Source organism: Stenotrophomonas sp. 10L48 (genome assembly GCF_056395105.1).
Map to the genome: position 1 here is coordinate 394,722 of NZ_JBFTIX010000005.1, position 57,671 is coordinate 452,392.

At 66.5% G+C, this 57,671-nt stretch carries 43 protein-coding genes and 1 pseudogene (1 of these 44 only partly in view); 26 read left to right on the forward strand and 18 right to left on the reverse strand.

The features are described 5' to 3' along the window. Nucleotides 1-27: 27 nt before the first annotated feature. Nucleotides 28-2,085 carry a putative bifunctional diguanylate cyclase/phosphodiesterase gene (locus tag AC1DCU_RS11130; protein WP_442251350.1) on the reverse strand — a complete coding sequence of 686 codons (2,058 nt, stop codon included), beginning with the start codon at nucleotides 2,083-2,085 and terminating at the stop codon, nucleotides 28-30. Between the two features lie 148 nt (nucleotides 2,086-2,233). Between AC1DCU_RS11130 and radA the strand changes: the two genes are divergently transcribed. The 4 genes from radA to AC1DCU_RS11150 all read left to right on the forward strand — a co-directional run bounded on the left by radA (nucleotide 2,234) and on the right by AC1DCU_RS11150 (nucleotide 8,530). Beyond that, complete coding sequence (gene radA, locus AC1DCU_RS11135) at nucleotides 2,234-3,610, forward strand: DNA repair protein RadA (protein WP_025873829.1); 1,377 nt, start codon at nucleotides 2,234-2,236, stop codon at nucleotides 3,608-3,610. Between the two features lie 133 nt (nucleotides 3,611-3,743). Next, on the forward strand, nucleotides 3,744-5,600 hold the full coding sequence (locus AC1DCU_RS11140) for an ATP-binding protein (protein WP_059063497.1): 1,857 nt from the start codon (nucleotides 3,744-3,746) through the stop codon (nucleotides 5,598-5,600). Between the two features lie 51 nt (nucleotides 5,601-5,651). Further along, nucleotides 5,652-7,958 (forward strand): tetratricopeptide repeat protein, encoded by a 2,307-nt coding sequence (locus AC1DCU_RS11145; RefSeq protein ID WP_442251351.1) that lies wholly within the window; start codon nucleotides 5,652-5,654, stop codon nucleotides 7,956-7,958. A 107-nt stretch (nucleotides 7,959-8,065) separates the two neighbouring features. Next, nucleotides 8,066-8,530 (forward strand): YqhG/Tai3 family protein, encoded by a 465-nt coding sequence (locus tag AC1DCU_RS11150; RefSeq protein WP_032975994.1) that lies wholly within the window; start codon nucleotides 8,066-8,068, stop codon nucleotides 8,528-8,530. Between the two features lie 69 nt (nucleotides 8,531-8,599). Here the strand turns inward: AC1DCU_RS11150 and AC1DCU_RS11155 are convergent, their stop codons facing one another. Continuing rightward, nucleotides 8,600-9,394, reverse strand: a complete 795-nt coding sequence (locus AC1DCU_RS11155; protein WP_025873825.1) for a cytochrome C assembly family protein — start codon at nucleotides 9,392-9,394, stop codon at nucleotides 8,600-8,602. Between the two features lie 122 nt (nucleotides 9,395-9,516). On the opposite strand from AC1DCU_RS11155, the gene ffh reads away from it, so the two are divergent. The 11 genes from ffh (at nucleotide 9,517) to AC1DCU_RS11210 (ending at nucleotide 17,023) form a co-directional block, all read left to right on the forward strand. Further along, entirely contained in the window at nucleotides 9,517-10,893 is a 1,377-nt protein-coding gene (gene ffh, locus AC1DCU_RS11160; protein WP_025873824.1) for a signal recognition particle protein, read from the forward strand. Between the two features lie 55 nt (nucleotides 10,894-10,948). Beyond that, the gene (locus AC1DCU_RS11165; RefSeq protein WP_025873823.1) at nucleotides 10,949-11,383 is read left to right on the forward strand and encodes a hypothetical protein; all 435 of its coding nucleotides are present in this window, start codon (nucleotides 10,949-10,951) and stop codon (nucleotides 11,381-11,383) included. A gap of 88 nt (nucleotides 11,384-11,471) precedes the next feature. Beyond that, the gene (locus AC1DCU_RS11170) at nucleotides 11,472-12,548 is read left to right on the forward strand and encodes an NAD(P)H-dependent flavin oxidoreductase (RefSeq protein WP_442251353.1); all 1,077 of its coding nucleotides are present in this window, start codon (nucleotides 11,472-11,474) and stop codon (nucleotides 12,546-12,548) included. Continuing rightward, a complete protein-coding gene (locus AC1DCU_RS11175; RefSeq protein ID WP_442251354.1) occupies nucleotides 12,545-13,327 on the forward strand; it encodes an aminotransferase class IV family protein in 783 nt (260 codons plus the stop codon). Before AC1DCU_RS11170 ends, AC1DCU_RS11175 begins: the two co-directional genes overlap by 4 nt. Before the next feature lie 148 nt (nucleotides 13,328-13,475). Then, nucleotides 13,476-13,736 (forward strand): 30S ribosomal protein S16, encoded by a 261-nt coding sequence (rpsP, locus tag AC1DCU_RS11180; RefSeq protein WP_025873821.1) that lies wholly within the window; start codon nucleotides 13,476-13,478, stop codon nucleotides 13,734-13,736. 45 nt (nucleotides 13,737-13,781) lie between these two features. Further along, a complete protein-coding gene (gene rimM, locus AC1DCU_RS11185; protein ID WP_025873820.1) occupies nucleotides 13,782-14,294 on the forward strand; it encodes a ribosome maturation factor RimM in 513 nt (170 codons plus the stop codon). 8 nt (nucleotides 14,295-14,302) lie between these two features. Continuing rightward, nucleotides 14,303-15,061 carry a tRNA (guanosine(37)-N1)-methyltransferase TrmD gene (trmD, locus tag AC1DCU_RS11190; RefSeq protein WP_032976069.1) on the forward strand — a complete coding sequence of 253 codons (759 nt, stop codon included), beginning with the start codon at nucleotides 14,303-14,305 and terminating at the stop codon, nucleotides 15,059-15,061. Between the two features lie 151 nt (nucleotides 15,062-15,212). After that, nucleotides 15,213-15,614, forward strand: a complete 402-nt coding sequence (gene rplS, locus AC1DCU_RS11195; protein WP_025873818.1) for a 50S ribosomal protein L19 — start codon at nucleotides 15,213-15,215, stop codon at nucleotides 15,612-15,614. Between the two features lie 81 nt (nucleotides 15,615-15,695). Continuing rightward, nucleotides 15,696-16,070: a DUF6404 family protein gene (locus AC1DCU_RS11200; RefSeq protein ID WP_032976001.1), complete on the forward strand. Its 375-nt coding sequence runs from the start codon at nucleotides 15,696-15,698 to the stop codon at nucleotides 16,068-16,070. Between the two features lie 76 nt (nucleotides 16,071-16,146). Then, nucleotides 16,147-16,581, forward strand: coding sequence for a DUF1801 domain-containing protein (locus tag AC1DCU_RS11205; RefSeq protein WP_032976003.1), 435 nt, complete (start codon nucleotides 16,147-16,149; stop codon nucleotides 16,579-16,581). A gap of 34 nt (nucleotides 16,582-16,615) precedes the next feature. After that, on the forward strand, nucleotides 16,616-17,023 hold the full coding sequence (locus AC1DCU_RS11210) for a DUF1801 domain-containing protein (RefSeq protein ID WP_032976004.1): 408 nt from the start codon (nucleotides 16,616-16,618) through the stop codon (nucleotides 17,021-17,023). 82 nt (nucleotides 17,024-17,105) lie between these two features. Here AC1DCU_RS11210 and AC1DCU_RS11215 read toward each other — a convergent pair whose 3' ends face one another. After that, complete coding sequence (locus AC1DCU_RS11215; protein WP_025873814.1) at nucleotides 17,106-18,578, reverse strand: MATE family efflux transporter; 1,473 nt, start codon at nucleotides 18,576-18,578, stop codon at nucleotides 17,106-17,108. Nucleotides 18,579-18,640: 62 nt separating this feature from the next. Between AC1DCU_RS11215 and AC1DCU_RS11220 the strand changes: the two genes are divergently transcribed. Continuing rightward, nucleotides 18,641-18,880, forward strand: a complete 240-nt coding sequence (locus AC1DCU_RS11220; RefSeq protein WP_025873813.1) for a hypothetical protein — start codon at nucleotides 18,641-18,643, stop codon at nucleotides 18,878-18,880. Between the two features lie 9 nt (nucleotides 18,881-18,889). Next, a complete protein-coding gene (locus AC1DCU_RS11225; RefSeq protein WP_025873812.1) occupies nucleotides 18,890-19,297 on the forward strand; it encodes an RNA-binding S4 domain-containing protein in 408 nt (135 codons plus the stop codon). A 416-nt stretch (nucleotides 19,298-19,713) separates the two neighbouring features. Here AC1DCU_RS11225 and katG read toward each other — a convergent pair whose 3' ends face one another. The 3 genes from katG to mutS all read right to left on the reverse strand — a co-directional run bounded on the left by katG (nucleotide 19,714) and on the right by mutS (nucleotide 25,433). Then, the gene (gene katG / locus AC1DCU_RS11230; RefSeq protein WP_032976006.1) at nucleotides 19,714-21,954 is read right to left on the reverse strand and encodes a catalase/peroxidase HPI; all 2,241 of its coding nucleotides are present in this window, start codon (nucleotides 21,952-21,954) and stop codon (nucleotides 19,714-19,716) included. 144 nt (nucleotides 21,955-22,098) lie between these two features. Continuing rightward, complete coding sequence (locus tag AC1DCU_RS11235) at nucleotides 22,099-22,722, reverse strand: DUF937 domain-containing protein (protein WP_025873810.1); 624 nt, start codon at nucleotides 22,720-22,722, stop codon at nucleotides 22,099-22,101. 119 nt (nucleotides 22,723-22,841) lie between these two features. Beyond that, nucleotides 22,842-25,433: a DNA mismatch repair protein MutS gene (mutS, locus tag AC1DCU_RS11240; RefSeq protein ID WP_117309834.1), complete on the reverse strand. Its 2,592-nt coding sequence runs from the start codon at nucleotides 25,431-25,433 to the stop codon at nucleotides 22,842-22,844. A gap of 323 nt (nucleotides 25,434-25,756) precedes the next feature. Here mutS and AC1DCU_RS11245 point away from each other — a divergent pair, with 323 nt between their 5' ends. Further along, nucleotides 25,757-26,362: a hypothetical protein gene (locus AC1DCU_RS11245; protein ID WP_442251356.1), complete on the forward strand. Its 606-nt coding sequence runs from the start codon at nucleotides 25,757-25,759 to the stop codon at nucleotides 26,360-26,362. A gap of 27 nt (nucleotides 26,363-26,389) precedes the next feature. On the opposite strand, the gene AC1DCU_RS11250 is transcribed toward AC1DCU_RS11245, so the two are convergent. Further along, on the reverse strand, nucleotides 26,390-26,782 hold the full coding sequence (locus AC1DCU_RS11250; protein WP_442251357.1) for a barstar family protein: 393 nt from the start codon (nucleotides 26,780-26,782) through the stop codon (nucleotides 26,390-26,392). Nucleotides 26,783-27,152: 370 nt separating this feature from the next. Here AC1DCU_RS11250 and AC1DCU_RS11255 point away from each other — a divergent pair, with 370 nt between their 5' ends. From AC1DCU_RS11255 to AC1DCU_RS11285, 7 genes are all read left to right on the forward strand, one after another. Continuing rightward, on the forward strand, nucleotides 27,153-28,829 hold the full coding sequence (locus AC1DCU_RS11255; protein ID WP_442251364.1) for a ShlB/FhaC/HecB family hemolysin secretion/activation protein: 1,677 nt from the start codon (nucleotides 27,153-27,155) through the stop codon (nucleotides 28,827-28,829). A 21-nt stretch (nucleotides 28,830-28,850) separates the two neighbouring features. Further along, nucleotides 28,851-41,516, forward strand: a complete 12,666-nt coding sequence (locus AC1DCU_RS11260; protein WP_442251358.1) for a hemagglutinin repeat-containing protein — start codon at nucleotides 28,851-28,853, stop codon at nucleotides 41,514-41,516. A 9-nt stretch (nucleotides 41,517-41,525) separates the two neighbouring features. Further along, nucleotides 41,526-41,948 carry a hypothetical protein gene (locus AC1DCU_RS11265; RefSeq protein WP_032976071.1) on the forward strand — a complete coding sequence of 141 codons (423 nt, stop codon included), beginning with the start codon at nucleotides 41,526-41,528 and terminating at the stop codon, nucleotides 41,946-41,948. 140 nt (nucleotides 41,949-42,088) lie between these two features. Next, nucleotides 42,089-42,961, forward strand: coding sequence for a DUF2628 domain-containing protein (locus AC1DCU_RS11270; protein ID WP_235189926.1), 873 nt, complete (start codon nucleotides 42,089-42,091; stop codon nucleotides 42,959-42,961). Nucleotides 42,962-43,103: 142 nt separating this feature from the next. Continuing rightward, on the forward strand, nucleotides 43,104-45,326 hold the full coding sequence (locus tag AC1DCU_RS11275) for a methyl-accepting chemotaxis protein (protein WP_032976011.1): 2,223 nt from the start codon (nucleotides 43,104-43,106) through the stop codon (nucleotides 45,324-45,326). Between the two features lie 154 nt (nucleotides 45,327-45,480). Beyond that, on the forward strand, nucleotides 45,481-45,849 hold the full coding sequence (locus tag AC1DCU_RS11280) for a glycine zipper 2TM domain-containing protein (RefSeq protein WP_025873797.1): 369 nt from the start codon (nucleotides 45,481-45,483) through the stop codon (nucleotides 45,847-45,849). A gap of 190 nt (nucleotides 45,850-46,039) precedes the next feature. Beyond that, nucleotides 46,040-47,356 carry a hypothetical protein gene (locus tag AC1DCU_RS11285; protein WP_200867499.1) on the forward strand — a complete coding sequence of 439 codons (1,317 nt, stop codon included), beginning with the start codon at nucleotides 46,040-46,042 and terminating at the stop codon, nucleotides 47,354-47,356. Between the two features lie 45 nt (nucleotides 47,357-47,401). Here AC1DCU_RS11285 and AC1DCU_RS11290 read toward each other — a convergent pair whose 3' ends face one another. From AC1DCU_RS11290 to AC1DCU_RS11310, 5 genes are all read right to left on the reverse strand, one after another. After that, nucleotides 47,402-48,529: an ABC transporter permease gene (locus tag AC1DCU_RS11290; RefSeq protein WP_032976013.1), complete on the reverse strand. Its 1,128-nt coding sequence runs from the start codon at nucleotides 48,527-48,529 to the stop codon at nucleotides 47,402-47,404. Beyond that, on the reverse strand, nucleotides 48,526-49,713 hold the full coding sequence (locus AC1DCU_RS11295; RefSeq protein WP_032976015.1) for an ABC transporter permease: 1,188 nt from the start codon (nucleotides 49,711-49,713) through the stop codon (nucleotides 48,526-48,528). Before AC1DCU_RS11295 ends, AC1DCU_RS11290 begins: the two co-directional genes overlap by 4 nt. Continuing rightward, nucleotides 49,698-50,711: an HlyD family secretion protein gene (locus AC1DCU_RS11300; RefSeq protein WP_442251360.1), complete on the reverse strand. Its 1,014-nt coding sequence runs from the start codon at nucleotides 50,709-50,711 to the stop codon at nucleotides 49,698-49,700. Before AC1DCU_RS11300 ends, AC1DCU_RS11295 begins: the two co-directional genes overlap by 16 nt. Continuing rightward, nucleotides 50,704-52,080, reverse strand: coding sequence for a TolC family protein (locus AC1DCU_RS11305; protein WP_181950189.1), 1,377 nt, complete (start codon nucleotides 52,078-52,080; stop codon nucleotides 50,704-50,706). Before AC1DCU_RS11305 ends, AC1DCU_RS11300 begins: the two co-directional genes overlap by 8 nt. Nucleotides 52,081-52,191: 111 nt before the next feature. Beyond that, nucleotides 52,192-53,085 carry a LysR family transcriptional regulator ArgP gene (locus AC1DCU_RS11310; RefSeq protein ID WP_032976016.1) on the reverse strand — a complete coding sequence of 298 codons (894 nt, stop codon included), beginning with the start codon at nucleotides 53,083-53,085 and terminating at the stop codon, nucleotides 52,192-52,194. Between the two features lie 104 nt (nucleotides 53,086-53,189). On the opposite strand from AC1DCU_RS11310, the gene AC1DCU_RS11315 reads away from it, so the two are divergent. Beyond that, complete coding sequence (locus tag AC1DCU_RS11315; RefSeq protein WP_032976017.1) at nucleotides 53,190-53,804, forward strand: LysE/ArgO family amino acid transporter; 615 nt, start codon at nucleotides 53,190-53,192, stop codon at nucleotides 53,802-53,804. Here AC1DCU_RS11315 and map read toward each other — a convergent pair. The 6 genes and pseudogenes from map to AC1DCU_RS11345 form a co-directional block, all read right to left on the reverse strand. After that, nucleotides 53,801-54,583 (reverse strand): type I methionyl aminopeptidase, encoded by a 783-nt coding sequence (gene map, locus AC1DCU_RS11320; protein ID WP_442251361.1) that lies wholly within the window; start codon nucleotides 54,581-54,583, stop codon nucleotides 53,801-53,803. The two genes, AC1DCU_RS11315 and map, sit on opposite strands and share 4 nt — an antisense overlap. Before the next feature lie 10 nt (nucleotides 54,584-54,593). Beyond that, the gene (locus AC1DCU_RS11325) at nucleotides 54,594-54,806 is read right to left on the reverse strand and encodes a ParD-like family protein (protein WP_025873788.1); all 213 of its coding nucleotides are present in this window, start codon (nucleotides 54,804-54,806) and stop codon (nucleotides 54,594-54,596) included. A gap of 67 nt (nucleotides 54,807-54,873) precedes the next feature. Beyond that, nucleotides 54,874-55,233, reverse strand: coding sequence for a bleomycin resistance protein (locus AC1DCU_RS11330; protein ID WP_032976020.1), 360 nt, complete (start codon nucleotides 55,231-55,233; stop codon nucleotides 54,874-54,876). A gap of 79 nt (nucleotides 55,234-55,312) precedes the next feature. Next, nucleotides 55,313-56,113 (reverse strand): annotated as a pseudogene (locus AC1DCU_RS11335) (arginase family protein); the annotation flags it as partial. A gap of 3 nt (nucleotides 56,114-56,116) precedes the next feature. After that, complete coding sequence (locus AC1DCU_RS11340) at nucleotides 56,117-57,181, reverse strand: GNAT family N-acetyltransferase (protein WP_032976022.1); 1,065 nt, start codon at nucleotides 57,179-57,181, stop codon at nucleotides 56,117-56,119. 32 nt (nucleotides 57,182-57,213) lie between these two features. Then, nucleotides 57,214-57,671: the 3' portion of an aspartate aminotransferase family protein gene (locus AC1DCU_RS11345; RefSeq protein WP_032976023.1), read on the reverse strand. 943 nt of this gene lie beyond the right edge of the window; the window shows 458 of its 1,401 coding nt (coding positions 944-1,401); its start codon lies beyond the right edge, outside the window; it ends in the stop codon at nucleotides 57,214-57,216.

Here is a 57,671-nt window from a genome sequence, read left to right on the forward strand (position 1 = left end):
CACGCCATGCGTGGATGCGGTTGCCTCTCAACCCACCTTGCGCAGGAATTCCTCGGCCTCCATCGGCCGCCCCAAGTGGTAACCCTGCAGCTGGTCGCAGCCCAGCTCGCTCAGGTAGTCGCGCTGGGCCTGGGTCTCCACGCCCTCGGCCACCACCTGCAGCTGCAGGGTACGGCCCAGCGCGATGATCGAGGACACGATGGCGGAATCTTCGTCATTGCGTTCAAGGTCATGCACGAACGCCCGGTCGATCTTCAGCTCGGTGGCCGGCATGCGCTTGAGGTACAGCAGGCTGGAATAGCCGGTACCGAAATCATCGATGGCGATGTGCACGCCCATCGCGGTCAGGTCGTTGAGGATCGCCAGGCTGGCCTCGACATCCTTCATCGCCGTGGTTTCGGTGATCTCCAGGGTCAGCCGCGCCGGGTCGATGCGGTGCCGCTGCAGGACTGAACGCACGCTCTCCAGCAGGGCCGGTGAGGCGAATTGCAGCGGCGACAGGTTCACCGCCATCGTCCAATGGCTGTGTCCGCCGTCATGCCAGGCCCGCAGCTGCGCGCACGCCTGGTCCAGCACCCAGTCGCCGATCGGCAGGATCAGGCCGCTGCGCTCGGCGATGGGAATGAACACGTCCGGCGCCAGCAGGCCCAGTTCCGGGTGCTGCCAGCGCAGCAGCGCCTCGGCGCCGGTGGCCGGTGCATCGGCCGCCGGGAATTTCGGCTGGTAGTGCAGCAGCAGCTCGTTGCGCGCGATCGCCTTGCGCAGGTCCTGCAGCAGCCGCAGCTGGCGGTTGGCACTGAGCTGCATCGAGGGAATGAAGAAGGTGTAGCCGTTGCGGCCGGTTTCCTTGGTGTGGTACATCGCCGCATCGGCATGTGCCATCAACTCGCGTTCGTCGCTGGCATCGTCCGGATACAGGGCAATGCCCAGGCTGGCGGTGACCTGCAGCTCGGCCGCGTCCAGCACGAACGGTTCACCTGCCGCGGCGATCACCCGCTCGGCGACCACCACCGCATCATCAGGCGTATCGATGGCCAGCACGATCACGAACTCGTCGCCGCCGAGGCGGGCGAGAGTGTCCTGCGGGCGCAGCTGCGCCCCCAGGCGCTGGGCCACCGCGACCAGCAGGCGGTCACCCAGCTGGTGGCCATAGGCATCGTTGACGGCCTTGAAGCCATCCAGGTCGCAGAACATCACCGCCACCGACTGCTGGCGGCGTTGCGCCTTCTCGATGGCCTGCTCGATGCGATCCTGCAGCAGCATGCGGTTCGGCAGCTGGGTCAGCGGGTCGTGCAGTGCGGCCTGGATCAGCTTGTTGTTGGCGTGTGCCAGGGAATCGGCCAGCAGGCCGGTGCGCACGCGCATCTGGCGGTCGAACAGCGAGGCCACCAGGGCGATGCCGAGCGTGGCCAGGGTGGTCACGATCACCAGCACTGCCAGCCAGCGGGGATCGATGCCGCCGCTGCCTATGGCGCCGCAGACGCTGCCTGGCGGGAAGCGCGCGGCGGCCATGCCGGTGTAGTGCATGCCGACGATGGCCAGGCCCATCACCAGCGACGCCAGCATCCGCAGGCGCACCGTGTTGCGCTGTTCCACGCGCAGCCGGAAGGCAATCCACAGCGCTGCACCGGCGGCAGCGATGGCCACTGCGATCGACGCGGCAAACCAGCCGGGGTGGTAATCGATACCGGGCTGCATGCGCATGGCGGCCATGCCCAGGTAGTGCATGGCGGCGATACCCAGTCCCATCAGCACCGCACCCGCGGCCAGCCGCTGCAACGGCAGGCTGGGGCGCGACACCAGCCACAGCGCATAGGCCGACGCGCCGATCGACACCGCCAGCGAATACAGGGTGATCGCCAGGTCGTAACCGACCGGAACCGGCAGCTTGAAGGCCAGCATCGCGATGAAGTGCATCGACCAGATGCCCAGGCCCATCGCGGCGGCACCGCCGGCCAGCCACCAGCGGGCGACCCGGCCCTCGGCCGTGGCCAGGCGGCCGGCCATATCCAGCGCGGTATACGATGCCAGCATGGCCACCAGCAACGAGATGGCGACCAGGCTCTGACTGTAACTACCAGTCATGTTGAATCCAGAGGAGGAGGGAGGGGCGCCCGCAAGGCGCACGCCCGCCACCGCTATCGGCACCGACGGGTGGGACTTGAGTGGTCGCAGCAGCTGCGACCCGGCTCGGCTATCCTGCCACGCTCGTTGCCCCTGCAGGAAATCTCCGATGGCCAAAGCCCGCACCGCGTATGTCTGCAATGAATGCGGCGCCGAATACAGCAAGTGGCAAGGCCAGTGCACCGAGTGCAATGCCTGGAACTCGCTGTCGGAAATCGTCCTTGAGAGCGCTGCGGCGGCCAAGGCGCCCGCCTCGCGCCGTGCCGGCTGGGCGGGCAAGATCGACCCGCCGAAGATCACCGCACTGAAGGACGTGGCGCAGACCGAACACAACCGGGTCAGCACCGGCATCGGTGAATTCGACCGCGTGCTCGGCGGCGGCCTGGTCGAGGGCGCGGTGGTGCTGGTCGGTGGTGATCCGGGCATCGGCAAATCCACCCTGCTGCTGCAGGCGGTGGCGAAGATGGCTGCGGTCCTGCCGGTGCTCTACGTCACCGGTGAGGAATCACTGGCCCAGGTCGCCGGCCGCGCGCATCGGCTGGAGCTGCCGCTGGAGGGCGTCAACGCGCTGGCCGAGACCGGTGTCGAATCCATCCTGCAGCACGCCACCAAGAGTGGGCCGCGGCTGATCGTGGCCGATTCGGTACAGACGCTCTGGACCGAGACGCTGACCGCCGCGCCCGGTTCGGTCAGCCAGGTGCGCGAGAGTGCCGCACGGCTGGTGCGTTTCGCCAAGGAAACCGGAACCGCCGTGTTCCTGGTCGGCCATGTGACCAAGGAAGGCGGCATCGCCGGCCCGCGCGTGCTGGAGCACATGGTCGATGCCGTGCTGTATTTCGAAGGCGAGAGCGGCAGCCGCTTCCGCCTGCTGCGCGCGTTCAAGAACCGCTTTGGTGCGGTCAACGAACTGGGCGTGTTCGCGATGGGCGACAAGGGCCTGAAGGAGGTCTCCAATCCGTCGGCGATCTTCCTTTCCGGTGCCAGCACGCACCAGCCGGGCAGCTGCGTGATGGTTACCCGCGAGGGCACCCGGCCGCTGCTGGTGGAAGTGCAGGCGCTGGTCGACGCCTCGCCGCTGTCCAATCCGCGCCGCGTGGCGGTGGGGCTGGAGCAGAACCGCCTGGCCATGCTGCTGGCGGTGCTGCATCGGCATGGCGGCGTGCTGGTTGGCGACCAGGACGTGTTCGTCAACGTGGTCGGCGGCATCCGCGTGCAGGAGACCGCCGCCGACCTGCCGGTGCTGCTGGCGGTGCTGTCCTCGCTGCAGGACCGTCCGCTGGCCGAGAAGACCATCGCGTTCGGCGAAGTCGGCCTGTCCGGTGAAATCCGGCCGGTGCCCAACGGCGAGGACCGCCTGCGGGAGGCGGCGACCCACGGTTTCAAGCGCGCCATCGTGCCCAAGGCCAATGCCCCCAAGGGCGGCTCGGTGAAGGGCATGGAAGTGATCGCGGTCGAACGCCTGTCCGAGGCCATCGACGCGGCGTGACCGGGGTCGGGTCCGTGCTCGGACCTGCAGATGCGGCCGACGGCACAGCAGCGGTCAGCCAGCCTGTGCTAGTTTTCCCGGCTCGACGAAGGCGCCCCCTGGCGCCTTTCCGTGGCAAGGAGTAATCGTTTACATGCAGGACCCGATGTTCAGCACCCCCGCCGCCGAAATCCGCCGCGCCGGGGTCGATCTCAATGGACTGATGACGGTGCTGGGCAAGCACCTGTATTCCACGCCGATGGTGGCGCTGCGCGAGCTTGTGCAGAACGCGCACGATTCGATCATCCGTCGCCGTATCGAGCAGCCCGGCATCCAGAGTGTGTCGCGCATCGACGTGCAGGTCGATGTCGCCGCCGGTGTGCTGCGCATCACCGATACCGGTGCCGGCCTGACCCGGCAGGAAATCCACGATTACCTGGCCACGGTCGGTGTCGGTTACACCCGGGGCCTGCGCCAGGACGGCGAGGACGATGAAGGCCTGATCGGCATGTTCGGCCTGGGTTTCCTGTCGGCCTTCGTACTGGCGCGCCGTGTCAGCGTGCGTACCACCTCCTACCAGGCGCCGCAGCTGGGCCACCTGTACGTGTCCAGCAACGCCGAGCAGTACACCGTCAGCGAAGTGCCGGCGCGCGCGATCGGCACCGAGGTCGAGCTGGAGCTGCATCCGGACTTCCTGCCGCTGGCCAACGAAGCGCGCCTGCACGAGGTGCTGGGCCGCTACTGCGCGCTGCTGTCCGAGCCGATCTTCATCGGTGCGGCGGCCGCCGCGATCAATCCCGAACCGCCGCCGTGGCGCGGGCAGGGTGACGTCGCCCTGCATCCGGTGCAGGCACGCCGCCAGGCGCAGCAGTTCGCGGCCCGGTTCGAACACGATTTCGAGCCCATCGTGACGATGCCGCTGCAGTCCGATGGCAGCAGCGACGCCGTCGGCATGCTCTGGGTGCAGGACGGTGCCACCTACGGCACCAGCGACAACCGCAACCTGTCGGTGTTCGTGCGCGGCATGCTGCTGGACGACGATGCGCGCGACCTGCTGCCGCCTTGGGCCGGTTTCATCGGCGGGGTGATCGAATCGTCGAAGCTGACCCCGACCGCCAGCCGCGAGGACCTGCAGCGCGATGACCACTATCGCGCCGTGCAGCACGCCCTGCTGGAAGCGCTGATCGATGGCCTGGCCGACGTCGCCCGGCAGCAGCCCGAAGCCTGGCGCCGCGTACTCAGCCGCCACAATGAAGCCCTGCTGGGCGCGGCGCTGTGCGATGAGCGCCTGTTCGACCTGCTGCTGGAACACGTGCGCGTGCCGACTTCGCAGGGTGACCTGCCGGCCAGCGCGTTGCCGGCGCGCGGCGCAGTGCATGTGATCCTCGACAACGGTGGTGGCTTCGAGGAAATGCTGTTCCGCGCGATGGGCGTGCCGGTCGCGCATGGTCATCGCTACGCGGTGGTGCCGTTCCTGCGGCGCTGGGCCCAGGCCAAGGGCCTGCGCCTGGTCGAACTCGGTACCGAGCAGGGCAACCGCGCACTGTTCCGCACCGACGACAGCCTTGACGATACGCAGTTGGCCTGGCTGCGCGAACACCTGGGCGATGGCGAACAGCTGCTGCCGGCGCGGTTCAGCCCCGAGGCGCTGCCGGTGGTGGTGGTGCCCGACCGCGAAGCCGAACTGAAACAGCGCCTGGAAGACGACGAGAACGACAAGCGCGTATCGATGGCGGCATTGCGGCTGGCGCGCCAGTTCACCGCGCGCATCGAGGCGCGTGCGCCGTCGCGGCTGTACCTCAACCTGGACAATCCAGCGGTGCAGGCGTTGCTGCAGGCCCAGCGCGAGGGCCACCCGCAGGCCGGGGCGGCCGCGCGCCTGCTGCGATCGCTGAAGATCATCGTGTCCGCACAGGGCCGGCCGCTGCAGCAGAGCGCGGCGACGCCGGGCCCCGATCTCAATGGTGCATTTACCGACATTGCCGGTGCCCTGCAGCAGATGCTGCGCTGAGCACCGCTACTCCCTCTCATCCAGCCTTCGCTAGACAGGAGCATTACCCCCATGGATATCTGGAACTGGGTCGAAAAACTGCAGGAAGACCTGCGCCAGGCAGGCCAGGCGCAGAACGCCCACCTGCTGACCCGCCTTGCCGATGAAGTCAGTGAACTGCAGGTCGACCGCGTCGATGCACTGCTGCCCGAAGCGCGCGCGCTGGGCAAGGCGTTGGACAACCCCTGGGTCGACGTCTATGTCGGCCATTGGGCGCTGCGCAACCGCGTCGGCAACCGCGTGGAAGGCGAAAGCGCGCTGGGCGAGTCGGTGGCGCTGTTCGAGCGCGCACACCGTGCCGATACCCTGGACTGCCCGCAGTCGATCTGCGTCACCCAGGATCTTGCCGCCTGCTACGGCAACATCGATGGTCCGGGCTGGGTGCCCGAACGCATCGAGGTCTGCGACGAGACGCTGGGCCGCATCGACCCGAGCTGGGCCTGCTTCCAGTGCCTGAGCTGCGAGAAGGCCGACGCGCTGCTGGACGACGGCCGCGGCCAGGACGCGCTGGATTACCTGCAGGTGCAGGCGGCGGCGATCCAGGCGCGCGGCAAGGAAGTGTTCGACAGCTTCCCTGAAATGCAGATCAAGATCCTGCTGGCCAGCGGCCGTGCGCAGGAAGCGCTGGCGCTGATCGAGAAGCGCGAAGCCGAAGTGGCCGCTGCGGGCGAATACGAGCCTGCCAACTGCACGGTGCCGCGCCGGCTGTCCAAGGCCTGGGCACTGGCCCAGCTGGGGCGCGATGAAGAGGCGCTGCAGCAGCTGGTGCCATGGAGCGAGCTGACGCCGAATCACTGGCGGTTGTGGGCCAATACGGCTTCGACACTGTGCAGCCGTGATGCCGCCCGCAACACCTGGGATCTGGGAACGCGCTTCAACACGATCATCGAGCACTTCGCCGCTGTCGGCGCGCATCGCCTGGTGATCGAGATCGCCGCGTTGAGCCTGGAGCTGGCCCTGCAGCGCGGTGCACGCTGGGTGGCGCAGCGCCAGCTGGGTCTGGCCCGCACCCATCTGGCGCAGCTGCGTCAGGACCGTGGCGCTGCCGCGCTGGTGGCCGGTCTGGCGGCACGCATCGAAGCGCTGCCGCAGATGGCGCCGCTGCCGGTGCCTGCCGCTGAACTGCTGGCGTGGCTGGAAGCGCAGGGCGAACAGAACCAGTCGCGCGATCCCGAGCGCGAAGCGCAGTGGCTGCTGCAGGCGCACGCCGAGCGGCCGGACGACGGCGCGCTGGCCGAGGTCGCCGCCTCGGCGCTGCACGCATGTGGCGCGAAGACGGAAGCGCAGGCGCTGCTGTGGGACTTCGTGCGCGGCCACGCGCAGGAAGACGGCGCGGCGGCCTACACGCTGATGCGTTGGCTGGCCGAGCAGGGCGATGATGATGGCCTGCGCAGGCTGGCCGCGACCTACCGCGACAGCGTGCCGGTGTTCGCGCACTGGTGCGAGGTGCAGCGTGCACGGCGCGCGTCCGACTGGCCTGCACTGGAACAGGCCGCGCAGGCATTGCTGGCGTTGTCGCCAGGCTCGAACGGCGCACGCGGGACGCTTGCCCGCATGTACATGGAGACCGGCCGCTTCAGCGAAGCACAGGCCTGCTATGCGCAGCTGGTGGAACTGCTGGAAGAGCCCAGTGCCGCGCATTGGGACCATATGAGTGCGGCCAGTGCGGCGCGCGACTGGGATGCGGTGCGCCGCTCGGCGGCAGCGATCGGCATGGAACTGTCCAGCCAGCAGGGCGTGGTCGAAGAGCCCTGGGGCTGGGTGATCATCCGCAGCGAAGAAGGCGGCGAGCCGATGGAGTACTACGCCCGCCGCAGCGGCCCGGTGACCGCGCGCATCGTCGAGAACGCACCGGCCAACCGCGCGCAGCAGGTGGGGGACTGGGTGGTGTTCGACGCCGGCCTGATACACCCCGCACCAGAGGACGAAGCGGAGCGCGAGCACTTCATACCGACCTATGCACAGGTGCATGTGCTGGAGCGGGGTGGTTTCGCGCGCAGCTGGCTGGTCGACGGCGCGCACCCGGGCGAGGAGGCATGGAACGCTTTCGTGGAGGCAGCCGAGGGACAGGGCTGGAAGGTGTGGTCGCACAGCCGTGCGGACTACACCGTGACCGATCCGGATGCGGAAGACGGGACGTTGCCGGGCCTGTTGTTCACCGTCGCCCAGCCGCAGGACCATGCGCCGCTGGCGCTGCACCGCTTCCTGCAGCAGGCCACGGCGGACTGGACACATCCACACTGCTGGCTGCGCCTGGCCGAGGCCTGCGACCAGGACCGCCAGCCGCATCTGGACGCGATCGAACGGTACGGGTTGTAATCCCTGCCGCGCTGCGCGTTCGCCGGGCATGGCCCGGCGCTACCGGGCAACACGCATGGGTAGCGCCGGGCCATGCCCGGCGTCCTTCCACCGTCAAGGAACTGGATATGAGAAAGACAGGGACGTGGGTGATCATCGGCCTGCTGCTGGCCCCCACCGTGCAGGCCGCGCCGGCCTGCCAGCAACCGGCTGACGTGGCGCGGGCCTTCTTCGAAGCGACCACCGGCAAGGGCGACCTGCTGGAGCCGCCGCAGGCACTGGTCAGTGCGGCGTTTGCCAAGGCGCTGCATGGCGAGCGTGCCTGCCAGGTGCGCGAAGAGGGCATCTGCACGCTCGATTCCGATCCGTGGCTGGACGCGCAGGACGGGGAGATCGACAGCCCGGTGCGCTACAGCTGGAAGCAGGCCTCGGCCACGGCCGGCCAGGTCGAAATGCGCTATCCGGTCTGGGGCAAGGCCTACGTGACCCGCGTGCCGATGGTGCGCAAAGGGGAGGGCTGCTGGCAGGTCGACGACATCCTCACCAACAGTGGTCGCTCGGTGCGCAGGATCCTGGCCCAACCGCTGCCCTGAGCATCCGGGGCATCCACGCATGGCGTGGATCTACCGTGCTCCGATTGCCGGCCGCTGGCCGGCACGCCTCTAGCGCGAATGCCCGAACACCAGCTCGATCACGAACTGGCTGCCGAAGAACGCCAGCAGCAGCAACAGCATCGCCGTCAGCGTCCAATGCACTGCCTTGGTGCCGCGCCAGCCATAGCGGCGGCGGCCGATCAGCAGCACGCCGAACACGATCCACGACAGCACGCTCAGCACCGTCTTGTGCACCAGCTTCTGCGCCAGCAGGTCGTCGACGAACAGCACGCCGGTGACCAGGGTCAGGGTCAGCAGGGCGAAGCCGACGGTGATCACCCTGAACAGCAGCGATTCCAGATCGGCCATCGGCGGCAGCGCACGCAGCCACGGACGGAATTCACGGCGCCGCAGCGCACGCTCCTGCAGCCACAGCATGATCGCCAGCAGCGCGGCGATGCTCAGCGTGGCGTAGGCCAGCAGTGCCAGCCAGGCGTGGCTGGCCAAGCGCCAGCCCAGCACCTTGCTCGGTTCATGGCCGTAGCCGTGGTAGACCACCAGCAGCAGCGCGGCCAGCGGGAACACCACCACGCCCAGGGTGGACATGCGCCCGCGCGCGCCCACCAGCGAGGTCAGCCACGCCATTCCCAGGCCGACCAGCGACAACGCGGCGAAGAAGTGCATGTCGGGGCCGCCGGTCGTGCGCATCGCCACGAGCACGTGATAACCGCCATGCAGCAGCATCGCCGGCAGCGCAGGCCACAGCCAGGCGGGCGAGGTCACCCCGTCGTTGCGACCAAGGGCGCGCACCAGCAGGGCGCTGGCGGCCAGGTAGAGCAGGACGGCGATGAGAACGATTGTCATCGTTGAAGTTTCGCATACCCCCGCGGTGCTGGCGACGGGCGTGGCGTCGCAGTCCGGGGAGCGCGGTGGACCCGTTATACTGTGGGCCTTATTGTCCCCCGCTTTCAGACAGGTTGCGCCGCATGTTCGAGTCCCTGACCCAGCGCCTTTCCGGCACCATCGAGCGCCTGCGCGGCCGTGGCCGCCTGACCGAAGAAAACATCCGCGAGGCGACCCGCGAGGTCCGCATCGCCCTGCTGGAAGCCGACGTCGCGCTGCCGGTGGTGCAGGCCCTGATCGAACGCATCAAGGTGCGTGCGGTCGGCCAGGAAGTGCTGAAGTCGCTGACCCCGGGCCAGGCCCTGATCAAGGTCGTGCGCGACGAGCTGACCGCGGTGATGGGCGCCGAAGCCAGCGACCTGAACCTCAACGTTCCCGCGCCGGCCATCATCCTGATGGCGGGCCTGCAGGGCGCCGGCAAGACCACCACGGTCGGCAAGCTGGCCAAGCACCTGAAGGAAAAGCGCAAGAAGAAGGTGATGGTGGTCTCGGCCGACGTCTACCGTCCGGCGGCGATCGAGCAGCTGAAGACGCTGGCCGACCAGGTGGGCGTGCTGTTCTTCCCGTCCAGCGCCGAGCAGAAGCCGGAGGCCATCGTCCGCGCCGCCATCGATGACGCGCGCAAGTCGTTCGTCGACGTGCTGCTGGTCGATACCGCCGGCCGCCTGGCCATCGACGAAGCGATGATGGCCGAGATCAAGGCCCTGCACGCTGCGGTCAACCCGGCTGAAACGCTGTTCGTGGTCGATGCCATGACCGGCCAGGACGCGGCCAATACCGCCAAGGCCTTCGGTGATGCGTTGCCGCTGACCGGCGTTGTCCTGACCAAGACCGACGGTGACGCCCGTGGCGGCGCCGCGCTGAGCGTGCGCTACATCACCGGCAAGCCGATCAAGTTCGTCGGTGTCAGCGAAAAGCCGGAAGGCCTGGACGTGTTCCACCCGGACCGTATCGCCAGCCGCATCCTCGACATGGGCGACGTGTTGTCGCTGGTCGAGCAGGTCGAGCAGCAGGTCGACAAGGACAAGGCGCAGAAGCTGGCCGAGAAGGTCGCCAAGGGCAAGAAGTTCGATCTGAACGACATGCGCGACCAGCTCGAGCAGATGCAGAACATGGGCGGTATCGGCGGCCTGATGGACAAGCTGCCGGGCCTGGGCCAGATTCCCGAGCACCTCAAGCAGCAGGTCAGCCAGGGCAAGGAAGTGCCGCGCATGATCGCCATCATCGGCTCGATGACCAAGAAGGAACGGCGCAACCCGAACCTGCTCAATGGCTCGCGTCGCGCCCGCATCGCCAAGGGCTCGGGCGTGACCCCGGCCGACGTCAACAAGCTCATGAAGCAGTACATGCAGATGGAAAAGATGATGAGCAAGATGGCCGGTGGCGGCATGAAGGGCATGATGCGCAGCATGAAGGGCATGATGGGCGCCATGGGCGGCCGTGGCATGCCGTTCCGCTGAGCGCGCGCTGTATCGAACGCTTGAACAACCCGCGGAATCAATCAAAGGAATGTGCATGAACAAGTCGATCGTGGTGATGGCGCTGGCCCTGGGCCTGGTTGCCTGCAAGGACGACACCTCCGTGTCGCAGAAGGCCGGTAGTGCCATCAGTGGTACCGCTGCCGATTTCGTCGCCGGGCTGGGCGAGGGCGTGGACAAGCGCATGAACGTGACGCTGCAGGCCGATCCGGGCCTGGCCGCGCAGGGCCTCACCGTCACCCTCGGCAAGAGCCGTGGCATGGGCTCCAAGGACGCGGCGGTGTACGTGGTGGCGGACAAGGCCTTCAAGGGCAAGCTGGTGGCGCGTGCGCTGGATGCCGAGGGCACCGAGATCGGTCGCGCCAGCGCCGAGGAAGAGTTCGCCGCTGATGACGCGCGCTACGTGACGTTCAAGTTCAACGAAGAAATGGACAGCCAGCTGGTCCGCACCTACGCGGTGTCTGCACGCTGAGCCAGGCGGGAGCGGATCGCCCGCGGCGACGCTCCCGTCCACAGTGTCTGGCGTATGCTGGCAGCGACTCCTCCCACAGGTGCGTCGCGTGAGCCTTTCGCCGATTCTCGAACGCGCCGACGATTTCTGTCGGCGTTTTTCATTGCAGCTGCCGATCCTGCTGGCACCGATGGCCGGTGCCTGTCCGGTTCCGCTTTCCGCCGCGCTGGCCAACGCCGGCAGCATGGGCGCGATGGGGGCCGTGTTGTCGCCGGCGGCGGATATCGGTCGCTGGATGCAGGACTTCCGTGCAGCGTCCAGCGGGCCGGCGCAGGTGAACCTGTGGTTGCCCGATCCCGCGCCGGTGCGCGATGTGGCCGCCGAGGCCGCCACGCGTGCGTTCCTGGGCCAGTGGGGGCCGGAGGTTGCGGCCAGCGCAGCGGATGCCACGCCTGCCGATTTCGAGGAGCAGTTCAGTGCGCTGCTGGCGGCACGGCCGGCGGTGGCCTCGACCATCATGGGCGTGCTGTCGCCGCGTCACGTGCAGCAGTTGAAGGATACGGGCATCGCCTGGATCGCCTGCGCTACGACGCTGGCCGAAGCGCGTGCTGCGCAGGACGCGGGTGCTGACGCGGTGGTCGCGCAGGGCGCCGAAGCCGGCGGCCATCGCGGCGCCTTCGATCCGATGCGTGCAGAGCAGCAGCTGGTCGGCCTGTTCGCACTGCTGCCGCGGCTGGCGGACAACCTGAGTATTCCGGTGATCGCTGCGGGCGGAATCGGCGACGGTCGCGGCATTGCTGCTGCCCTGATGCTCGGGGCCAGCGCCGTGCAGATCGGCACGGCCTTCCTGCGCACACCCGAAGCAGCGGTGGCGCCGGCATGGGCCGATGCGTTGGCCCGCAGCGAACCCGAAGACACCTGGCCGACGCGCGCGTTCAGTGGGCGCCTGGGCCGCGGCCTGGCGACTGCCTACGTGCGTGCAGCTGCTGCCGAGGGCGCACCCGCGCCGCGCCCGTACCCTGTGCAGCGTGGCCTGACTGGACCGATGCGCAAGCAGGCCACGCAGGAAAACCGGCTTGCTGCGATGCAGGCCTGGGCCGGGCAGTCGGCATGGATGGCACCGGCAGCGCCGGCCGCCGACGTGCTGCGTGGCATGTGGGAACAGGCACAGGCGCTGCTGCGATGACGGTGACCTGCAACGGCGCAACGGCGCGGGCCGAAGACCTGCTGCCGGCGCTGACCAACTACGGCCACTTCACCTCGTTGCAGGTGCGCGGCAACGCGGTGCAGGGGCTTGATCTGCATCTGCAGCGGCTGGCGCGGGCAACGCAGGAACTGTTCGGCAGCGGGCTCGATATCGCGCAGGTGCAGGTGTGGATGGCGCAGGCGCTGCAACAGGCCGGCCAGGTCGACGCATCGATGCGGGTCACCGTGTTCTCGCGCCGTTTCGATTTCCGCGCGCCTCTGGCAAGCGTGCCGGTGGATGTACTGGTTGCCGTCTCCGCGCCGGTCGCGTTGACCGCGCCGAAACGCGTACGCAGCGCGACATGGCAGCGAGAGCTGCCGCAGATCAAGCATGTCGGTACGTTTGGACTGTTCGCCCAGCGCCGTGCCGCGTTGGCAGCGGGTTTCGACGATGCGCTGTTCGTCACTGGCGACGGGCAGATCAGCGAGGGAACCACCTGGAACCTGGCCGTGCATGACGGCGAACACCTGATCTGGCCACAGGCGCCTGCGCTGCGGGGAACCGCTGAAGCGCTGCTGCAGGCGGGCTGGGTGGGCCCACAGGAGGGCCGGCCGTTGCGGCTGGATGAGCTGGCCGGCATGCAGGCCGCCTTCGCCTGCAACGCCAGTGGGGTGTGGGCGCTGGATGCCATCAATGGTCAGGCGCTGCCGGGTTCGCAGGCCCTGGCCGAACAGGGCAGGGCGGTGTTGGCCCGGGTGCCCTGGCAGTCGCTTTCCTGAATGGAACCGTTGGAGTCAGAACCCTTTTGCTCGGTAAAAGGGATCTGACCCCGGGGTAGACGCCCGGGGTTGGCTCGGCCGGACTCTGCCGCTATAATCGCCCGCTTACCGCGCCATCCTGGCGACTGGGCAATAGGAAAAAACCACCATGGTCAAGATTCGACTGACCCGCGGCGGCGCCAAGAAGCGTCCGTTCTACCACATCATCGTCACCGACGTCCGCAGCGCCCGCGACGGCCGCAACATCGAGCGCGTTGGCTTCTACAACCCGGTTGCACAGGGCGGCGAGAAGCGCATCGAGCTGGACCTGGCCCGCGTTGACCATTGGGTCAAGAACGGCGCCCAGCCGACCGAGAAAGTTCGCAACCTGATCAAGGAAGCGAGCAAGTCCCAGGCCGCTGCGGCCTGATCCTGACGGGCCGCACCCTGGTGCGGCCCATCTGATTGAACGCAGATGAAAGATAACGAGCGCCGCATCCTGCTTGGCAGGATTGTCGGCGCTTTTGGTGTGCGCGGCGAAATAAAGCTCGAGTCCTGGACCGAGCCGCGTTCCGCTATTTTCCGTTACCAACCGTGGATCCTGCGCAGCCCCAACGGGCAGGAATCGACGCTTGAAGGCGCCCGTGGCCGGGATACCGGCAAGCATCTGGTGGCCCGTTTCCCGGGCATCGAGGATCGCGACACGGTCGAGGCGATGCATGGCACCGAGGTCTTCGTGGCCCGAAGTGCGCTGCCGCCGCCGAATGCCGACGAGTATTACTGGGTCGATCTGGAAGGCCTGGATGTGAAGACCGTCGAAGGCGTTGCCCTCGGCCAGGTCTCGCACCTGTTCAGTACCGGCGCCAACGATGTGGTGGTCGTACGCGGTGATCGCGAGCGGATGATTCCGTTCGTCGTGCCGGAGTTCGTCAAATCCGTCGACTTCGAGGCCAATCTGGTCGTGGTCGACTGGGACCCCGAGTTCTGAGTGTGAGCATGCGTTTCGACGTCATCACCCTGTTCCCCGATTTCCTCGCCCAGTCCGCTGGGCTGGGCGTGGTCGGCCGTGCGCAGGAAAAGGGATTGTTCAGCCTGCATGGCTGGAATCCCCGTGACTACGCCGAGGGCAACTACCGCCGGGTGGACGATCGTCCGTTCGGCGGTGGCCCGGGCATGGTGATGCTGATCGAACCGCTGCAGGCCTGCCTGCAGGCGATCCGTGAGGCCGATCCGACGCCTGCGCGGGTGATCCATCTCAGCCCGCAGGGCGCGCCGTTGACCCAGGCCAAGGTGCGGGAACTGGCGGCATTGCCGCGCATGGTCCTGCTCTGCGGCCGCTATGAAGGCATCGACGAGCGTTTCCTGGCCGCCAATGTCGATGAGGAGATTTCCCTCGGCGACTATGTGCTGTCCGGCGGCGAGCTGGGGGCGGCGGTCATCATCGACGCGGTGGCCCGGCTGCAGGAAGGCGCCTTGAATGACGCCGAATCCGCGGCGCAGGACAGTTTCGAGGGCGACCTCGGCCTGCTCGACTGCCCGCATTACAGCCAGCCGGCCCAGCATCCGCTGGGGGACGTGCCGGACGTGCTGCGCTCGGGCAACCATGCCGCCATCGCCGCCTGGCGCCGGCAGCAGTCGTTGATCCGTACCGCACAGCGGCGCCCGGACCTGCTGGATGAACAGGCGCTGGGCAAGGCCGACCGCAAGCTGCTGGCCCTGGCCCGCCAGGTCCCGGCGGGAAAGGGCAAGGTCTAGCGCCAGCCCTGCTTTATCGGCTATCATGGCCAATTACGCCGGCCCCGGCCGGTGCGCAGTACCCAAAACAAACGTGCAGCACAGTCCGGTGACTGCATGAGCCCACGCTGTCGAATGACACGCCCACCCGAACAATGAATCGGTGTAACCCATGAGCAAGCTGAACAAGTCCATCGTCGCGGAATTCGAATCCGCCCAGATCACCCGCGAACTGCCGCAGTTCAGCCAGGGCGACACCATTGTCGTCAACGTGAAGGTGAAGGAAGGTACCCGCGAGCGCGTGCAGGCCTATGAAGGCGTTGTCATCGCGACCAAGAACGGCGGCCTGAACTCCTCGTTCACCGTGCGCAAGATCTCGCACGGCTACGGCGTCGAGCGCGTGTTCCAGACCCACAGCGCCATCATCGACTCGGTCGAAGTGAAGCGTCGTGGTAAGGTCCGCGCCGGCAAGCTGTACTACCTGCGTGGCCTGGAAGGCAAGGCTGCCCGCATCAAGGAAGATCTGGCTGCTGCTGCTGCCGCCAAGGCTGCCCGTCTGGCAACCAAGGGCTGATAAACAACTTCGGTTGTTGCCGCGACGGCCGCCTTCGGGCGGCCGTTTGCGTTTGTGCTGCCGCCTCGTTAGTTTCAGTGAATGGATGAGAGCGACCATCGATACCCGGCGGACATCCAGGTGGCGTTGCGCTTCCTGGACCGTTCCGGGGTGCCACGGAGGGAAGCGGCCCCCTTGCTGCACCGCATGCTGTGGCGGCTGGGTGTCGCGCTGCCGCCGCCGATACTGGCCGGTTTCCTGACCAATACGCTGCTGCAGGGCCTGCTGTTTGGCGTGTTCTGGACGGTACTGATGTGGCTGCTGTTGTGGCAGGGCAGGGCCCCGGCGCTGGAACTGCTGTTGCTTGCCGGGGTGGCGGCAGGCGTGATGTTCGGCCTGGTGATGGCCACCCTGATGTGGTTCCTGCGCGGGGCCCGCAAGCTGCCCACCTGGCGGCAGTTCCGCAGCAGCCTCTGAGACCATGGCGCAGTGCGCCGTGACCGCTGCCGGGCGGCGGCGTACGCTCGGGCCTTCGACCCTCATGGCCCCTGCGATGCCCGCCAAGCGACCTGCCAGCAGTGCCGCGCCGAAGCTGCTGTCCGGCGGTAACCCGCAGATCGCCAAGGGTGAGGGCGATGCGCCCGTGCAGGCTTATATCGCTGCCATGCCGGACTGGAAACGGGCCGTTGGTGAGCGTCTGGACGCCCTGATCGAACAGGCCGTGCCCGGCGTGCACAAGGCAGTGAAATGGAACTCGCCGATGTACGGCGTTGCTGCCGGCGAGGGCTGGTTCCTCAGCTTCCATTGCTTCGCCCGCTACATCAAGGTCGCATTCTTCCGCGGCGCGCTGTTGCAGCCTGTTCCGCCTGAACCGTCCAAGAGCGCCGACACGCGCTACCTGCACATCCTTGGGGACGAGCCGCTGGACGAGGCGCGGTTCCTCGACTGGGTGCGGCAGGCCAGCCAGCTGCCTGGCGAACGCATGTAATCCCCCAGGTTCTTTCCCCGAACGAGACCACGCGATGGCCACGCAGAAGTCCGATCCCGCAGATGCCGCTCTCCCCGCTGCCGCCCTGATTGACGCCCGCATCGCCGAGCTCCCTGATTGGCGCGGCGACATCCTCGCCCGCGTGCGCGCGCTGATCCACGAGGCGCTGCCGGACGTGGAGGAAACCTGGAAATGGCGCGGCACACCGGTGTGGGAACACAATGGCATCCTGTGCACCGGCGAAACCTACAAGCAGGCAGTGAAGCTGACCTTCGCCCACGGCGCCGCGTTGCCGGACCCGAAGCGCCTGTTCAATGCCAGCCTGGAAGGCGGCACACGCCGCGCGATCGACATCCACGAAGGCGGCATGCCCAACGCCGCGGCGCTGAAAGCACTGCTGCGCGCCGCCGCCAGGCACAACGCGGAAAAGAAAAAGCGGTAGTGCCGGCCGCTGGCCGGCAATCCCATGGACTTCCCAGGTATCGCGCGGTTGCCGGCCAGCGGCCGGCACTACCGGTACATGTTCAACGCGGTGGAATGGTTTCCAGCGCCGCATCCGGGTCGGCCACCGGCGAAGGCGGACAGGCGGGAATCTCCGAGGGCGTGGCGAGTTCTTCGGCATGCACCGGTGTACTGATCATCTTCGCCTTACGCCAGCCACCCCAGCGGTAATACGCCAGCGACAGCAGCATCGACACCAGCGAGCCGGCCGGGAAACTCCACCAGATCGCATCGGCACCCCAGTACGGCTGCAGGAATTCGGCGAACGGCACGCGCACGCCCCACAGCGACGCGGCCAGGATCAGCAGCGGTGGCAGCACCGCGCCGGTGGAGCGCACCACGCCGGAGATCACGAAGCTGACGCCGAAGAACAGGAATGAACCGATCACGATGTGGTTCAGGTGCCGCGCGATCTGCAGCGACTCGCTGCCCTGCGGAAGGAACAAGGCCAGCGAATACTGGTCCAGCAGCACCAGCGGCAGGATCAACGCGCCGGTCAGCAGGAAGTTGAACGCGATGCCCTGGCGTGCGGTACCGCGCACGCGATCCCAGCGCTGCGCACCGACATTCTGCGCGGCCATCGACGAACACGCCGCACCGATCGCCATCGCCGGCATCTGCACATAGTTCCACAGCTGCAGCGATGCACCGTAGGCTGCGCCGGTGTCAGTGCCGTACTGGTTGACCATGGTCATCAGCATGATCACCGACAGCGAGATCAGCACCATCTGCAGGCCCATCGGCACGCCCTTGACCACCAGCGCGCGCAGGATGGTCATGTCCAGCTTGAACAGGTGCATGTCGGCGCGGCCCAGCCACAGCGTGTGCCGCTTGTGCCGCATGTACAGCAGCAGGCCGGCCAGCGACAGCGTCTGCGACACCAGCGTGGCCCAGGCCGAGCCGGCGATGCCCAGTTCCGGGAACGGCCCCATGCCGAAGATCAGCACCGGGTTCAGGGCGATGTCCAGCACCACCGAGACCAGCAGGAAGCGGAAGGGCGTGCGCGAATCGCCGGCACCGCGCAGCGCCGCACTGAGGAAGGCGAAGGCGTACAGCGTTGGCATCGCCAGGAAGATGATGCGCAGGTAGGCCTCGGCCAACGGCAGCGAGGCGGCGGGCGTGCCCATCGCCGCCAGCAGCGGGTGGGCCAGGAACCAGCCGGCGATGGCGATGATCACCGACAGGCCGATGAAGAACGTGGCGCTGGTGCCGACCACGCGTCGTGCCTGGGCGATGTCGCGCGCACCGATGGCCTGGCCGATCAGGATGGTCGAGGCCATGCCGAAGCCGAACACCGAACCGATCAGGAAGAACATGATGTTGTTGGCGTTCGCGGTCGCGGTCAGTGCCGCTTCGCCAAGGAAGCGCCCCACCCATACCGCATTCACCGAGCCGTTCAGCGACTGCGCGATGTTGCCTGCCAGGATCGGCAGCGCGAACAGCAGCAGGTTGCGGCCGATCGGGCCGGAGGTCAGGTCAAGCGGCGCTTTGGCCATGGAGTGGTGATCGATTCCCGGGAGGCGCACACTAGCATCAAGCCGGTTTGCAGGATGTGGCAATGCATCAACCACAACAGGCGATGCGGATGATCGTGGCGGCCTTGATCGCAGCGGCACTGGCCGCATGTTCGTCGGGTGACCGGCTGGGCGATACCCAGGTGCGGCCGACCGACCGCCCCGAGTGCCTGGTCGGCAGCCAGCGCCAGGACCTGGCGGCCGGCACGCCGGCATTGATCGGGGGCAGCGGCTGCCGCACCGACCCCGACAATCCGCGCCCCCTGAACAAGCGAACGGAGTAGTCCCCACCGATGTCCGAGCTTTCCCCGTTGGCGCCCAGCGTCCGTCTGGACATCTGGTTGTGGGCGGCCCGCTTCTTCAAGACCCGCAGCCTGGCCAAACAGGCGATCGAGACCGGCAAGGTATCCGTGGCCGGGCAGCGTCCGAAATCCTCGCGCGCAGTACGCGTGGGAGAGCAGCTGCTGGTCGATCGCGGTGAAGAACACTTCGAGATCCAGGTGCTGGGCCTGAGCGACCAGCGCGGTCCGGCGCCGGTGGCGCAGCAGTTGTATGCCGAGAGCGAAGCCTCCAAGGCCCGCCGCGCCGAACAGCGTGCGCTGCGCATTGCCGCGCGTGATGGCTACCAGGCACCGGAGCACAAGCCGGACAAGCGCGCACGCCGGTTGATCCGTGCACTGGGTGATATCGACGCCCTGTGACGGCGCCGCCCGGGCGCTGGTAGTCGCCCACCTTGGTGGGCGTTGCGCCATGTGCCGACCAGGGTCGGCATCCACCGGGTAAAGACCCCGCAGCAGTGCCTGGTAGTCGCCCACCTTGGTGGGCGCCGTGCCATGTGCCGACCAGGGTCGGCATCTACCGGGTAAAGGCCCCGCAGCAGTGTCTGGTAGTCGCCCACCTCGGTGGGCGCTGTTCCATGTGCCGACCAAGGTCGGCATCTACCGGGTAAAGACCCCGCAGCAGTGTCTGGTAGTCGCTCACCTCGGTGGGCGCCGTGCCATGTGCCGATCAAGGTCGGCATCCACCGGGTAAAGACCCCACAGCGGGGTCGGGTAGTCGCCCACCTTGGTGGGCGCCGTGCCATGTGCCAACCAAGGTTGGCACCTGGCATATCCGGTCAACCGTGCAGGTCGTAGCGATCCAGTTCCATCACCCGGGTCCAGGCGGCGATGAAATCCTGCACGAACTTCTTCTCGCCATCGGCGCTGGCGTAGACCTCGGCCAGGGCGCGCAGCACGGCGTTGGAGCCGAACACCAGGTCGGCACGGGTGCCGGTCCAGCGCGCAGCGCCATCGCTGCGGCCGCGGCCTTCATAGCTTTCGCGACCGGTCGCCTTCCAGGTGGTGCCCATGTCCAGCAGGTTGACGAAGAAGTCGTTGCTCAGCGTGCCGGGACGGCTGGTGAACACGCCGTGCCTGCCACCGTCGGCATTGGCGCCGAGCACGCGCAGGCCACCGACCAGGGCGGTCATTTCCGGTGCGGTGAGGGTCAGCAGCTGTGCCTTGTCGATCAGCAGCGCCTCACCCGGCACGCTGTAAGCGCCCTTGAGGTAGTTGCGGAAACCATCGGCAGCCGGTTCCAGCACCGCGAACGATTCGACGTCGGTCTGTTCCTGGCTGGCATCGGTGCGGCCCGGAGTGAACGGCACGCTAAGGTCATGGCCGCCGGCCTTCGCTGCCTGCTCGATGCCGACGCCACCGGCCAGCACGATCAGGTCGGCCAGCGACACCTGCTTGCTGCCCGCGCCGTTGAACTCGGCCTGGACCTTTTCCAGCGCGGCCAGCACCTTGCCCAGCTGCTGCGGCTGGTTCACCGCCCAGTCCTTCTGCGGTGCCAGGCGCACGCGCGCACCATTGGCGCCGCCACGCTTGTCCGAACCGCGGAAGGTCGAGGCCGAGGCCCACGCCGTGGACACCAGCTCGGCCACGCTCAGACCGGTCGCTGCGATCTTCTGCTTCAGCGCGGCGATGTCCTTGGCGTCGATCAACGGGTGCCTGGCTTCCGGCACCGGGTCCTGCCAGATGAATTCCTCGGCCGGAATCTCCGGGCCGAGATAGCGCGCACGTGGGCCCATGTCGCGATGGGTCAGCTTGAACCAAGCGCGGGCGAAGGCATCGGCGAACTCCTGCGGATCAGCAAGGAATTTCCGCGAGATCTTTTCGTAGGCCGGGTCCATGCGCAGCGACAGGTCGGTGGTCAGCATGGTCGGGCGGTGCTTTTTCGACGGATCGTGCGCATCGGGAATCACTGCGTCCGCATTCTTGGCGACCCACTGGTGCGCGCCGGCCGGGCTCTTGCTCAGCTCCCATTCGTGGCCGAACAGGATCTCGAAGAAGTCGTGGCTCCACTGCGCGGGGGTGCGGGTCCAGGTGACTTCCAGGCCGCTGGTGATGGTGTCGCCGCCCTTGCCACTGCCGAAGCTGTTGGCCCAGCCCAGGCCCTGGCTTTCCAGGCCCGCTGCTTCCGGTTCCTTGCCGACGTTGTCGGCCGGGCCGGCACCATGGGTCTTGCCGAAACTGTGGCCACCGGCGATCAGGGCGACGGTTTCCTCATCGTCCATCGCCATGCGGCCGAAGGTGTCGCGGATGTCATGCGCGGCCAGCACCGGATCGGGATTGCCATCCGGGCCTTCCGGGTTCACATAGATCAGGCCCATCTGTACCGCGGCCAGCGGGTTTTCCAGTTTGCGCGAGTGCACATCGCCATCAGCGTCGTCATCGGACACCAGCACGCCGTGGTCCTCTTGCACGCCCTCCGAGCCGTGCTTGTAGCGCACGTCGCCACCGAGCCAGGTGGTCTCGCGGCCCCAGTACACGTCCTGGTCCGGCTCCCAGGTATCGGGACGGCCGCCGGCAAAGCCGAGCGTCTTGAAGCCCATCGACTCCAGTGCGACGTTGCCGGTCAGGATCAGCAGGTCGGCCCAGGAAATGGCCTGGCCATATTTCTGCTTGATCGGCCACAGCAGGCGTCGCGCCTTGTCCAGGCTGACGTTGTCGGGCCAGCTGTTGAGCGGAGCGAAGCGCTGCTGGCCGCGGCCACCACCACCACGGCCGTCATCGATGCGGTAGGTGCCGGCGCTGTGCCAGGCCATGCGGATGAACAGGCCGCCGTAGTGGCCGAAGTCGGCTGGCCACCAGTCCTGCGAGTCGGTCATCAACGCCTTCAGGTCGGCCTTCAGGGCGCTGTAGTCCAGCCCGTTGAAGGCCTTGGCGTAGTCGAAGCCCGTATCAAGGGGATTGGAGCGCGTGGAGTGCTGGTTGAGCAGATCCACGCGCAGCTGGTTCGGCCACCAGTCGCGGTTGGTCGTCGCATCACCGACGACGGCATGGTTGAACGGGCACTTCGCTTCGCTTTTCATGGGTCTCTACCTGTGGGCTGGCGAATGAGGGAATCAGATCGCTTACCCACCATAGGCATCGCCTAATGATGGGTAAATTCGATTGATTCAACCGATGCGATAGTGGCCGCCTATGGCAGGCGGCGCTTGCATCGTTGTGCGCGATCAGCGCTTGAGCAGGCCCGCGCCGAGCTTGAACAGATCGCTGGCGCCGAACTGGCCATCGCCGTCCTGATCGAGCGCACCGCCGAGCAGGCTGCCGATGCCACCGCCGGATTGCTGTGCTTCCTGCCCCAGGGCCTGGCTGAGCTGGCCGGCGTTGCCGCTCTGGGCAAACCGCTGGGCCAGGAACGACATGACGATGGGGGCCAGGATCGCCAGCAGCTGGCTGGACCTGCCGCTGTCCAGGCCGGTCTTCTGGCCCAGCACTTCGGCCGCCTGCGAGGTCTGCCCACCGAACACGTGGCCGAGGATGCCGGCACCGTTGGTGGCGTTGCCGCCGCCACCGCCCATCACCGCGCCGAGGATGCTGCCGATGTCGAAACCGCCGCCAGCACCGCCACCGCCGCCCGAACCGAGGTGGTCGCGCTGCAGGGCATTGAGGAGGGACTGCGCACCCTGCGGCTCGCTGGCGTTCTGGCCCATCGCGCCGAGCAGCAGCGGCAGCGCGCTGCCGACGGCCTGGGTAGCCTGGCTGCTGTCCAGGCCGAGCTGCTGCGAGACCTGCTGCAGGCCTTGGCCCTGCTGCAGCTGCTGGAAGAGGGATGCAGCAAGGGATTCGGTGTTCATGGCGGTCTCCGGTCTGTGAAGGACGAACCGCCCGAGCATAACGCCGTGTACACGACGGCAATGCGAAGGCTTCATGGCGGGCGTCCGCCGGGCAGGGCCGGCGGAACCTGCGGCCTGCCTTACAGCAGCGCCTTCAACCGGTACAGCGCTTCCAGTGCCTGCTTCGGGGTCAGCTCGTCCGGGTCGATCGCGGCCAGCGCCTCCTGCGCCTTGTTCGGCGGAGCGGCAAACAGCCCGAACTGCTGCGGGGCATCCAGCGCCTGCGGGGCGAGTTCGGCGGCATGGCTTTCGCCGCCGCGCTGTTCCAGTTCGGCCAGGCGTCGGCGCGCCTGTGCCACGGTGGCACGCGGCAGGCCGGCCAGGGCAGCCACCTGCAGGCCGAAGCTGCGGTTGGCCGGACCGTCCTTCACTGCATGCATGAACACCAGTGCTTCGCCGTGCTCGACGGCATCCAGATGCACGTTGGCGATGCCGCTGCGGCCGCCTTCGTGCTGTTCGTCGGCCAACGCGGTCAGTTCGAAGTAATGGGTCGCAAACAGCGTGTAACAGCGGTTTTCGTAGGCGAGGTGGCGCGCTACCGCGTCGGCCAGGGCCAGGCCGTCGTAGGTGGACGTGCCGCGGCCGATCTCGTCCATCAGCACCAGCGAATGCGCGGTGGCGTGATGCAGGATGTAGCTGGTTTCGGCCATCTCGACCATGAAGGTCGACTGCCCGCGGGCAAGGTCATCGCCTGCGCCGATGCGGGTCAGGATGCGGTCGATCGGGCCGATCAGCGCACGGCTGGCCGGCACGAAGCTGCCGATGTGGGCCAGCAGCACGATCAGCGCGTTCTGCCGCATGTAGGTCGATTTACCGCCCATGTTCGGGCCGGTGATGACCAGCATGCGACGGTCCGGGTGCAGATCCAGGTCGTTGGGCTCGAACGGCTGGTCACGCACCGCTTCCACCACCGGATGGCGGCCGCGCTCGATCTTCAGGCACGGCTCGGCCTGCAGCTCCGGGCGCGCCCAGTCCAGCGCCTGCGCACGTTCGGCGAAGGCGGCCAGCACGTCCAGTTCGCTGAGTGCGGCAGCACACTGCTTGAGCGGCTCCAGCTGGGTGCCCAGCGTGTCCAGCAGCTGCTCGTACAGGTACTTTTCGCGCGACAGCGAACGGTCGCGGGCGGACAGCACCTTGTCTTCGAACGCCTTCAGTTCTTCGGTGATGTAGCGCTCGGCGTTGGTCAGTGTCTGCCGGCGGGTGTAGTGCACCGGCGCACGGTCGGACTGGCCCTTGCTGATTTCGATGTAGTAGCCGTGCACACGGTTGTAGCCGACCTTCAGGGTGGCGATGCCGCTGCTCTCGCGCTCGCGCTGCTCCAGGTCGACCAGGAACTGGTCGGCGTGGGTCGACAGGCGGCGCAGCTCATCCAGCTCGGCGTCGAAGCCATCGGCCAGCACGCCACCATCGCTGAGCTTGAGCGGCGGCATGTCGGCGATCGCGCTGGCCAGCAGGTGGGCGCATTCGTCGTGTTCGCCGAGCGCGGCGTGCAGGGTCTGCAAGCGCGGTGAATCCAGCGGTGCCAGCACCTCGCGTACGGCCGGCAGCAGGCCGAGGCCATCGCGCAGGGTGGAGAAGTCGCGCGGCCGTGCCGAGCGCAGGGCAACGCGGGTGAGAATGCGTTCAAGGTCGCCGAGGCGGCGGAACTGTTCGCGGATATCTGCGTCCGCGCCACGGTCGATCAGTGTTTCCACCGCGTGGTGGCGCTGCACCAGCACCTCGCGCAGGCGCAGCGGCCGATGCAGCCAGCGGCGCAGCAGGCGGCCGCCCATCGGCGTCACCGTGCTGTCGAGCACGCCGAGCAGGGTATTGCGGGTATCGCCGTCGACGCGGGTGTCCAGCTCCAGATGGCGCCGCGTTGCCGCGTTCATCGCGATCGCTTCGCCGGCGGTTTCCATCGAGATGGACGTAAGGTGCGGCAGGCGCTGCTTCTGGGTTTCCTCGACATAGCCGAGCAGGGCGCCGGCAGCGGCCGTTGCGCGCGGCTTGTCGTCGATGCCGAAGCCGCTCAGGTCATGCAGCTTGAAGAAGTTCAGCAGCTGGCGGCGGCCACTGTCGGCGTCGAACAGCCATGGCGCGCGGCGACGCACGCCGCTGCGCTGGCGCAGGAACTCCGGCCAGTTCTCCTCATCCGGCACCAGCAGTTCGGCCGGCTCCAGGCGCGCGAGTTCGGCTTCCAGCGCGTCATCGGTGTCCACTTCGTTGACCAGGAAACGGCCGCCGGCCAGGTCGGCCCAGGCCAGGCCATAGCCGCTCTTGTTGCGCGACAGGGCCATCAGCAGGGTGTCGCGACGCTCGTCCAGCAGCGCTTCGTCGGTGACCGTGCCGGGGGTGACGATGCGCACCACCTTGCGTTCGACCAGTCCCTTGGCCAGTGCCGGGTCGCCGATCTGTTCGCAGATCGCCACCGATTCGCCCAGCGCGACCAGTCGTGCCAGGTAGCCCTCGTAGGCGTGCACCGGCACGCCGGCCATCGGAATCGGTGCACCACCGGAGCTGCCACGCTGGGTCAGGGTGATGTCGAGCAGGCGCGCGGCCTTGCGCGCGTCGTCGTAGAACAGCTCGTAGAAGTCGCCCATGCGGAAGAACAGCAGCAGGTCCGGGTAGTCGGACTTGGCTGCGAAGAACTGCTTCATCAGCGGGGTGTGTTCGGCGGACTTGTCTTTGGACATGGGACTCGTGGATCAGGGGCGTCCGCTCGCGCCGGAGGGCAGCGGGGCGGAGCCGGTACAGGGCTGTCCATGGTAACTGGTCGCGGCAGGGGGGACGCTTTTGCCGGGGGCGTGGCACGTGTCGCAGGTGAACAGCTGCGGTGGCGCGTGCGACTCTCAATGGTTGTGCGGGAGGCTCGGGCGATGGGCAATTGCGAGTGAAACGGTCGTTGCCGGCGCCAGCCTGCTGGTGCTGGGTGAATCCGCGTTATGGGTCACAGCTTTCGGAGGGATGTCCGGCGGAGGGTGGATCGCCGCAATCGGGCGGTCAAACGGAGTCATGCATGTTCCTTCGGGTGTTGCTTGCGATATTTCTGGCCTGCACCGCGGGTCTTTCCCTGGCGGCAGAGGCGGCGCCGTCGAATGACCTGCACCACCTTGCGTTGCGGGTGCTGCACGACGGGGTCCCCGCGTTCTCGCCCCGGCTGAGCGTGCGGCAGGGGCGCACGGCGACCGTCGCGCTGGAGGGCAGGCATGGGCAACGCTATAGCCTGGTGGTCGACATTGCCGAAGCGGAGGCCATCGTCGGCGAAGCGGGTGCAGACCTGCAGTGGAGCCTGTGGCAGGACGGGACGCTGCTGCAGAAGGGCGCATTGACGATCTCTCCGGCGATGGTGCAGGCGGCGGCACTGGAGGGGCGGCCGCTGGGTGTCCGCAAGCGTGGGCTGGGCGGGGTACAGGCCGACGTCCAGGTGCTGGACTATTCGGTGGAGGCGTCGCCCTTGGGAGGAGATGGCAGGGCGACTGCCTGTGCCATCGCCTCGCCAATGGCAACCGCTCGCGATAAGGGATGTTGTGCAGCGAAGTGCCAGGATGGCAGCGGACAGTCGCTCAAGTGCTGTGGTGCAAGCTCCTGCTGTGCATGTGGTACCTGTTGCCACGTTCCTTGATGGGCGTCGGCAGCAGGCGTGGCAGCCTCAGGCCTGTACCAGGGTGATGTCCGGGTGGCTGGCGAAGATCTCCATCACGATGTCGAAGTAGGTCTGCCCCTCGCCACGTTGCAGGGCGTCCAGCTGGCGGCCGATGGTTTCGGCATTGAACGTACCCGGCTGCCGCAGCTTGTCTTCCAGCCACGCGCGCGTGGCCTCCAATCCGAGTGCCTCTCGGCTGCGGTCGATGTCGCGCCAGACCAGCGTGGCGGTTTCGTGCCCGGCCAGCGCGCCATAACCGCCGTTCAGCAGATCGTCCAGCCCATCGAGACTGGGCCCGAGCTGCCAGGCTTCGCCGGCCATGAATACCCGGTTGATCTCCGCATAGAGGCTGGGGATATCAACAATGGCGGTGCCATTGATCTGCAGGAATACGGTCATGCGCCGACTGTAGCGTGGGCCGGCGAAAGGCGTTGTGCTGAACGCCGTTGCTTTGCGACGTGGCGCGTGCGTGCGCATACTCTGGATCTCTGCCTGCGGTGTTCTGTCCCCGTAGTCCTGGGCATTTGAAAATTTCCCTATAGAAATCCTTCGGGCGGCCGATAGCCTATGCGCCACTTCGCGTCGGGCGCGGTGGCATGCCGTTGCATACCCCCGGCGAACCTCGATTCAAGCCATTGGGTTGGCCCTTCTCCTTTCCGGGAGCAGGACCGCTGACGCGTGGCATCAACACGTGGAATTGATTGTGCAAGCAAGGAAGATGTCTGTGCGCGGTGCGCGCCGCAGTGGTGGAGGGTTGGTGCTTCTGGGCATGGCCTTCAGTGTTGCTGCCCAGCAGGTGGGTGACCCGGGCGCGCAGGAGCTGCTGCGCCAGCAGGAACGAGAACGCGTGCTGCGCGAGCAGCAGGAAAGCCGGCCCGATGTACGCCTGAAGAGCAGCCAGGGTGAACAGGGGGAGCGCCTGCCGACGCAGGAGCAGCCCTGCGTGCGTATTGATCGCATCGTGCTGGACGGCGAGGGTGCCAAGGGCTTCCAGTGGGCATTGGCCGCAGCCGATCCGCGCGAAGATCCCGCCAGCGGCCGCTGCCTGGGCACTGAAGGCATCAACGTGGTGATGAAGCGCGTACAGAACGCGATCATCGCGCGTGGCTATGTCACCACCCGCGTGCTGTCGGCCCCGCAGGATCTGAATACCGGCACGCTGACACTGTCGGTGGTGCCCGGGCGATTCCGCGAGGCGGTGTTCACCGAGGCGGATGGGCGGCATCCGGCCATCGCCAATGCGCTGCCGATCCGCAGTGGCGGCCTGTTGAACCTGCGCGACATCGAGCAGGGGCTGGAGAACCTGCAGCGCGTGCCCACCGTCACTGCTGACATCAAGATCGCACCTGCAGACGGCGAAGGCGCCGCGCCCGGGCAGAGCGACCTGAACATCGACTGGAAACAGCGTTCGCCGGTGCGTGCCAGCCTGACCCTGGACGATGCAGGCAGCCAGGGCACCGGCAAGCTGCAGGCCAACGCCACGCTGTCGTTGGACAACCCGCTGGGCCTGAACGAGCTGTTCTACGTCAGCGCGGGGCGCGGCGTGTTCAATGGCAAAGGCAAGGACACCAACAGCTGGACCGCGCACTACGACGTGCCCTACGGCTACTGGCTGTTCGGCGCCACGGCCAGTGCCTACGACTACAGCCAGACCGTGGTGGGCGCGTACGAAAGCTATGACTACAGCGGCCGCAGCGGCAACGCCGAGGCACGCGTGGATCGCCTGTTGCTGCGCAATGCCAAGACCAAGCTGGGCATCTACGGCCGCGGCTGGCAGCGCACGTCGAAGAACTACATCGACGATACCGAGATCGAGGTGCAGCGTCGCCGTACCTCGGGCTGGGAGCTCGGCCTGACCCACAAGCAGTTCATCGGTGCGGCCACGCTTGATGCCACGCTGGCATACCGGCGCGGCACCGGTGCCTTCCATGCACTGCGCTCCCCGGAAGAGATGGCCCGGGCGTGGGATCCAAGCCTGCCGTTGGAAGGCACCTCGCGGATGAAGCTGATCACGGCTGACGCGCAGTTCAGCGTGCCGTTCCAGCTGGGCAAGCAGCGCCTGCGCTACACCGCTGCCTGGCGCGCGCAGTGGAACCGCACACCGTTGTCGCCACAGGATCGCTTTGCGATCGGCGGCCGCTACACGGTGCGTGGCTTCGATGGCGAAAGCTCGCTCAGCGGCGAGCGCGGCTGGTCGCTGCGCAACGACCTGTCGCTGGGTATCGGCGGCGGCCAGGAGTTCTACGTCGCCGCCGACTACGGCCGCATCGGCGGGCCATCGGCGCAATGGCAATCCGGCCGGGATCTGGCCGGCATGGCATTGGGCCTGCGCGGCGGCTGGCAGCAGCTTTCCTGGGACGGTTTCGTGGGCTCGGCCCTGCACAAGCCCTCCAACTTCCCGACTGACTACACCACCTTCGGCTTCAGCCTGGCGTGGCGCTACTGATCTGGCACAAGGATTCGTGAAATGAACAGCATCTATCGCCTGGTTTTCAACCGCGCGCTGCGCGTGTGGCAGGTCGCTTCGGAACTGGTGAAAGGCGGTGGCGGCCTGGTCGGCCAGGTCGCCGGCCGGCAGACGGCAGCCGTGTCGCCGCTCGGCTTCGCGCTGATGTGCGCGTTGGGATGGGTCAGCCTGGCGCCCGTGGCTGCAGCGCAATCGGTCGGCCACATCGTGTCCGATCCCAACGCGCCAGGCCGTGAGCGGCCCACCGTGGTCACCGCGCCGAACGGTGTGCCGATGGTCAACATCACCACGCCATCGGCCGGTGGTGTTTCGCGCAACCGTTACTCGCAGTTCGATGTCGGCCGCGAGGGCGTGATCCTCAACAACGCGCGTGGCCAGGTGCAGACGCAGCTGGGTGGCTGGGTGCAGGGCAATCCGTGGCTCGCCACCGGCAGCGCCCGGGTCATCCTCAACGAGGTCAACGGCCCGGCCAGCCGGCTCAATGGCTACGTGGAAGTGGCCGGACAGCGCGCCGAGGTGATCATCGCCAATCCTGCCGGCATCCAGGTCAACGGTGGCGGTTTCCTCAATGCCAGCCGCGTCACGCTCACCACCGGCGCGCCGGTGTTCAGCGGCAGCGGTTCGCTGGAAGGTTATCGAGTCAGTGGTGGGGCAATCGAGGTCAACGGCGATGGCCTCGATGCCAGCCGCGCCGACTACACCGACCTGATCACCCGATCGCTGAAGGTCAACGCCGGCATCTGGGCCAACCAGCTGCAGGCGACCCTCGGCAACAACGTGGTCAGTGCCGACCACAGCCAGGTCAACGCTGCGGCGGCCAGCGGCGATGCGCCGACCTTTGCGCTGGATGTGGGCGCGCTGGGGGGCATGTTCGCCAACAAGATCTGGCTGGTCGGCAATGAACACGGCGTGGGCGTGCGCAATGCCGGCAGCATCGGTGCCCAGGCCGGCGAACTCGTGGTCACGGTGGACGGCCGGCTGGAGAACACCGGCGCGCTGCAGTCACTGCAGAACGTGCGCGTGCAGGCGAGCGGCGATCTGGCCAATGCCGGCACCATCGCTGCCACGCATGAAGCTGCGATCACCTCCGGTGGCACGCTGGACAACAGCGGCGGCAAGCTCAATGCACAGCGCCTGCAGCTGCAGGCACAGGCTCTGCGCAACCGTGGCGGTGCCATCGAGCAGACCGGCGTGCAGGCGTTGAGCCTCACCGCAGGCAGCGTGAGCAATCGCAGCGAAGGCCTGATCGGTGCGCTGGATGCGGTGGCGTCGGGCGGCTCCGGCGGTACCCCCAGTGGCACCTCGCCGGGAAGCGGCGGAACGCCAGGTACCGGTGCGCCCGGAACCGGCACGCCCGGTACGGGTACTCCGGGTACACCGGGTACCGGCACTGGCGACGGTACGCCGGTGACGCCGGCTGTTCCGTTGGCCGCCGGTGTGCTGGACATCGCCGGCACGCTCGACAACGACGGTGGCAGCATCAGCAACGGCGGTCGTGTATCGCTGGTTGCGGGCAATGGTCTGGACAACAGCGGAGGCCGCCTTGGTGTGGCCTCGCTGCGCGCCACGGGCGATCTGAACAACGATGGCGGCACACTGCAGGTGCACGGTGACGCTGCGCTGCAGCTGGGGGCGCTGTCCAACCAGAAGGGCGCGCTGAGTGTGGCCGGTGCGCTGCAGCTGCAGACACAGTCGCTGGACAACCGGGCAGGCGAGCTGCGCCATGCCGGCAGTGCCGAGTCGGCCTGGACAGTGCAAGGCGCGTTCAACAACGACGGCGGCCTGCTGGCGACCAATGCCGAGCGCCTGACGCTGGGGGCAGGTCGGGTCTTCAACGCCGGTGGCCGCATCGAGCATGCCGGTAACGGCGGCCTGTTGCTGACCACGGGCGACTGGACCGGTGCCGGCGGTCGCCTGAGCACGCTCGGTCGCCTGGACTGGACGGTGGGCAATGCGGACGTGCGCAATGGCACGCTCACTGCAGCGCAGTTCCAGATCGTCGCCGGCACGCTGGACAACCGCGGCGGCAGCCTGCTGTCGCTGGGCAACCAGGGCAGCATGCTGCGCGCCGGCACGCTGGACAACAGTGCCGGTGGCACCGTGGCCGGCAATGGCGAGCTGACCGTCTCGGCGGGGACGCTGGACAACAGCAAGGGCCTGCTGCAGCAGGCCGGCAACGGCGCGTTGCGTGTACACGCCGATACTCTGCGTGGCAGCGAGGGCCGCCTGCTCAGCAACGGTGACCTGACGCTGACCGGTGGCCAGCTGGATGTGAGTGGCGGCACCACCTCGGCGCAGAGCGTGCAGATCCAGGCCGACGGCCTGCGCAACGCCGGTGGCCAGATCGTGTCGCTCGGCAATTCCGAGTTGGCGCTGGATGTACGTGGCACCTTCGACAACCAAGGCGGGCAGGTGCTTGGCAACGCGGGCCTGCGCATCGATGCGGGCCGCATCGACAACCAGGAGGGCACGCTGCAGTCGGCCGGTAGCCAGGGCGCGACACTGACCGTGCGCGACGAACTGGACAACAGCGCCGGTGCGATCTCTGGCAACGGCCAGTTGCAGCTGCACGTCGGCAGCCTGCTCAACCAGGGCGGCAAGGTACTTGCTGCGGGCAGCGGCCTGTTGCAGGTGCAGGCCCGCGAACTGCTGGACAACCGCAATGGCGGCCGTCTGGCCGGCAGCGGAGACGTGCTGCTGCAGGCGGCGCGGCTGGACAACCGTAGCGGTGCAATCGAGCACGCCGGCAGCGGCTCGCTGCAGATCCGTGCCGATGCGTTGCAGGGCGCAGCCGGGCGGATTCTCAGCCAGTCGTCGCTGATGCTTGACGGCGGCGAGCTGGTGCTGGGTGCCGGCAGCACCACCCAGGCCGAGCGCGTCGCGATCAATGCCGAACGCCTGGACAACGCCGGCGGCAACCTGAGCTCCACCGGCAGCGATGCACTGCAGCTGCGCGTGGCGCAGGCCGTGGACAACAGCGGCGGCACGATCGCAGGCAACGGCGCGCTGGATGTGCAGGCCGGTGAACTGCTCAACCGCAAGGGTACGCTCAGTGCTGCCGGTGCAGCCGACAGCACGTTGCAGGTCGACGGTACGCTGGACAACCATGAAGGCACCATCGCCAGCAATGCCAACCGGCTGACCCTCACTGCCGCACAGCTGGACAATACCGCCGGTGCCATCCGCCAGGCCGGCAACCAGGGCCTGGATATCACCACGGCCCGCCTGGATGGCAGCAAGGGCACGTTGGTCTCTGCGGCTACGCTGACCCTGCGCGCGGATGAGGTAGACCATCGCGACGCAACGCTGGGGGCTGATCGCTTCGACCTCGAGGCCGGAACGCTGGACAACACCGGCGGCCGCATCATCGCAAGTGGCGAGGGTGCCAGCCGCATCCATGCCACCACGCTGGGCAATGCCGGCGGTACGCTGGCCAGCAATGGTGACCTGACGCTGCAGGCGCAGACGCTGGACAACAGCGCAGGCAAGATCCAGCACGCCGGCAGCGGCCAGTTGCAGGTGCTCGCACAGACCCTGCTGGGTGCGGGCGGCAGCGTGCTCAGCAATGGCACGTTGGTGCTGGAGGGCAAAACGCTTGACCTGTCGAAGGCGACCACCTCGGCGCGCCGCATCGATATCAACGCCGATAGCCTGACCACCGCCGGCGGTGCGCTCACTGCTACCGGCGAAGAAGCTCTGCGCCTGCGGGTGCAGGGGCTGCTGGACAATCGCGGCGGATCGCTGGCCAGCAATGGCGTGCTCGACGTTTCCGCGCGGCAGCTGATCAATGCGCAGGGCACCCTGCAGGGCGCCGGCAGCGGCCGTTCCACCCTGGCCATCGGCGAGGCACTGGACAACCAGAGCGGGCGCATCCTGCTGGGTGGCGCGGGCACGATCAATGCCGCCAGCCTCGACAACCTCGGCGGTACTGTCCATGCCGGCGGCAGCGAACTGGTGCTGGGCATCGACGGTCGCCTCGACAACGGCAGCCAGGGGCTGCTGTCCAGCGCCGGTGCGATGACCCTGGGCGCCGCCAGCCTCGACAACCGGCACGGCACGGTGGTGGCAGGCAAGGACCTGCTGCTGACCACGGTTGCAGGCGTGGACAACAGCGATGGCGCGATGCAGGCCGGCGAGCTGCTGCAGCTGCAGGCCAATGGCCTCGACAACCAACGCGGCACGCTGCTGGGGGGGCAGCTGACCGTCGATACCCGCGGCCAGCGGCTGGACAACAGCGCAGGTACGCTGGGTACGCAGAAGGGTGCGCTGACCGTGCACAGTGGCGCGCTGCTCAACCAGGGCGGCCGGGTGCAGTCGGCCGCCGATCTGCGCATCGATACCGCAGGGCAGACCATCGACAACCGGGACACCGCCAGCAGTGGTGGCCTGTTGGCGGCGGGCACACTGCAGCTGGACGCTGGTGCGCTGGACAACCGAGGTGGCACGCTGAACGCACAGGGCGATGCGCGGCTGGTGCTGGCCAGTGCCGACAACAGCGCTGGCGGTACGCTTGCCAGCGCGTCGGGCCTGTCGCTGCAGGCGACGACGCTGGCCAACGGCGCCGGGCGCGTGCAGGCCGGGCGCAATCTCGACCTGACCCTGAGCGGGCACCTGGACAACACTGCCGGCGCGATCGCCGCCGGCCAGTTGCTGACCCTCACCGCAGCCAGCGTGGACAACCGCAACACCCGCGGCGGCGATGGCACCCGCGGCCTGCAGGCAGGCCAGCTGCAGTTCGGAACGCAGTGGCTGGACAACAGCCAGGGACAGATCGTCACCGATGGCGGCGCGCGGTTGCAGGTCAACGGCCAGCTGCAGAACAACGGGGGTGTCATCACCACCGGCGGCAACCTCGACAGCAGTGCCGACAGCGTCGCCAACAGTGGCGGCCTGCTGCGGGCCGATGGCAGCCAGACCCTGGTGGCGCGCGCGCTCAGCGAGGACGGCCAGGTACACGCCCAGCGCGACTTGAGCCTGACCCTGCAGCAGGGCCTGAGCAACCGCGGCGAATGGGTGGCCAACGGCACGCTGGCCCTGCATCTGTCCGGCGACCTGGACAACCAGGGCGTACTGCGTGGCGGCAACCTCGATCTCAACGCGCAGAACATCACCAACGCGGCCAACGGCGAGATCTCCAGCGAAGGCATCACCCATCTCAATGCACGCGGCCAGCTGACCAATCGCGGCCTGATCGACGGCAAGGTGACCCACCTCGAAGCCGACGTGCTGGACAACCTTGGCACCGGCCGCATCTATGGCGACCACGTGGCGATCTCGGCCGGCGTGCTGAAGAACCATGCCGAGGATGCCAACGGTGCCACCCGCGTCGGCACCGTGGCCGCGCGCGAGCGCCTGGACCTGGGCGTGCGCGAACTGCAGAACACCGGCAAGGGCCTGCTCTACAGCGGCGGCGACGCGGCCATCGGTGGATCGCTGGGGGCTGATCGCATTGCTGCGGGCACGGCCGGCAGGATCGACAACATCGGTTCGATCATTGATGTGAGCGGCAACCTGGCGATCGATGCGGGCGCGATCAACAACATCCGTGAGAACGTGTCGGTCGTTTCGACAAAGACGATCGACACCACCGCGAGCATGACGGTTGCGTCGTGGCAGAAGAACAGCAAGAACACGGCGGGAACGGTCAGCGACACCAGCAACTACAAAGCATGGGAGTTCTACTACATCGCGCCGGAAGACGTGCTGCAGGATGAACCCTTCATTGCCGCCGACGGCACCCGGCTGGGCAAGGCGGTGATCCGCCTGACTGCGAACACCTCGCGCTTCTTCTTCGGCTCCGGCGGCTTGGGCTATGACGTGCGTGGCGAGCGCTGGCGCATGGATCCGGTGAACGGGACGGTCACGATCTACTACGTAAGCAAGGGTACTGCCGCCAATCCGGACCAGGTGGCAGGTGGCGATCCCTTCGATGTGCTCAAGTCCAAGGAGAAGTTCACCTACCAGACCGACCGTCTGACGTTCTCCAACGCGTACGGAACCTGCAGTACCACGTGCATCCAGTTCATCACCCCCGCCGGCTTCAACAACCCAGACGCGACCATCTTCGGGCGGCGCCAGCACACCCAGGAAACCAGCCTCAACGAGCAGAACCGCCTGGCGCACCATGTCGCCTACGAGGACCAGCTGCAGTCCGGCGTCGGCGCCGATGCGGTCATTCGATCGGGTGGCAACATGCGCCTTTCGGTAGATGAGCTGAACAACCTCTACGCGCAGATCGCTGCCGGCGGCAATATGCAGATCGTTGGCCACGGCGCGGACAGCCGTGTGCGCAATGAGGGCGTGGAGCTGTTTCGAACGCATACGTTCAACAACACATCGATTGCCTACAACGGCACCCGCACGCAGTGGGAAGCAGCACCCATCTCCGAAAAGATTGGTCAACTGGGCGGGCAGATCACTGCCAACGGTACGCTCAGCATCGACGTCGGCGATCTGAGCAACCTCAACCAAGGGCGCAACGCACCCAACGTGCAGGATGGCGCGGCAATGGCCAACCTCAACGTGCAGGGGCCGAAGACGCTGCCGGACGGCCCTGGCCATAACGGTGCGCAGGGACCGGGCCACAGCGGAGGGACGGGGGCGGAACGCGCGCTGGCACGGGCGGCAGATGCCGCCGGCACGCAGCAGGGCGGCACGGTCGGGGGCATCGCCGGCAATGGCACTGCATCCGGGGCGCGCGTGGTCGCGGCGGCCGGCGGCTCGCCGGACCGCATTGCGATGGGCGCGCCGGACACCCGTGCACCCACGGCCAGCCTGTTCAACGTCAACCGCAACGGCGGCAACTATCTGGTTGAAACCGATCCGCGTTTCACCGACCACAAGACGTGGCTGAGCTCGGACCACCTGCTTGGGCAGATGGGCTACTCGCCCGATACCGTGCAGAAGCGGCTGGGTGACGGCTACTACGAACAGAAGCTGGTGCGCGAGCAGATCGGCGAGTTGACCGGACGCCGCTTCCTGGACGGTTACGCCAGCGACGAGGCGCAGTACCGCGCGCTGCTGGAAGCCGGCGCTACCGTGGCCAGCGAATGGGGCCTGCGCCCCGGCGTGGCGCTGACCGAGGCGCAGATGGCGCAGCTGACCAGTGACATCGTCTGGCTCGTCGAGCAGACCGTGACGCTGGCCGACGGCAGCACCACCACCGCACTGGTGCCGCAGGTCTACCTGCGCCTGCGCCCGGGCGATCTGGATGGACAGGGGACGCTACTTGCCGGCGCCAACGTCGATATCAAGTTGGCCAATGGCCTGGTCAACACCGGTGACATCGCTGGCCGCAAGCTGGTGACCATCGATGCCGGCAACATCGAACACCTGGGCGGCAGCATTTCCGGACAGTACGTCGGGTTGGCGTCGGACAAGGACATCCGCATTGCCGGCGCGACCGTGACGGCGACCGATGCGCTGTCGGTGCAGGCGGCGGGCAATGTCACGGTGGCCTCGACAGTGGAGACCCTCGGCGCAGGTGGAACGCATGCGTTCGAGATTACCCAGCTTGATCGTGTCGCCGGACTGTATGTGACCAACCCAAGCGGCGATGGCGTGTTGTCGGTGGTGGCCGGCGGTGACATCAGCCTGCAGGCCGCGCAGATCCGCAATGCCGGTGCTGATGGTCTTACCCAGTTGGCGGCAGGCGGCAGCCTTGATCTGGGCGCGTTGACGCTTGGCCAGCGCAACGACTCCACCTACGACGAGCGCAATCATGTGCGCAGCAGCCAGACTACGCACGCAGCCACCAGTGTGCAGAGCGGCGGCGATGTGGTGCTCGCTGCCGGCAAGGACATCAACCTTGCTGCAGCGCAGATCAAGGCCGGTGGTGGCCTGGCATTGCAGGCCGGCGGTGACATCAACAGCCAGGCGCTGGTGGACAGTGTCAGCAGCGACTCCAGCGCGGCGGGCAAACGCAGCTCGCGACAGGTCAGTCAGAGTGATGAAACGGTGCGGGGCAGCACGCTGCAGGCAGGGGACAATCTGCTGCTGAGCGCTGGCCGCGACGTGAACCTGACCGCCGCACTGGTCGAGAGCAGCGATGGCGCAGTCAGCGTAGTCGCTGGCCGCGACGTGAATCTGCTCTCGGCCAACGAGACGCACGACTACAGCCTGGACAGCTACGAGAAGAAAAAGAAGACGCTCTCCAGCACCACCACCACGCGCAGCGTCGACAACAGCGACAGCTATGCCATCGGCACGGCGATCCAGGGCGAGAGCATCAACATCACTGCCGGTCGCGATCTGACCGCAGTCGGTGCGGTGGTCGATGCCACTGGCAACGTGATTCTGGGAGCGGGCAACAATGTACTGATCACCGCCGCAGAGGACCATCACAGCAGTGAGTCCAGCGAGAGCAAAAAGAAATCCGGTATTACCGGAGGCTTTGGCAACGGCGTGGCGTCGGTGGGCTACAGCAGCGCGAAGAACAGCAGCACCAGCGCCGAGCAGTCCACCACCCAGGTCGGCTCGGCCATCGCCTCACGCGAAGGTAATGTGCTGATCAATGCCGGCAACCAGCTGACCATTGCCGCTTCGGACGTCGCCGCTGGCGAGAACCTGACGCTGGTGGGCAAGGACATCGCGCTGCTGGCGCGGCAGGACATCACGGACAGCCAATCCAGCCAGGCGAGCAAGTCCAGCGGCTTCTCGGTGGGCGTGACCTACGACCCGACCAAGGCCTACCGCAGCGCCCGCGACTCGACCACCGACGGCATGGGCGACAGTGGCTCGGCGATGGGGCGGATCACCCGCACCGCTGAAGGTGCGGCCTCCGGCCTGCGTGCAGCCACCACGTCGACCGTGGTGACCGCCGGCAGCCAGCGGTCCAACAGCGAGCAGAGCCATTCGACCAGTGACGCGCGTGTCAGCCAGCTGGCTGCCGGTGGCGATCTTACGCTGATTGCCAACGGAGGCTCGATCCTCAGCCAGGGCACGCAGATGTCGGCCGAGGGCAATGCCGTGCTGCTGGCCACCAAGGACATCGTGTTCGACGTTGCCCACAACACCGAGCGCAGCGACAGCAGCAGCCGGGGCAAGGGCTGGGGCCTGGCCAACAACACCAGTGGCCTGCCGTTTGGCACCAACAACTCGCAGAGCGACGGCAGCGGCAGCAGCGACACCATCACCGGCACTCAGTTGTCGGTGGGAGGTGGCGTTCGCATGGCCACCACCGAAGGCAACATCAGCCTGACCGCGGCCAACATCGCCGCCGAGAAGGACGTGAACATCCGTGCGGCCGGTGATCTGCTGGTGCGCAGCGGGCAGGACACGGTCAGCAATGCCAATACGTCGGACAGCAAGGCGATCGGCTCGGTGCAGATTTCCGATACCGAAAAGTTCTCCGGCTGGCACCGCGAGCAGCACCAGGACGACAGCGCGCAGGTGTCACAGGTGGCCAGCAGCATCGGCAGCCTGGGCGGCAACGTGAACCTGACGGCTGGCGGCAAGTACACGCAGACGGCCAGCAACGTGGTGGCCGCCAAGGACGTGAACATCACTGCCGCCGAGATCGAGCTGCTGACCGCCGATGAAAGCGGTCATTACTCGCAGAGCGACAAGGACCTGAAGATCGGCGTGTTCGCACGGGTGAAGTCGCCGCTGATCGACCTGATCAACAACGTGGACGCGGCCCGTCAGTCCGATGACCGCCTGCAGAAGATGCAGGGCATGGCCGCCGGCGCCAACGCGTATCAAGCGGCCAGTGCGATCTCGGCGCTGTCCGGCCGTGCCGGCAGCGGCGACCTGTTCAGTGCTGAAGCCGGCATCGGCTTCAAGACGGCCAACAGCAGCGCCGATGGCAGCAGCACGGTCTCGCGCGGCTCGACCATCCAGGGCGGCGGCAACGTCAACCTGACCAGCACCACGGGCGACATCCACGTGGTGCAGGGCAACCTGAGCGCGGGCAACACGCTCAGCCTGGATTCGGCCGGCGACATCCTGCTGGAAGCGGGCAAGGCACACGTGGCAGACCGCAGCAAGAGCAGCAATGCCGGCGCCGAAGTGGGCGTTGGCGTTGTCGTGGGCGCGCAGACAGGCGTGTATGTGTATGCCGAAGCCAGCGTGGGCAGCAGCAAGGCGAACTCGGACAGCAATACCTGGCAGAACACCACGCTGACCGGCCAGAACATCTCGCTGAAGGCCGAGGGTGATACCACCTTGCGTGGCGCGACTGCCACGGCCGATCGCATCGACGTCAAGACCGGCGGCACGCTGACGATCGAATCGCTGCACGACATTGCCGAGAGCATGTCCAAGAACAGCCAAGTGGGTGGGCGCGTGCAGGTGGCCTTCGGTAATGCGTGGAATGCCGATGGCTATGCCAGCGCAGGCAAGGCCGAGGGCAGCTACCAGGGCGTGGGCCAGCAGAGTGGCTTGTTTGCCGGCAACGGTGGCTATCACGTGGATGCTGGACACGTGAACCTGATTGGCGGCGCGATTTCCAGTACCAACGCGGCCAACAGTGAACTGACCGCACAGACGCTGACCTTCAGCGACCTGCAGAACCAGATGGACTACTCGGCCAGCTCCGGCAGCATCAGCGGTGGTGCGGGCGGGCAGATGAAGGGTTGGGACCCGAAGGCGGGCACTACCGCCCCCCGCGGTGGCCCAGGCATGTCGATGACGGAGAACGGCAGCGACAGCAGTTCAACGCTTGCGACGCTGACCGAAGGCAACATCACCATCGGTGGCAAGCAGACCACGGCGGCGGAGCTGGGTATCAATACCGATGCCAGTGCAGCGCATCGTGCGCTGGAGGCGATGCCGGATGCCACCAAGCTGCTGGCGGACCAGCAGGCGATGGCGGCTGCGGCGGGGACGGTGCTTTCCACAAGCCAGCAGATCGCCAACGACATTGGCAGTGCTGGAGCGAACAAGATCACCGACAAGTATCGGGAAGGGCTGAGCGTCGAAGAAAGACGGGTATTTGATGACCTTCCTTGGGACGAGCAGTTCAATCGTCTGGTGGCGTTCGATCCCGCCTATCCCGAAGCGCTGGTGACCCAGCAGAAGTGGGCCCCCGATGGCGTCTATGGCCGCGCGCTGGGTGCGGTCACCACCGCATTGGTCGGTGGCGTGGCCGGGCAGGGCTTGGGCCAGCTGGGCTCCAATGCGTTAGCGCCGTATGCGGCGGAACTGATCGGCAAGACGTTCGATCCGAACAAGCAGAGCGCGGTCCCCAGTGAGGCCATGCAGATGCTGTCGCACGCACTGCTGGGAGCATTGTTGGCGGAGGCCAATGGTGGCTCGGCGGGGAGTGGGGCGCTGGCGGCGGGTGGGGGTGAGCTGGCAGCGAAGTTCCTTGGCGACTACTACGCCAAACAGAATGGCGGGCAGTTGACTCCCGAGCAGGCGGAGCAAGTAAGGGTGCTCGGACAAGCGGTCGGCGCAATGGCGGGAGGACTTTCCGGTGCAGGAATTTCTGGCGCGACATTGGGCATGGGTATCGCGAAAAACTCCGTTGAGAACAACTACCTGAATCACGACGAGCGGATGGAGTACCTTCAGGCGACTGTTATCTGTTCTGATGCAGGTAAAGACTGCGATATCAAGGAGAACTTCGAGCGGCTCTCCGCTGAGCGCGATTACAAGCTGATGATGGCATGCCAAGTGCCAGGGTCTATCGCGTGCAGTGAGCAGCGATCACTGGCGAAGATTGCATTGGAATCGCATAACTCTCCTATATATAAGGGGGAGTATGACGCCTGGATGGCGGAAAACGCCGATAAGCTCATCGCTGCGAGCAAGAATGCCGGTTCTGGGGTCAACCTTGACACGTTGGCAATTCACTCTTCCACCGAAGATCTGCAAAGGAAGGTGTACTGTTCGCTGGTTGGTGAGTGCGGTTCGAACACTGTCGATCTATTGCGTGGTGCAGGCTACGGTGCGGAAGCCGACTGGCTGTTGTCGACGAATCGAGCGGTCGCTGGTGCTGCGTTCGTAAACGGGCTCTGGACCGGGGGGAAGGACCTTGTAGCTGGTGCGGCAAGCATGAACCAGATCAGTGTTCTGCTGGGCTTTTTCTCGGATTACAAGGAGATGGACAAGCTTGGCTTGCAAGCCTTCTCCGAAAAACGCAACAACGCGATCAGTCAGGGCATCAATGAGTACATGGAGAAGACGGCAGGCCTTGCGTACTACCTGACTGGTGGTAGGAACTCGTGGAATTTTGAAGACGTAGATCAAGCGGCTGACATTGGTGGAAAGTTCACGTTTGACATCGGAACTTCCTTGGTCGGGCCGGGGGCATTCCTCGCCAAGAGGACCATGACGGCTGCTTCGGAGGTAAGACTTATCGCCGATGCGGAACAGCAGCTCATAAAGTACATCGCAGGTATTGGGAGGAACCCGCCAGCAACCGCGATCGGTGCCGTTGATCCTACAACTGGTAGAATTGTGACTATGTCGAGTGGCCCTGTTCCTGCCGTGATCGCACCGGAACTGAAGGCGTACGCCGATTCGCTCGGAGGCCTTGGTGTCAAGACGGCATGTGGGAATACTATTGGTCGTTGCGCAGAATTCAGAGCTGCAAACGAACTGATGCTGGCAAATCCACGCCTGAAGCTTGAGGATATCAAATTCACTGCTGCTGTTCGGCCAAGAAGTGGTCTTCCTGTTCCTAGATGTGATAATTGCAAGAATATATTTGGAGGTGAGTAATATATGGAGATGGATGAGGAATTTCTTGAGGTCAATGACATAGATTGGTTTGCAGTTGGTGCTGATGGATATGTTTGTCATTTTGCTACGGGAGGGCGTGGTTTCGTGCCGCGCCAGGTTGCGTCGTCCATCGAGGGCTGGCAATTGGTGTGTGACTATATTTACTCGCTTCCTATTTGCTCGGGCGTCATCGTGGTTGAAGAGAGCTTGCCTGATTTCAGCGGCCTCGCTCAGCGCGAGGCTTATCTTCGCTCTTTCCTTGAAATGGCAAGTCGCGGGATTTTTAGTCATGACGTAAGCGGGGATGGTTATCGCCTTATCGCCAAGCCGGAGCTTGCGCTTCGCGATGACGACCTTCCCGAGCGTGTTCGAAATCATATTCCAAGGATCGCCATCGGTTCGGACGATGTTCTGCTTCATTTGATGCGCTGAATGTGGCTTTTGTGGAAGAGTGTGAAAGGGGCAGGCGATGCCGGACCGGGCAATTGATCGGCTACCGGGTTACCCGGCTAGAACAGTCAATCCTTCGAATGACTGTCAGTGTGTTTTTTTTGGATGAAGAATCAGTGCAGATGAAGATCGAGCCCACTTTCGGTAGTGCAGAGGGTGGCGCGGAGCGAGACGCAGACTCGGCCGCTGACGAGTCAAGTGAAAAGAGTGCGCTGGCGATTGTGGTTGGGGACCGGTTCTCCACCTATTGCCATTTCTGGAGGCTGGACGACGCAGCCGGCAGGGCGCCGAGACGGTGGCATTGGCCGGCGTTCCTGTTTTCATCATTGTGGTTCTTCTTCCGACGCATGCCTGTATGGGGCACGATCTGGTTCATCGTTCCGCCTTTGGCGATGACCACGTTCACTCAGATGGGTCTGCCATGGTTCGCGGTAGTCGTCTTCGTGGTCTGCCGCGTGCTTGCCGGAATTCTGGCGAATTCCCTGTACCTGTCTCATTGCCGGAGGATTGCCCGCAAGGTGCTTGCCGGGCATGGAGGCGCGCATCGGCGGCGTGCCGAACTGCAGAAGGCCGGTGGTGTCAGCTACACCGCTCTGGTGATCGCCTTGGCGGTAACGGCCTCACAGAACACCCTGATCAATCTGGCAGTTCGTTCGATGCCGAAGGCAGCGCCCAGGCAGTCTTCACTGCACCTGCCGGCGAACCGGCCGGACCCGGATCTCGAATATGCGGAGAGGGAGGTGTACCAGGAGGAGCTGCGTGCGATCGCGATGACGGCGTGGCCGGCGGGTGTTCCAATGGACAACAATGTCTGCATTGTCGAGCTACGTCTGACGCCACCGGGTACCGTGCTGGATGCCAATGTTCTGGAGCCTTGCACGTTGGACGAAGCACAGCGCGAGCAACTGCTCGTCGAAATCAGGCGTACCGATTTCACGGTCGAGGGGAAAATGCGGTTCTTCACCCGCCATACCGTCATCGGCTTGCGTGGCTGATTCCCGCCACGGGCCTGATTTCCTCACGGTGAGATTCTGCTTGAACGCGTTTATGTTAACGCGGCGTTGTTTCAATAACTGATCTTAAAGTTTCCCGCAGTCGTGCCGCCACCGATATAGGGCCACGATCAAGGGAATTGAGATGCTCGCCTTACGCAACCTCCGTGTGGGATCCCGGCTTTCTGCCGGCTTCGGTCTGCTGTTGCTGTTCATCCTGGCCATTGTCGGCCTGGTGTTGTACGGAAACCATTTGAAGTCCGCCCAGTTCGAGAAAGTGGTGGGCGTGAACATGGTCAAGATGCGGTTGTTGAACGACATGCTCGATACCAACAACGCGGTGCTGATGCATCGCCGCCTGATGGTGATCAAGCGCGGCGAGGAGTTCGACAAGGATTACCAGCGGGCGCAGGAACTGAGCCGCACCTACGATGGAATCTGGGACAAGTACGTCAAGATTCCCCGCGATCCCACCGGCGATACGCTGGTGGCGCAGATCGCGGCGGCACGCAAGGCCACCGACGTCTCCACTCAACAATTGCATGAGCGGATGAAGGCGGGCGACTACGACGGTGCAGCCACCGAGCTGCTGGCCGAGCACGGTCTGGCCACGGCCTGGAATGGAGCGATCTCCAGCCTGCTGCGGCACCAGGAAACCCTGACCGAACGCAGCCGTGAGGAATACCGCGCCACGGAAGCGTGGACGGGAACCCTGTCCATCGCCTTCGGTGTGCTCAGCCTGATTCTCGGCGCACTGGCCGCGTGGGCGATCACCCGCAGCCTGACCCGCCCCTTGGCGGGCGCGGTGAAGCTGGCCGATGGCATCGCCAACGGTCGCTTGGACAACGTCATCGATGCCTCGGGCAACGACGAGGTGACCCAGTTGCTGAAGTCCATGCAGCGCATGCAGGGGCAGCTGCAGGCGGTGATGGCCGCGCAGGGCGAGATGGCGCGGCAGCACGATGATGGCAGCCTGGGTTATCGCATGGACGAGAGCGCCTTCCCCGGCGACTACGGGCGCATGGTGCATGACACCAACGCGCTGGTGGGCTCGCACGTGCACGTGCAGAACCGCCTGATCGAGGTGATGAAGCACTACGCGCGCGGCGACCTGTCGGTGGACATGGATCGCCTGCCGGGCGAGAAGGCGGCGATCACCCAGGCCATGGACGAGACCAAATCGAGTCTGTCGGCCATCAACGGCGAGATCCGCCGGCTGGCCACAGCCGCGGCCGCAGGCGACTTCAGCCTGCGTGGCGACGAAACACGCTTCGAGCATGATTTCGGCGACATGGTGACCGGGCTGAACCGGTTGATGCAAACCACGGACGAGAACCTGGTGCAGGTGTCGAGCCTGCTGCAGGCGATCTCGCGCGGCGATCTGACAGTACGCATGCAGGGCGATTTCCACGGTGTGTTCGCCCGCATGCGCGACGACTGCAACGCGACCGTCGAGCAGCTGACCCAGATCGTCGGCCGTATCCAGGCCAGTGCATCCAGCATCAATCTGGCAGCGGGGGAGATTGCCTCCGGCAATACCGATCTGTCGCGGCGTACCGAGCAGCAGGCGGCCAACCTGGAAGAAACGGCAGCGTCGATGGAGGAGCTGACCTCCACGGTGAAGCAGAACGCCGAACACGCGCGCCAGGCCAACCAGCTGGCGATCGGTGCACATGGGGTGGCTTCGCAGGGCGGCGAGGTGGTCGGCCAGGTGGTGACCACCATGAGCGCCATCGAAGCGTCGTCGAAGAAGATCGCCGAGATCATCAGCGTGATCGATGGCATCGCTTTCCAGACCAACATCCTGGCGCTCAACGCCGCCGTGGAGGCCGCGCGTGCGGGTGAGCAGGGCAGGGGCTTTGCGGTGGTGGCCAGCGAGGTGCGCACCTTGGCACAGCGCTCGGCGGGTGCGGCCAAGGAGATCAAGGGCCTGATCGAGGAGTCGGTGGGCAAGGTGTCCGACGGCTCGGCGCTGGTGCGTCAGGCCGGCACGACGATGGGCGAGATTGTCGCCTCGGTGCAGCGGGTGACCGACATCATGGCGGAGATCTCTGCAGCCTCGCAGGAGCAGAGCTCGGGCATCGAGCAGGTCAACCAGACCGTGATGCAGATGGACGAGACCACCCAGCAGAACGCCGCGCTGGTGGAAGAGGCCAGCGCTGCTGCGCGGTCGATGGAAGAACAGGCAAACCTGCTGGCCGAAGCGGTGTCGGTGTTCCGCACCGGCGCTTCGGTGGCGGCGGCAGCGGTCCGTCCGATGTTGGCAGCGGTCGCTGCAAGCGTGCCGCCGGTGCGTCGCGTGACCGGGGTGCCGCTGCGGAATGCCCCGTCGCTCGCTGCCAACACGGGTGGGTGGGAAGAGTTCTAAGCCGGGTGGGAGACGGCGCCCATCGCGAGGCTGGTCGCGATGGGCGCATTTTTGTTTCCTGAACCGATGATGGCCGCTCAGCCTCCGGAGACGTGGATTTCACCTGCAGTTGCCACGTGCAGGCAGACACTTGCGCCATACCGGAGCACAGGAGATGGCCATGAAGACCTCGACCCGATTGATGGTGCTGGGCACCCTGCTGGCGGCCTCGTCCGTTGCTGGCGCACAGAATTACGGCCCGCGTGATGAAGGGCGCAAGTTCAACGATGGCAGCCGCGTGGTCTGCAAGAACGTGGAAGTACAGCGCAATACCCGCGATCCCAACCGCATCACCGGTACCGCTACGGGCGCCGTGGTCGGCGGCCTGTTGGGCAACCAGGTAGGCGGCGGCAACGGCAAGAAGCTGGCGACCGTCGCCGGTGCCGTGGCGGGCGGTGCAGCTGGGCGGCAGATCCAGGGCAACCATCAGCAGAAGACCGGCGATCGCGTGGTCGAGCGCCGTTGTGAGCGCGTCTATCGCTGATGCCTCCATGCGATAACCCCTTCCACACTGCTGTACCCCGAACGCCGGCCCTGTGCCGGCGTTCTCCGTTTCCGGACCCGTTCCGTGGGGCAGGGCGCATGCCTATACTGCGCCGACCTCCAGGGATGAATCGCCAGTGAACAAGTCGAGCGCTGTAGACCGTCGGGAACCGTCCGATGTTGCTGATGCAATGCCTCGCACGACAGCCAGCTACTCCCGCGTGCGTGACCGCACCGACGAGCTGGAGCTGTTCATTTCCGGCCTGCTCGCCTTCGCACTGCTCGCCGTGCCGGGCTACCTGTTCGATGCGTGGGCGCGCAGCAGCCTGCATACCGAAGGTGTCTATTTCCAGGCGCTGTGGTTCGCCTTCAGCATCGGCGTCGGCATGTGCTACGTGCTGGCGGTGGCCTTGATCATCCACTTGGCCGTGCGCGGCTACTGGATCGGCCTGATCGGCCTGAAATCGCACTTCCCCAACGGTATCGACTGGGATCGGTTGACGATGCTGGGGCCGTTCTCACGCGCGTTCCTGCAGCAGCGCGACGGCGGCCTCGACGGCACCATTGAACGCGCGGACCGGCTTGCCACCATGCTGTTCTCGACCACGCTGTTGTGCGTGCAGACCCTGGCCGGCACGCTGGTGGTAGCCATTGTCTCGCTTGGCGTGGCGATGGCCATCGGCGCCGCCTTCGGCGATGTCGATCGCATCACGCTGGGAATCGTTGCGGTGTTGATGCTCTGTCTGCTCGGTCTGGCGATGGTGCCGATGCTGCTGGAAAAGTCGATCGCGCGGCGTCGCGCGCGGGGCCTGGACACGGCACGGCAGGAGAAGCGACTGCAGTCGGTGCTGGCTGGCCTGCAGCGGGTACCCATGCTGCGCCTGCTGCAGACCATGCAGTGGACCCTGCAGAGCAACCTGCGCGGCCGCTCGTTCACGGTGATCTATATTTCGGCGGTGATGCTGGCGATGGTGCTCGCCGCCCTGCAGGTCTATGGCTCGATGACGTTCTCGCTGTTCAACCGCTACAGCGTGCTGACCGAGGAGGCAGTGAACCACGGCATGCTGGGCGCGCACTACGAATCGCTGCGCTCGGCGCACGACCAGTTGCTGCCTTATCCGATGATTCCGGCCGATACCATCAGTGCATCGCGGTTGCGCCTGTTCATTCCCCATCGCCCGCAGCGTGACAACCCGGTGGCGCGACAGCGCTGCGCCGGTGGTGCACGCAACGAAGCGCAGGGCGCACTGGCCGCGACAGCAGCGGTGAACTGCATGGCCACGCTGTGGACGGTGCAGCTCGACGGCGGCAAGGTCGACCTGCATGATTTCGTGCCGATGGAACGCCGCGACCTGGACATGCGCGGGCTGGTGGGCTATCTGCCGATGGCGGACCTGGAGCCGGGCCGGCATGACCTGCGACTGGTCTGGAACGTGGACGGCGGCGAACGCGGCCCCAGCCGTCGTCGCGAATACAGCATCCCGTTCTGGTACGCGCCGGAGCCGTAAAAGGAGACGGAGGGCATTAAGTCGATTTCTCCCTCTCCGTGCCAGCTACGACTTAATCCCCTTCGTCCCCTTTGGGCTGTGCAGACGCCAGAGGGCGAGGGCGCCGTACAGCACCAGCAGCACGGCCAGGGTGATCAGTTCGCGGCTGACCTCGGCCAGGCTGGCGTCCATCTGGTTCAGGCGCACCATCAGGTTGATGCCGGAGGTGGTCGGCAGCAGCTGCGCCAGCCACACCAGCGGGCGCGGGGTCATCACCGCCGGCCACGACAGGCTGGCCAGGAAGAACAGCGGGATCGAGGTGGCGATGATGTACTGGAAGGCGCGTTCGCGCGTGCGGAAGAAACTGCCGACGAACAGCCCGAACGCCACCGTGGCAGCGATGAACAGGGTGCCGCCGAGCAGCTGGCCGAGCGGGTTGCCGCCACGCGGATAGTCCTGCACCCAGGCGGTGAAGCCGGCGTACCAGAACAGCCCGAACAGCCCGATCAGGCCGAAACCGAGGGCCATGCCGGTCAGGGTAGGCAGGTCGAACTGCAGGCGCCGGCCCAGCACCAGCCGGCGGCCACCGAGCAGCACGCCGATGCCCATCAGCAGCGTCTGGTGCACGATCAGTTCGGCCACGCCGGGCACGATCGCGCTGCCATAGCCTTCCTGCGTGTTGAACAAGGGCCGCTGCACGAGGGTGACCGGTGGTGCCTGTGGCGCGCCCATGAACGCGGCCTGGGTGACCGCCGCCTCACGGCCGAACGCACCCAGTGCATCGGCCACGCTGCCCAGCACCCAGCTGGCGCGGCCAAGATAGGCGCCGTTGCCGAGCAGCACCAGTTTGGCCGGATGCCCGCGCAGGATGTCGCGTTCTAGGTTGGCCGGGATCAGCACGATGCCTTCGGCATGGCCGGCCTCCAGCTGTGCGCGCGCTTCCTGCAGGTCGGCCGGTTGCCCGACCACATGGGCCACGCGCAGCGAATCGAGCTTGCGCAGCAGTTCGCGGCTGGTCGCGCTGTGGTCTTCATCGACGACCAGCACGGGCAGGTTGCCGGCCACCTGGTGGCGATAGGCGGCGGGGTAGAAGAACGAGTACAGAATCACCGCGCCGACCATCACCACGATCGCGTAGCGGTCGCAGAGCACGGCCAACAGGGTCTGTCGCAGGCTGTGCCAGATCCGGCTCATGTGCCTGCCCCGGCCGGCTGCGCGGCCTGCGGCGTGCGCGCGAACGCCAGCAGGCGCCAGCCGCCGATGCCGCCAGCAACCGCGATCATCAGCAGCAGCGTGGCCAGCGGCCATAGCGACACCGCCAACGGCGAGCCGATGAACTGCTGCTGGGTCTGCAGCTTGATGTAGGCGCTGAGCGGCAGCAGCAGGTGCCAGACGCGGGTGAACAACGGTGCGTCGATCACCGGGAACGTGGCGCTGGAGAACGCCAGCGCGGTGCCGATGCTCAGGCCCACGGCGGACAGGGCCGTGCCCATGTCACGGGTGACGCCGACGAAGAACAGGGCATAGGCCGCGGTGGCCAGGTAGAACAGCGGCTGTGCGAGCAGCAGCAGAAGCACGCTGCCAGCGATGCCGTCGCCACGCAGCCAGGCCAGATAGGCCGCGCCCAGCGCGCCGTACAACGAGAACAGCAGCACGTAGGGCAGCACCTTGCCTGCAATGGCCGACCATGGTGCATGGCCCAGCCAGGCGGGCAGGGTACCGTCGCGGATCTCACGGCCGAGGCTGCCGGCCACGGCCAGCGCCAGTACCAGCGACAGTACCGCCGGGAAGATCAGTGGCAGCAGGAACAGCTCGTAGCTGCGCGCCGGATTGAACAGGATGTCCGACTGCACCGCGATCGGGGCGGCACGCAGCTTGCCCGGCCCGACCTGCAGGCCGATGCGTTCGCGCAGCAACCGCGCGTTCCACGCAGAGACCGCGTCGCCGATATCCCGCGCGGCGGACTGGCCGGTGGTCATGTAGGTGGCGTTGTAATAGGAAAACACCGTGCCCTGCCGGCCGCGAAGCGCCTGGCGGGTCACATCGCGCGGCACCAGCACCACCGCGAACACCTCCAGCCGACGCAGCTGCGCGCGCGCCTCATCCATATCGACCGGTTGGCTTGCGATGCGCACGCCGGGGCTGGCGTCGAGCATGCGCAGCAGCAGGCGGCTGTCGCTGCTGTGGTCAAGGTCGACCACGGCAATCGGCACATCGCGCATCACCGATGCGGAGAACATCCAGGCCATCACCACCAGCATCAACAGTGGCAGCACGGTGACCAGCGCCAGGTCCGCACGGCTGCTGCGCAACCGGCGCAGTTCGCGCTGCCATGAGCTGCCGAAGCTGCTGCGGCTGGTGTTCAGTGCTGCGGCCATGCGAACAGCACGCTCATGCCGGGGCGGAAGCCCTCGATGCGGCGTACCGGGCGCACCCGCACTTCGAAGCTGCGCACGTCATAGCCCGATGACTGGCGGGTGGTGCGCCAGGTGGCGTAGTCGCCCGCGGGATTGATGAAGTAGACCTCGAACTCACCGTCCTTGCCGAGTGCCGGCACGCTGCCCTGCAGCTTGCTGCCGACCTTCAGGCCCTGCATCTGCGATTCGCGCAGGTTCATCGACACCCACATGCGGTCGATGTCGACCAGAGTGAACACCGGGTAGCCGGCTGGTACCAGTTCGCCCGGGTCGGCCATGCGCTTGTTGATCTCGCCGGCCACCGGCGCGCGGCCTTCCACTTCAACGCGCGCGGCGTTGACTTCCGCCACCGCGCCCTGGGCCTGCTGCACCTGGCCCTGCGCGGCACGCTTGTCCTGTTCGCGCGCGCCGGTCAACGCCATGTCGTACTGGGCGCGGGCGGCGCGGGCCAGTTCGCGCGAGCTGGTGGCCTGGGCCGCCGCTTCATCGCGCTTCTGCCGGGTCATCACCCCTTCGTTGAACAGGTTCTGCACGCGCCGGTAGGTGGCATCGGCAAGCGTGGCACCGGCTTCGGCGCGCTTCCAGTTGGCTTCGGCCGCGCGGATGTCTTCGCTGCGTGCGCCTTCGGCAGCCTTGTCGGCCACCGCCTGCGCCGCAGCCAGTGCGCCGTGTGCCTGCTGTTCCTTGGCTGCTACTTCGGGGCTGTCGAGCAGGAACAGCACCTGCCCGGCCTGCACGCGATCGCCCTCGCGGACCTTCAGTTCGGCCACGCGCGCGGTGATCTTGGCCGACACGTTGAGGGTGTCGGCGTCGGCCATGCCCTGGATCTGGTCGGCGGGGCTGCGCCAGGCCAGCCACAGGCCCAGCACCACCGCCACCAGCAGCACCACCATCAGAATCGGCCCCAGCCGGCGCTTGCCCGGGGGCGTCGTTGCTTCGTCGTGCAACACATCACTCATGATCAATTACCTCGTCTGCACGCCGCCGATGGTCTTCGAAGCGGTCCATCTGTCCACTCACCTCGAGCAGTTGTGCCAAGGCGATATCGTATTGGTAGGCGGCCTGCGCACGTTCAACGCGGGCACCGCCAAGACCGAGCCGTGCGTCGATCACGTCCAGCGAGGTGGCCTGGCCTTCGCGGAAGGCCAGCTCCTGCAGGCGCAGGTTCTCGTCGGCCTGGGCGATGCTGCTGTCCAGCAGCACGAACTGCTGGCGTGCGGTTTCCAGCTCGTTCCAGGCCTTGCGCACACCCAGCGCGACCTGGTTCTCGGCCTCGCGCAGGCCGGCCTCGGCCTGTTCCTGCTGCGCGCGTGCCGCACTGATCTGTGCCGGCCGTGAGTTCGGCGACAGGAACGTGTACTTCAGGCCGATGCCAAACGCCCAGTCCGGATCGGTCAGCATTTCGTCGCGGCGCCGGAAGTCGTACTGGCCGAACAGGAATACCGTTGGCTTCAGCTTGGCCTGCTGCACGCGCACGCCCTGTTCGGCCTGCGCCACGATCGCCCGCAGGCGGGCGATCTGCGGCTGCCGTGCCTGCGCGGTGCGCTCGAAGCTGGCGACCGGTTCCAGCGGCGCGCGCTGCACGAACAGCGGCGACAGCGGCTGCACATCGCCGCCACTGCGCAACAGCGTGGCCAGCGCAGCCTTCAGCGTGGCCAGATCATTGAGCGTCTTCTGGTACTCGCGCTCGGCCTTGTCGCGGGCGACGGTGGCCTGCAGGCGCTGCGCACGCGTGGCGAAGCCTTCGCGTTCCAGTTTCTCGGCATCGGACAGGTGGCGGTTCAAGCCATCGCGCACGTCGCGGCGCACGACCACTGCCTGTTCGGCCAAGCGCTGACCGAAGTAGGCCTGGGCCAGTTGCACGGTCAGCGACTGCCGCTGCGCTTCGCGCTCGGCGCTGGCCTGTTCGCTGGCCGCGCCGGCAGCACGCTGCGCGGCCGGAATCAGGCCGCCGGTGTACAGCGGCAGCACCGCAGTGACCACCGGCCGTGTGCGCCAGTCGCGCTCGGTGAACGACAGCGGTGAGTCGATGCCAAAGGCTTCGGCCACCGGCGCCAGCGAGCCCAGCGGCAGGGTCAGTGTCTTCTGGAACTGCAGCCGCCGCACTTCGCCGGTGATCTCCGGCAGGCGCAGCAGGCGGGTGGCCTCGTGCAGGTCTTCCTTGTTGCGCACGCCGGCATCAGCAGCGGCCAGCGCGTCGGAGACCTGTTCCAGACGCTGCCGCGCCTGTTCCCATTCCAGTGCGGGAGGCGCGCTGGTCTGTGCCGCTGCAGCCAGCGGCAGGCTGGCCAGCAAGGCCAGGCCGGCAGCGCCGAGCGCGCGATGCATCCTTGTCCGTGGGCAGCTCAGGCGCATGCCGTTCCTGTAGTGAAGAAGTGGGCAAACGGTAGTGGTCCGCGCGTGAAGCCGGGGTCTGCGGTGGTCTGGATCATGCTCTTTTCAACGTAGGGTATTGCCCGCGGCGGTACGCAGCGCGTGGGTGATGTGTTGCAACGTGCTCGAACGCACGGCGGCATGCTGCCAGAACAAGGGTACGTCGAGCCAGCGACGCGGTTCCAGCACCACTATCTGTCCGGCCTCTGCCGCTGGCCTGACCAGGGCCTCCGGTGCCAGGCACCAGCCCAGCCCACGCGCGGCAGCATCGACGAAGCCGGTGGAGGAGGGCAGGTAGTGTACGGGCGGTTGCATTCGCGCGCGGGTGAGCCTGCGCAGGAAACGCCATTGCAGTTCATCCTTGCGGTTGAACACGATCATCGGCGCCGAGGCCAACGCCTCGGCCTGCATGCCCGTGCTGAAGTGGCGGCGCGCAAATGCCGGTGAGGCGATGGCGTGGTAGCGCATCGCGCCCAGCGGATGCACGTTGCAACCCTTCAGCGGTCTGCGTTCGGCGGTGACCGCGCCAAGCACGCTGCCGGTGCGCAGCAGTTCCAGGGTGTGGTCCTGGTCGTCCATGCGCAGGTCGAACAGGTAGCCGTGGCGCTGGTGCAGCTCGGCGATGGCGGCGACGAACCAGGTGTCCAGCGAATCGTCGTTGACCGCCAGCGGAATCGGTGTACGGGTGGCATCGCTGCCGCGTTCCGGCAGCAGTTCGGCAAGCGCTTCGGCCTGCAGTGCCTGCATCGGCCGCACCCGCCGCAGCAGCACTTCGCCGGCAGCAGTAGGCCGGCACGGGGCCTGGCGCACCACCAGCACCTGGCCCAGCCGGTCTTCAAGCGCCTTGATCCGTTGCGACAACGCCGACGGGCTGATCGACAGGCGGCGTGCGGCGGCCTCGAAGCTGCCTTCTTCGAGCACGGCGGTGAAGGCGCTCAACTGCGGATGTACCAGGTCCACGCGGTGCCTCTTCAGTTTTTCTGCACAGGATAAAGAAAAACCAGTTTGCCTTAACGAGTCCGTTGGTCGCACCCTGCGCCTCTTCTCAAGGTGGAGAGCGTCGGATGTGGATTGCTGCGGCCCTGGCCGGTCTGTTTGCAGGTGCTGGCCTGATCATCGCCATCGGCGCGCAGAACGCCTTCGTGCTGCGCCAGGGGCTGCAGCACCGCTACGTGGGCATGGTGGTGCTGGCCTGCATGGGCGCGGACATCGCGCTGATCCTGGCCGGCGTGGGCGGCATGGGGGCGCTGGTGCTGCAGTGGCCGTTGCTGTTGCAGGTGCTGCGCTTCGGCGGGGCCGCCTTCCTGCTGTGCTATGGGCTGCAGGCTGGGCTGCGCGCGTGGCGCGGTGGCAGCGCGCTGGCCGCGGCCGATGCCAGTGGTGGCAGCCGGCGGCAGGTGCTGCTGGCCTGCCTGGCGTTCACCCTGCTCAACCCGCACGTCTACCTGGATACGATGGTGCTGCTGGGCAGCCTGTCCACGCGCTACCCGGGTGACCTGCGCTGGGCGTTCGCAGCGGGCGCCTGCGTGGCCAGCGTGCTCTGGTTCTGTGGGCTGGGGTTCGGCGCACGGTTGCTGCAGCCGGTGTTCCGCAACGCGGCAGCATGGCGGTTGCTGGATGCTGGCGTGGCGGCCTTCATGCTGTGCCTTGCGCTGCTGTTGCTGCTGCGCCCGCTCTAGGCCGCATCCAGCGCGCACAACGGGGTTTCACCAGGGCGCAGGGTCAGCACGCGCACGCCGCTGCCGGTCACGGCCACGGTGTGCTCGAACTGCGCCGACAGCTTGCCGTCACGGGTATACACCGGCCATTCGTCGGGCTGCTGGCGGATGGCAGGCTTGCCCTGGTTGAGCATCGGCTCGATGGTGAACACCATGCCTTCCTGCAGCTCCATGCCGGTGCCGGCATGGCCGTAATGCAGGATCTGCGGTTCCTCGTGCATCTCCTGGCCGATACCGTGGCCGCAGTACTCCTTGACCACGCTGTAGCCGTGGCTGCGGGCGTGGCGGGCGATGGCGTGGCCGATATCGCCCAGGCGCGCGCCGGGCCGCACGGCGGCGATGCCTTTCCACATGGCCTGGTAGGTCACCTGCACCAGCTTGCGCGCGGCGTAGTCGGCATCACCCACAACATACGTGGTGCTGGAATCGGCAATGTAGCCGTTCTTCTCCAGCGTGATGTCGAGGTTGACGATCTGGCCATTGCGCAGCACGTCATCGGCCGACGGCATGCCGTGGCAGACGACGTTGTCGATCGAGGCATTGAGCACGTACGGGAACCCGTACTGCCCCTTGCTGGCGGGCCGCGCCTGCAGCTCGTCGACGATCATCCGCTCGACGATGTCGTTGATCTCCAGCGTGCTGCGACCCTGCAGAGGCAGGGCGTCGAGCATGGCGAAGACCTGCGCCAGCAGTCGTCCGGACTCGGCCAGGCGGTCGATCTCGTCGGGGCGCTTGATCATGGCCATCGGCTCAGGCCCGCCCGGGGGCAAGCAGCTGCGGCTGCACACCGGCGGCGCGCAGTTCACTGGCGACGACGTCCTGGAAGCTCAGGGTCGGGTTCATCTCGCACAGCATGCCGACCCGGATCCAGAACGTGGCCTGGGCGTTGATCGAGCGGTTGGAGACGGTGCAGGCACGGCGCAGCTGGTCGTGCAGGGTGTCATCGATGTTGACGATGCCCATGGGCGTTCTCGATTGGGAGTATACGAAGCGTATACGAAGCGTATATCCCCGTTCAAGCGCGTGGCATTCAGCCAGCGTCGGTGGCGAAGCGCAGGCGGTTGCCGTCCGGGTCGACGATCAGCATCTCGCGGCTTCCCCAGTCGGTATCGTGTGGCGGCTGCTCGATGGATACTCCCGCAGCGCTGAACGCGCGGTGCAGGCCATCGACGTCGGTGACGATGAAATACACCGCACCGCCCACCTCGCAGTCGCCGGTGTGTTCGGTCAGGAAGATCGTCTGGCCTTCGCGGGTGAGCCGGGCGAACAGCGGGAAGCCGGGTTCGAAGCGGTGCTCCCAGTCGACGAGGAAGCCCAGGCCCTGCACGTAGAAGGGCAGGCTGGTATCGGCATGGCGCATGCGCAGCTGCGGGATGACGGTCTGGGGCATGGCGAGGGCTCCTGGGGCAGACGTCCAGTGTAATGCCGGCCGCTGGCCGGCATCCTCGTGAGCCCGGGAACAACGAGGCATCGGCGCTGACGTCGGGCTGACCATCCAGCGATGACAACCAGCGCTTGAAACGGCTCTGGTAGTTGGCAAGTGACACCTCGCCGGTGATGTCGCTGCCCACCAGTCCACCGGTGCGCAGGGCCTCGATCACCATCAGCGCGTGTTCAAGCTGGAAGCGGCCCTGGTCCCAGTTGCTGCGGGCGACATCTTCAGCGAACACGTCCTTGTCGATCGACAGGTAGGTCGGTTGAGGGGCCTGCGCCTGTTCGGCGGCGAACGCGGCGACCAGGGCCTCGGGATGGTCGAAGTGGCGGAAGGCAGCTGACATGCCCACGCGGCTGGCCCAGCCCACATCCACATCCATGCACCAGTAGGTCAGCCGCCGCCCCAGCAGCGGCCGCCAGTGGTTCTCCCACGCATGGCCCAGGCCGATATCGGCGGAGGTGATGCCCAGCACATGCACATGCGATACCTGCGGCAATGCGGCGGCAGCATTGACCCAGGAACCGCAGTGCATGCCGAAGGGAAAGCGCATGTTGTCCGGATGGTTGTCCAGCACCACCAGCTGGAACGGGGCACGCGTGTGCAGGTGCTGCAGCAGCGGCAGGCTGAGATGGTGGAAGTCGCCGCTGCCGAGCATGACCGTGCCGAGCTGTGCCGGCAGCGGCCGAAGAACTTCAGTGGCGAAGCGTGACAGCGTGGCGTTGCGGCAGGCAAAGCGCAGCGGGTCATGCCAGTGCTGCAGCGCAAGCGTGCGTGCCTGTGGCAATGGCAGTACGCCACCATCGAGGTCGAGGATCAGCGGCGGACGCAGTTGCATCGGTCAGCCTCCTCCATCCGGCTCAGCCTGCAGGTGCGGGGCCAGCCTGCGCAGGACGGCGCGCAGCAGCGGCGAACGCGCATGCACCGCGTGTACGGTGGAGGTGAAGCGGGCACCCAGTTCGGCCTTGATGCGTGAATCGGTCCAGCCGGCAACGTAGTGGCTGAGGCCGTGCTGCAACGCGTATTCCAGGTTGTGCATCCAGCTGACCGAGTACAGGTTGTGGTCGCGCGACTGCGGATAGGACAGGCCGATGTACTTGTCCACCAGCTTGCCGGCATGCACGTAGCACAGGTTCCAGCCGATCAGCTCGCCGTTGTGGCGGTAAAGGAACAAGCGCCCCTGTCCCTGCGTATCTGCCAGCAGGTGCTGGAAGAAGGGTAGCTCAAGCCGGTCGAAATGCACGGCGCTCTGTGCATACACCTGCAGGTACAGCGCATGCAGTTCGGCCTGCAGCCGCGGTTCGGCAAGGGCAGGGTCACCGGTGGCGATGCAGTCGATCTGCAGGTTGCTGCGTGAGCGCAGCTTGCGCCGGATGTTCTTGCGACGCGCTGCGGACAGGCGTGCCAGATAGGCGTCGATGCAATCGAAATCGATCGCCACCCATGCCAGCGGCATGCCTTCCAGCGGGATGAAACCGCGTGCTTCCAGCGCCTGCAGGAAGGCGTGGCTGTGTGCGTTGGCGGCATCGTCCAGCAAGGGCGAATCGATCGCCAGATCCTTGACCACCAGCAGCCGGCTGTCACCGACGCCATGGCGCAGCACGTCGTCGGCCAGTGCAGCCGCCGACACATGCGCCGGCAGCGGTGTGTACTCGGTGCTGGTGGCACCGATGAACCGCGTCTGCCAGGTCAGCCACGGCCGCCACAGGCGCGACAGCGGCAGCCCCAGCAGGCGCGAGCGCAGTGCATCGTCCAGGGTTGTGGTCAGATCCAATGGCGCACGGAAACTGGGCAGGCCGCTGGGCAGGCGGCTGGCATCGAACCCCAGGGGAGGGTGGGCCAGGAAGCCCTCCAGCAGCGCGGCCGGTTCCAGCGCGGTGCTGGATACACGCGGGATCATGTCCATGCGGGGCACGGGAACCGGCAGCGCATTCCCGCTCAGCCCTTGGCCTTGGTCAGCAGCTGGTCCAGCAGGGTAATCGCCAGGTCGATCTCTTCGTAGCTGATGTTCAACGAGGGCGCGAAGGTGATCACGTTCTTGTACCAGCCACCCACATCGAGCACGAGGCCCATGCGCTTGCCGTCGTGCAGCAGGTCGCCGGCCAGGCCGATGTCGACCATGCGGTCCAGCAGTTCACGGTTCGGGGTGAAGCCATCGGCGGCGCAGATTTCCGCACGCAGTGCCAGGCCGAGGCCATCGACATCGCCGATTTCCGGATGGCGCTTCTGCAGACCGCGCAGGCCGTCGAGGAAGTAGGCCCCCTTCTCCGGCACGGTGCGCTCGTAGTCCATCTCCTTGCCCAGCTTCAGCACTTCCAGGCCTAGGCGCGTGCCCAGCGGATTGGAGTTGAAGGTGGAGTGGGTGGAGCCCGGTGGGAACACGGTCGGGTTGATCA

Bases quoted from the DNA above. Each gene is read 5' to 3' on its own strand.
- AC1DCU_RS11165 (WP_025873823.1), top strand. From the start codon at position 10,949: ATGAACAAGTCGATCGTGGTGATGGCGCTGGCCCTGGGCCTGGTTGCC.
- rplS (WP_025873818.1), top strand. From the start codon at position 15,213: ATGAGCAAGCTGAACAAGTCCATCGTCGCGGAATTCGAATCCGCCCAG.
- AC1DCU_RS11270 (WP_235189926.1), top strand. From the start codon at position 42,089: ATGAAGATCGAGCCCACTTTCGGTAGTGCAGAGGGTGGCGCGGAGCGA.
- mutS (WP_117309834.1), bottom strand. From the start codon at position 25,433: ATGTCCAAAGACAAGTCCGCCGAACACACCCCGCTGATGAAGCAGTTC.
- AC1DCU_RS11235 (WP_025873810.1), bottom strand. From the start codon at position 22,722: ATGAACACCGAATCCCTTGCTGCATCCCTCTTCCAGCAGCTGCAGCAG.
- ffh (WP_025873824.1), top strand. From the start codon at position 9,517: ATGTTCGAGTCCCTGACCCAGCGCCTTTCCGGCACCATCGAGCGCCTG.
- AC1DCU_RS11275 (WP_032976011.1), top strand. From the start codon at position 43,104: ATGCTCGCCTTACGCAACCTCCGTGTGGGATCCCGGCTTTCTGCCGGC.
- AC1DCU_RS11280 (WP_025873797.1), top strand. From the start codon at position 45,481: ATGGCCATGAAGACCTCGACCCGATTGATGGTGCTGGGCACCCTGCTG.
- AC1DCU_RS11155 (WP_025873825.1), bottom strand. From the start codon at position 9,394: ATGACAATCGTTCTCATCGCCGTCCTGCTCTACCTGGCCGCCAGCGCC.
- AC1DCU_RS11285 (WP_200867499.1), top strand. From the start codon at position 46,040: ATGCCTCGCACGACAGCCAGCTACTCCCGCGTGCGTGACCGCACCGAC.
- AC1DCU_RS11210 (WP_032976004.1), top strand. From the start codon at position 16,616: ATGGCCACGCAGAAGTCCGATCCCGCAGATGCCGCTCTCCCCGCTGCC.
- AC1DCU_RS11205 (WP_032976003.1), top strand. From the start codon at position 16,147: ATGCCCGCCAAGCGACCTGCCAGCAGTGCCGCGCCGAAGCTGCTGTCC.
- AC1DCU_RS11255 (WP_442251364.1), top strand. From the start codon at position 27,153: ATGGCCTTCAGTGTTGCTGCCCAGCAGGTGGGTGACCCGGGCGCGCAG.
- AC1DCU_RS11140 (WP_059063497.1), top strand. From the start codon at position 3,744: ATGCAGGACCCGATGTTCAGCACCCCCGCCGCCGAAATCCGCCGCGCC.
- AC1DCU_RS11305 (WP_181950189.1), bottom strand. From the start codon at position 52,080: ATGCATCGCGCGCTCGGCGCTGCCGGCCTGGCCTTGCTGGCCAGCCTG.
- AC1DCU_RS11215 (WP_025873814.1), bottom strand. From the start codon at position 18,578: ATGGCCAAAGCGCCGCTTGACCTGACCTCCGGCCCGATCGGCCGCAAC.
- AC1DCU_RS11245 (WP_442251356.1), top strand. From the start codon at position 25,757: ATGTTCCTTCGGGTGTTGCTTGCGATATTTCTGGCCTGCACCGCGGGT.
- AC1DCU_RS11315 (WP_032976017.1), top strand. From the start codon at position 53,190: ATGTGGATTGCTGCGGCCCTGGCCGGTCTGTTTGCAGGTGCTGGCCTG.
- AC1DCU_RS11260 (WP_442251358.1), top strand. From the start codon at position 28,851: ATGAACAGCATCTATCGCCTGGTTTTCAACCGCGCGCTGCGCGTGTGG.
- AC1DCU_RS11145 (WP_442251351.1), top strand. From the start codon at position 5,652: ATGGATATCTGGAACTGGGTCGAAAAACTGCAGGAAGACCTGCGCCAG.
- AC1DCU_RS11330 (WP_032976020.1), bottom strand. From the start codon at position 55,233: ATGCCCCAGACCGTCATCCCGCAGCTGCGCATGCGCCATGCCGATACC.
- AC1DCU_RS11265 (WP_032976071.1), top strand. From the start codon at position 41,526: ATGGATGAGGAATTTCTTGAGGTCAATGACATAGATTGGTTTGCAGTT.
- AC1DCU_RS11130 (WP_442251350.1), bottom strand. From the start codon at position 2,085: ATGACTGGTAGTTACAGTCAGAGCCTGGTCGCCATCTCGTTGCTGGTG.
- AC1DCU_RS11250 (WP_442251357.1), bottom strand. From the start codon at position 26,782: ATGACCGTATTCCTGCAGATCAATGGCACCGCCATTGTTGATATCCCC.
- map (WP_442251361.1), bottom strand. From the start codon at position 54,583: ATGATCAAGCGCCCCGACGAGATCGACCGCCTGGCCGAGTCCGGACGA.
- rimM (WP_025873820.1), top strand. From the start codon at position 13,782: ATGAAAGATAACGAGCGCCGCATCCTGCTTGGCAGGATTGTCGGCGCT.
- AC1DCU_RS11220 (WP_025873813.1), top strand. From the start codon at position 18,641: ATGCATCAACCACAACAGGCGATGCGGATGATCGTGGCGGCCTTGATC.
- rpsP (WP_025873821.1), top strand. From the start codon at position 13,476: ATGGTCAAGATTCGACTGACCCGCGGCGGCGCCAAGAAGCGTCCGTTC.
- AC1DCU_RS11175 (WP_442251354.1), top strand. From the start codon at position 12,545: ATGACGGTGACCTGCAACGGCGCAACGGCGCGGGCCGAAGACCTGCTG.
- AC1DCU_RS11200 (WP_032976001.1), top strand. From the start codon at position 15,696: ATGGATGAGAGCGACCATCGATACCCGGCGGACATCCAGGTGGCGTTG.
- AC1DCU_RS11150 (WP_032975994.1), top strand. From the start codon at position 8,066: ATGAGAAAGACAGGGACGTGGGTGATCATCGGCCTGCTGCTGGCCCCC.
- AC1DCU_RS11340 (WP_032976022.1), bottom strand. From the start codon at position 57,181: ATGGACATGATCCCGCGTGTATCCAGCACCGCGCTGGAACCGGCCGCG.
- AC1DCU_RS11295 (WP_032976015.1), bottom strand. From the start codon at position 49,713: ATGGCCGCAGCACTGAACACCAGCCGCAGCAGCTTCGGCAGCTCATGG.
- AC1DCU_RS11300 (WP_442251360.1), bottom strand. From the start codon at position 50,711: ATGAGTGATGTGTTGCACGACGAAGCAACGACGCCCCCGGGCAAGCGC.
- AC1DCU_RS11325 (WP_025873788.1), bottom strand. From the start codon at position 54,806: ATGGGCATCGTCAACATCGATGACACCCTGCACGACCAGCTGCGCCGT.
- AC1DCU_RS11290 (WP_032976013.1), bottom strand. From the start codon at position 48,529: ATGAGCCGGATCTGGCACAGCCTGCGACAGACCCTGTTGGCCGTGCTC.
- AC1DCU_RS11225 (WP_025873812.1), top strand. From the start codon at position 18,890: ATGTCCGAGCTTTCCCCGTTGGCGCCCAGCGTCCGTCTGGACATCTGG.
- trmD (WP_032976069.1), top strand. From the start codon at position 14,303: ATGCGTTTCGACGTCATCACCCTGTTCCCCGATTTCCTCGCCCAGTCC.
- katG (WP_032976006.1), bottom strand. From the start codon at position 21,954: ATGAAAAGCGAAGCGAAGTGCCCGTTCAACCATGCCGTCGTCGGTGAT.
- radA (WP_025873829.1), top strand. From the start codon at position 2,234: ATGGCCAAAGCCCGCACCGCGTATGTCTGCAATGAATGCGGCGCCGAA.